Source organism: Blastococcus sp. SYSU D00868 (assembly GCF_054050575.1).
Genome location: NZ_JBJGZO010000034.1, coordinates 1 through 50,549 on the forward strand (window position 1 = coordinate 1; position 50,549 = coordinate 50,549).

Genomic DNA, 50,549 nt, shown 5'->3' on the forward strand with positions numbered 1-50,549 from the left:
CCCCGCCGGCCCCGGGGTGCACCACACCCCCCGGGCCCGTCGTCCTTGTCCCGCCCCCCCCGGCTGCTGGGCTGGGGGTGGGGGGCGCCCCCCCAACTCCCCCGCCGGACGACGACGTCTGGACCGTCCCCCTGACGTCTTCCCCTGGAGTCCCTCGTGCCCCGCGGCCTGCTCGCCCTCGCCGTCGGCGCCTTCGGCATCGGGACCACCGAGTTCGTGGTGATGGGCATGCTGCCCGAGATCGCCGACGGACTCGGCGTCTCGGTGTCGGCCGTCGGCCTGCTCATCTCCGCCTACGCCGTCGGCGTCGTCGTCGGCGCCCCGACGCTGACCGCGCTCGGCGTGCGCTTCGCGCCGCGGCAGACGCTGGTCGCCCTGATGGTGGTGTTCACCGTCGGCAACGCGCTGTCGGCGCTGGCGCCCAGCTACGAGCTGCTCGTGGTCGCCCGGGTGCTGACCGCGCTGGCGCACGGCTCGTTCTTCGGGGTCGGCGCGGTCGCCGCCCGCCGGCTGGTGCCGCCCGAGCGGGCCACCGAGGCCATCTCGCTGATGATGGTCGGCCTCACGCTGGCCAACGTGGCCGGCGTCCCGCTGGGGACCTGGGTCGCGCAGCAGGCCGGCTGGCGGGTCGTGCTGGGTGGCGTCGCCGCGCTCGGACTGCTGACCATCGCCGGCCTGCTGGCCTGGCTCCCCCGCGGCGCCGGCGAGCGCGGCGACCTGCGCGCCGAGCTCTCGGCGTTCCGGCGGCCGCGGGTCTGGCTGGTCCTCGGCCTGACCGTGGTCGGGTTCGCCGCGACCTTCGCCGTGTACAGCTACGTGAGCCCGATCCTCACCGACCTGGCCGGGCTGCCGGCCGGCTGGGTGACCCCGGCCCTGGCCGCCTTCGGGGTCGGGACGACGGCCGGCACGCTGCTGGGCGGCCGGTTCGGCGACCGGCTCGGCTTCCCCCTGGTCACCGGCGGCCTGGTCCTGCTGGCCGGCGTCCTGGTGCTGTTCGCCCTGGTCGGCCGCACCCCCGTCGGCGCCGTCGTCCTGCTGGTCGTCTTCGGCGCGGTCGCGTTCGCCATGGGACCGGTGGTGCTCAACGGGGTCATCGAGGCCGCCCGCGTCCGCGGCGGCAGCCTGGTCTCGGCGGCCAACCAGGCCGCGTTCAACGTGGCCAACGCGCTCGGCGCGGCGCTCGGCGCGCTCGTGATCTCCCTGGGCTGGGGCTACACGGCGCCGATGTGGCTGGGCGCCGGGCTGGCGCTGGCCGGCGCCGGGATCGCCGTCGTCGCCGGCCGGGTCGAGCGCCGGGAGTCCGCGCGGGTGGCCACCGACGTGCGGCTGTGGCGCGAGGCGCGGGCCGCCGCCGGAGAGCGCGCCGCCTGAGTCAGGGCGCGGGCTCGGCGTAGCGGGCGACGAGCAGGTCGACGCCGGCGTCCAGCGCGGCCCGGGTGGCGGCGGTGTCCCGGTCAACCAGCCAGCTCGTCGTCGCGCCGTCCACGAGCGCGACCAGCAGCCGGGCCGGCTCGTCGAGGGGCCCGCGCCACGCCGTCCCGGTCAGCGCGGTCGCGCGCTCCAGCAGGGTCGCCGCGGCCGCGGCGTAGGCGCGGTACTGCTCGCGGGCGACCGGCTGCAGCGCCGGGTCGCGCACGGCGTGCAGGGTCAGCTCGAGCATGAGCTGCTCGGCGCCCGGGTCCGCCTGCAGGTGGGCGAGGTACCCGGCGGCGGCCGCCCGCAGGCAGCCGGCCAGCCCGGCGGCCGGGTCCATGCCCGCGGTGGCGGCGGCCAGCTCGCGGCCCACGACCCGGCGGACCAGCTGGCCGAGGAGCTCGTCGCGGGAGGCGAAGGCGTAGTGGAAGCTCGCCAGCGACATGCCGGCCTCGGCGACGACGGCGCGGGTGGTGCCGGCGACGAGGCCGTCGCGGGCCATCACCCGCAGCGCCGCCCCGACCAGCGCCTCCCGCCGGTCGGCGACCGGCAGCCGCGGCACCTCAGGCCCGCCCGAGCACGCGGTCGAGGTGGGCGGTGGCCAGCACGCCCGCGGGGTCGAGCCGCTCGCGCAGGGCGGTGAACTCGCCGAACCGGGGGTAGCGCCCGGCCAGCGCCGCGGCGTCGAGGGAGTGCAGCTTGCCCCAGTGCGGCCGCCCGCCGACCGCACCGGCGATCGCCTCGAAGGCGTCGAAGTACTCCCCCGGCTCGCTGCGCGCCGGCACGTGGACGGCGACGTAGGCGGTGTCGCGGCCGAACGCCGTGGACAGCGGGACGTCGTCGGCCGCGGCCACCCGCACCTCGACCGGGAAGGGCACCCGCCAGTCGCTCGCGTCCACGGTGCGGCGCAGCTGGGCGAGCACCTCCGGGGCCGCCTCGCGCGGGACGGCGTACTCCATCTCCCGGAAGCGCACCCGGCGGCGGGAGACGAACACCCGGTGCGCGGCGTCGGTGTACGTGCGGGCGCCGAGCGCGCCGGCGGAGAACCGGGCGAGCGGACCGACCAGCGCGGGCACCCGGCGGCCGGCGGCGACCACGGCCGCGAGCCCCGCGTTGGCCAGCACCTCGTCGTCCCAGAACGCCCGCAGCCGGGGCAGCGGCGCCACGTCGGCCGGCGGCACGCGGGTGTTGCACTTGGTCAGGCAGCGGTCGGTGTGCGGGAACCAGTAGAACTCGACGTGGTCGGTGGAGCTCATGTAGGCGTCGAAGCGCTCGAGCAGGTCGGGCAGCCGGGCCGCGCCCTCCTCGGCGCGCAGCGCGAACGCCGGCACGGCCTGCAGGGTGACGGTGTCGAGCACGCCCAGCGCGCCGAGGGAGATCCGCGCCGCGGCGAACACCTCGGGGTGCTCCCCGGGCGAGCAGCGCAGCACCTCGCCGCCGGCGGTGACCAGCTGCAGCCCGCGAACCTGGGTGGCCAGGCCGCCGAACGCCGCGCCGGTGCCGTGGGTGCCGGTCGAGAGCGCCCCCGCGACGGTCTGCCGGTCGATGTCGCCGAGGTTGGTCAGCGCCCAGCCGCGGGCGGCCAGCCCGGCGTTGAGCCGGTGCAGCGGCATCCCGGCCTGGACGGTGACCAGGCCGGTCGGGTCGACGTCCAGCAGGGCCGCGTGCCGGTCCAGGGCGAGCCCGAGGTCGTCGGGGCGGCCGACGGCGGTGAAGGAGTGGCCGCTGCCCAGCGGGCGGACCCGCCGGCCGGCCGCCGCAGCGCCGGTGAGCGCCTCGACGATGCCCCCGGTGCCGGCCGGGTGCAGCACGGTCACGCCGTCCGCCCGCTGGTTGCCCGCCCAGTTGCGCCACGTGCCGGTCACGGCGGCAGCCTACTGGGACACTTGACCCAGTTCGGCGCGGCGCAGCATGCTGCGCGACCGTGGACCGCCCCGACAGCAGCGCCGACACCGCCCGGGCCCGGCTGGACGTGGCGACGGCCGACCTCGACCCGCCGCTGGCGGTGCTCGACCTCGACGCCCTGGACGCGAACGCCGCCGACCTCGAGCGCCGGGCCGCCGGGCGCCCCATCCGGGTGGCGAGCAAGTCGGTGCGCAGCCGCCCGGTGCTGCGGCGGGTCCTGGCGCGCCCGGGCTTCGCCGGCGTGCTGGCCTACTCCCTCGCCGAGGCGCTGTGGCTGGCCGGCGGCGAGGACCCGGTGTCGACCGACGTCGTCGTCGGCTACCCGACCGCCGACCGGGTGGCGCTGCGCCGGCTGACCGCCGACCCGACCCTGGCCGCCCGGGTGACGCTCATGGTCGACTCGCCCGACCACCTCGACCTCGTCGACGTCGTCGCGCCGCCCGGCGGCCGGCCCGAGGTGCGGGTCTGCCTCGACCTCGACGCGTCGCTGCGGGTGGCGGGCGGGCGCGTGCACGTCGGCGTCCGCCGCTCGCCGGTGCACACCCCCGGGGAGGCCGCGGCGCTGGCCCGGGCGGTGGCCGCCCGGCGCGGGTTCCGGCTGGTGGGGGTCATGTCCTACGAGGCCCAGGTGGCCGGGGTGCAGGACGCGCCCCCGGGCCGGCCGCTGCGGGGGCTCGCGGTCCGCGGGATGCAGGCGATGTCCGTCCGCGAGGTGGCCGGGCGCCGGGCCGCCGCCGTCGCCGCCGTCCGCGCCGTGGCCCCGCTGGAGTTCGTCAACGGCGGGGGCACCGGCAGCCTTGAGACGACGTCCGCCGACCCGTCGGTGACCGAGGTCGCCGCCGGGTCCGGGCTGTACTCCCCCACGCTCTTCGACGGCTACCGCGCCTTCCGCGGCCGCCCCGCCGCCCTGTTCGCGCTGCCGGTGACGCGCCGCCCGGCACCCGGGACGGTCACCGTCGCCGGCGGCGGGTGGATCGCCTCCGGCCCGGCGGGCGCCGACCGGCTGCCGGTCCCGGTCCACCCGGCCGGGCTGCGGACGGTCGGCACGGAGGGCGTCGGCGAGGTGCAGACGCCGCTGCGCGGGGCGGCGGCCGACGGTCTGGCGATCGGCGACCGGGTGTGGTTCCGGCACGCGAAGGCCGGCGAGCTCGCCGAGCACGTCGACGTCCTGCACACGCTCGCCGGCGACCGGCTGACCGGCGCGTTCGTCACGTACCGCGGCGAGGGCCGCGCGTTCGGGTGAGGCCGCCCCCGCGGCGGCTCGTGCCACGATGGGGGGCGTGACCCGCCCGACCCCGCAGCGCGACGCCATCCGGTTGCTGTTCGAGGGCCTCGACGGCTTCCACAGCGCGCAGGACGTCTACACCCGGCTGCGGTCCACCGGCGGCAAGGTCGGACTCTCCACGGTCTACCGCGCGGTGCAGTCGCTGGCCGACGACGGTGAGCTCGACTCGATCCGCACCGACAGCGGCGAGGCGCTGTACCGCCGGTGCAGCAGCCGGCACCACCACCACCTGGTGTGCCGCTCCTGCGGGCGCACCGTCGAGGTCGAGGGCCCGGCCGTCGAGCGCTGGGCCGACGAGGTGGCCGGCGAGCACGGGTTCGCCGACGTCAGCCACACCCTGGAGATCTTCGGCACCTGCGCCGACTGCCGCGCCGTCGCCAGCTGAGGTCGGGCCGCCCGCTCAGCCCTGCGCGGCGAGGGCGTCGGACAGGGCCCGCAGCTGGGCGAGCTGCCAGTCGACGAACGAGCCGTCGTCGTCGGGCACCGACTCGGTCACCTCGACGACCGGCACGCCGGCCTCCTCGGCGGCCGAGCGCAGCTGCTCGGGGACGCCGCCCTCGGTCTGGGTGTTGTAGACCAGGACGTCGACCTCGCCGGCCTCCAGCGCCGCCTGGAAGTCGGCCACGTCGCCCGGCGCCGGGTCGGTCTCGTTGCTCGCCGCCTCGCGGTACCCCTCGGGCGTGACGTCGGTCAGCCCGATCGCCTCCGCCATGTACGCGAAGACCGACTCCGTGGCCGCGTACGTGCGCCCGCCGGCGGCCGCGCGCAGGGACGCCACCTCGGCGAGGTAGGGCGCGAGCTCCTCCTCCCAGGCGGTCGCCCGGTCGGCGAGGTGGCCGGCCGCGTCGGGTGAGAGCTCGGCGAGCGCGTCGGTCACCGCGCCGGAGGCCTGCTGGACCGCGTCCGGGGAGTACCAGATGTGCGGGTCGACCCCGCCGTGGCCGTGCCCGTCCTCCTCCGCGTGCTCGTCCTCGCCCTCGCTGTGCTCCTCGGCGTCCTCGGCGGTCTCCACGCCCACCACCTCGGCGAGGTCGAGCACCACCGGCGCCGGGTCGATGGCGGCCGCGGCGTCGGCCGCCCAGTGGTCGTAGTCGGCGCCGTTGAGCACGACGAGGTCGGCGTCCTCGAAGGCCGCGATGTCCCCGGTCGAGGGCTCGAAGTCGTGCGGGTCGACGGCGGTCGAGCTGATGACCGTGGTCACCGCGGCGCAGTCGCCGCCGAGGGCCGCGACGACGTCCCCCCACTGACCGACCGACACGACGACGTCGACGACCTCGCCGGGGCAGGCGTCCGCGTCGCCCCCGCTGGTCGTGGGCCCGCCGCCGTCCCCGCCGCACGCGGCGAGGGCGAGGGCGGTGGCCCCGGCGAGGGCGAGGGCGGCGGGGCGGGTGCGGCGGCGCATGGCGGACTCCAGAGCGGGAATGGGAATGATTCTCAACCCCACTATGCCGGACCGCCCGCTGCCCGGCGCAGCCGGCCCGCTCGGCGCCTCAGCGGGTGCGGACCACCCGCGTCTCGTCGAACACCGGCTCGGCCGACTCGTAGACCCGCCCGTCGGCGCCGAAGACCAGGAAGCGGTCGAAGGAGCGGGCGAACCACCGGTCGTGGGTCACCGCCACGACCGTGCCGTCGAAGGCGGCCAGCGCCTCCTCCAGCGACTCGGCGGAGAGCACGTCGAGGTTGTCGGTCGGCTCGTCGAGCAGCAGCAGGGTGGCGCCGGAGAGCTCGAGCATGAGCACCTGGAACCGCGCCTGCTGTCCGCCCGACAGCGTGCGGAACAGCTGGTCGCCCTGGTCGGCCAGCCCGTACCGGCGCAGCGCGGCCATCGCCCGGCCGCGGTCGACGCCCGGCCGGCCGGGCTCGCCGTGCCAGAGCAGGTCCACCGGCGTGCGGTCCAGCCACTCGGGGTGGGCGTGGGTCTGCGCGAACAGCCCGGGGACGACGCGCGCGCCCAGCCGCCACGAGCCCGTGTGCGCGACCTCCTGCCCGGCCAGCAGCCGCAGGAAGTGCGACTTGCCGGCACCGTTGGCCCCCAGCACGCCGACCCGGTCGCCGTACCAGAGCTCCACGTCGAACGGCTGCATCAGGCCGGTGAGCTCGAGCTGGTCGGCCATGACCGCGCGGACGCCGGTCCGCCCGCCGCGCAGCCGCATCGCCACCCTCTGCTCCGGCGGGCGGTCCGGCGGCGGGCCGGCCGCCTCGAACTTGGCCAGCCGGGTCTGCGCCGCGGAGTACCGGCTGGCCATGTCCGGCGAGTTGGCCGCCTGCTGCTGCAGCGTGCGCACGAGGTCGATCAGCCGCTGGTGCTCCTCCTCCCACCGACGGCGCACCTCGGCCAGCCGCTCGTGCCGCGCCGTCCGCGCCTCGGGGTAGCTGGCGAAGCCGCCGCCGTGCACCCACGCCGTCCCGCCCTCGACGGTGACCACCCGGTCGGCCACCCGGGCCAGCAGCTCCCGGTCGTGGCTGACGAACAGCACGGTCTTGCGGGTCTCCAGCAGCCGCTCCTCCAGCCAGCGCTTGCCGGGGACGTCGAGGTAGTTGTCCGGCTCGTCGAGCAGCAGCACCTCGTCGGGCCCGCGCAGCAGCGCCTCGAGCGCCAGCCGCTTCTGCTCGCCGCCGCTGAGCGTGGACAGCTCCCGGTACTTGCACCGGTCGTAGGGGACGCCGAGCGCGGCGACGGTGACCGTGTCCCAGGTGACCTCGGCCTCGTAGCCGCCGGCGTCGCCCCAGGCGGCCAGCGCGTCGGCGTAGGCGAGCTGCGCCGGCTCGTCGTCGGTCTCCATGAGGGTGAGCTCGGCGGCCTCGAGCGCGTCCCAGGCGGCGCGGACGGCGGGCGGCGCGAGGTCGACGAGGAAGCGCTGCACCGTCGTGTCGTCGCGCACCGAGCCGATGAACTGGCGCATGACGCCGAGGCCGCCGGTGCGGGCCACGGCCCCGTCCTCGGGGATCAGGTCGCCGGCGACGATCCGCAGCAGCGTCGTCTTGCCCGCGCCGTTCTCCCCGACCAGCGCGGCGCGGGCGCCCTCGCCCACCCGGAACGACACGTCGTGCAGCAGCACCCGCCCGTCGGACAGGGTGTGCCGGATCCCGCTCACGTCGACGTAGCCCACCCGGACAGTCTCCGGCCCCGGACAACCGGGTTTCAGCCGGTCCGCAGCACCACCTTGCCGACGGCGCGGCGCTGCTCGAGGTCGGCGTGCGCCCGGGCCGCCTCGGCCAGCGGGTACTCCGTGACCAGCGGCCGCCAGGCGCCGGCGGCCACCCGCTCCAGGGCGCGGCGGGCGAGGCCGGGGACGCCGCCGGGCAGCGCGGCCATCCGCGGCCCGAGCGACCAGCCGGCGGTGATCCCGAGCCGGACGACGTCGCCGGTGTCGAACCGCGTCGGCGCTCCTGCCGAGTACCCGAACAGCACCAGCCGGCCGCCGGGGCGCAGCAGCTCGAGGGCACAGCGCCCCACCGCGCCGCCCACCCCGTCGTAGACCAGCGTCACCCCGCCGGTCTCCTGCCGGATCCGCGCGTCCCAGCCCGGCTCCCGGTAGTCGACGGCGAGGTGGGCGCCCAGCTCGGCCAGCCGGGCCACCTTCTCCGCACCGCCGGCCGCGGCGACGACGGTGGCCCCGGCCGCCCGGGCCGCCTGCACCAGCAGCCAGCCCATCCCGCCGGCCGCCGACGGCACGAGGACGACGTCGCCGGCGGACGGCGGCTCCAGCTCCAGCACGCCCAGCGCCGTGCGGCCGGTGCCGACCGCGGCGACCGCCTCGGCCGCGCCGACCCCGTCGGGGAGGGCGAACAGCTGCCCGTCGACGGCGGTGACCGCCTGCTCGGCGTAGCCGCCGGGGACCGGCCCGAGGTGGGCGACCACGCGGCGGCCGAGCCAGCCCGGGTCCACGCCGTCCCCCAGGTCGTCGACCACGCCGGCCACCTCGCGGCCGGGGACGGTGGGGAGCTCCGGCAGCGGCAGCGTCACCGGTCCCGGATCGCCGCGGCGCAGGGTCGTGTCCACCAGGTGGACGCCGGCCGCCTCCACCGCGATGCGGACCTGGCCGGGGCCGGGCGTCAGGTCGGGCAGCTCGTCGAGGACCAGGCGGTCGGGGCCGCCGAACTCGTGCAGTCGGATGGCTCGCATGCCCGTGAGGCAACCGCCTCACGTGCGCTCGAGGTCAAGCGCTCAGGTCGGTCGTCTGCAGCCGGGTGCGGGCGAGGCGCTCCACCAGCTCGGGCAGCGCGGTCGTGGGGACGCCGCTGAGGTCGCGGCGGCAGCTGCGGACGACGGTGCCGATCACCTGCGGGCGCAGTTGCGTGCGGAACTCCTCGGTCAGCCGGACGACCGCCTGGTCGATCGCTTCGTCGTCGGGGGTCCGCGCGAGGGCCTGGGTCAACACTGCTCCTTCGTGCCGGGCCGCCGGATCTGTGGTCCCCGTGATCCGGCGCGGCCATACGGTGCCTCGGCGGCACGTCGCGGACCAGGGACCAAGGGCCCGGCGGCGGCTCAGCCCGCGAAGTAGGCGTTCGATCCCCCGCGTGTCGCCGCCAGCGCGTCGCGGACCAGGGCCGCGAGCTCGTCGGCGTCCACCCGGTCCAGGGACGGGAAGCGGATGCAGCTCCTGCCGCAGGACACCCTCCCCAGCCGGGCGGCCCGGGCCTCGGCGATGTACTCCCCGTCGACGACGGCGCACACGTAGAGCGACAGGTGCCGCTTCTGCGCGGCGAGGGCGATCAGCGGCCAGGTGGTCGCCACCTTCGCCGACCGCGGCTTGTACGGCATGAGCCCGTAGCCGAGCACCCGGCCGCTGCCGGCGGGCACCAGCTGCCGATCGATGCCGGGGGCCGCCGCGGTGACCAGCGCGTCGACCCGGCGCAGCTCGGCCTCGCGGTCGCCCGCGGCGGCGAACCACTCCTCGATCTCGTCGGTCGGCATCGCGGCCTCCTCAGCCCAGCACGAGGGCCAGCGCCGTGAGCACCGCCGCGAGCAGCATCACCACCACGACGACGGCAGCGACGACCCTGCGGCGCCGCTCGGCGTCCCGGCCGCCCGCGCCCCCCATCCCCATCACGGTCGGCACGCTACTGCGGCGCACCGACGGTCAGGCCGGTCGGCGACCCGACAGCAGGGTGTCCAGGGCGGTGCCGGCCGGCGTCTCTCGGGTCACCTGGGCCAGCCGGTCGACGTCCAGGAGGGCCGCCACCGGGGCGAACCGGTCGACGCTGTGCAGGATCGCCGGCTCCTGCGGGCCGCCGACGCCGCGCTCGACGTTGTCGACGTCGTGGCCGAGCACGAGCAGCCGCCCGCCGGGGGCCAGCCAGCCGACCGCGCGCACCAGCAGGTCCTCCAGGTCCGGCGGCGGCAGGTGCAGGTAGGCGACGAGGACCAGGTCCACCGGCCCGCCGGGCCCCGGCCAGGCGAGGACGTCGGCGGTCACCCACTCGACCCGCTCGGCGCCGGGCCGCTCGCGGCCGCGGGCCAGGCCCGTGGCCGCGAAGTCGACGGCGGTCACCCGCCAGCCGCGGTCGGCCAGCCACAGCGCGTGCCGGCCCTCCCCCGCCGCGAGGTCCACCGCCGTCCCCGGGGGCTCGCCGGCCAGCAGCTCGGCCACCAGGGCGTTCGGCTCGCCGGACCACTGCTGGCGCTCGGCGTATCGGGCGTCCCAGGCGTGCGCGTCCACGCGCCGATCCTGGCAGGGGCGCTCCGCGGTGCGCGCCGTCGCCGCCGGCGGCATCGTGACGGGGGTGGCCGCCCCTCCGCCGACCGTCACGCTGGTCCCCTTCGAGCCGGAGCTGCTGCTCGCCGTCCTCCCCTGGTTCGACCACCCCGAGGTGCAACGCCGCCTCGGGGACCGCACCTGGCCGGAGCGCGAGCTCGCGCTGCGCCTGGGCACGCCCCCGTTCGCGGAGTTCCGCGGCCGCCGGGTGCTGCGCTCGCAGACGTTCGTGGCGCTGGACGGCGACGGGCGGCCGGTCGCCCAGGTCGGCGGGGACGTCTACGACCGCTGGACGACGTGGGACCCGGCCGCCGAGCGGGTCACCGGTACCGACCCGCGCCGCAGCATGGGCGCGGCCTACGTCGTCGACCCGGCGCGGTGGGGGCAGGGGTACGGCCGGGCCACCCTCGGCGCCCTGGTCGGCGCCCCCGAGACCGCCGACGTCGAGCTGTTCGTGCTCGGCATCGACCCCGACAACACCGCCAGCCTGCGGGCGGCAGCCGGCGCCGGGTTCACCCCGCTGACGACCGAGCCGGACGCCGAGGACATGGTCTACGTGCAGCTGGCCAGGTGTTCCGGAGCGTCGGAGCCTGCTGCCACGCTGCCGGCATGACGACGACGCCCCGGCCGGTCGAGCCGCGGGAGCTGGCCCTCCTCCGCCTGGTCGCCCAGCGGCTGGCCGGCCCGCCGGCCGCGGACGCCGCCGACGCCGTCCGCGGTCTGCTGTGCGCCCAGGGGCAGGACCTGCCGGGGGCGCTGACGTCGGTGGCGCTGCGGACCCGGGACCGCTCGCTCGCCGGGGTGCGGGCCGCGCTCGACGCCGGCGCGGTCGTGCGGTCGTGGCCGATGCGGAGCACCCTGCACCTGGTCCCGGCCGAGGAGCTGCACTGGCTGCTGGAGCTGTGCGGGCCGCGGGTGCTGGCCGGCGCGGCCAAGCGGCGGGCCACCCTGGGCATCACCGAGGCGGAGGTCGACCGGGCCCGCGAGCGGGCGGTGGCCGCCCTGTCGGGGGGCCGCCGGCTGGGCCGCGCCGCGCTGCTGGCGGCGATCGGCGAGGCCGTCGACGTGAGCGGGCAGCGCGGCTACCACCTGCTCTGGTACACCGCGCAGACCGGCACCACCTGCCTGGGCCCGATGGACGGCGGCGACCAGTGCTTCGTGCTGCTCGACGAGTGGGTGCCCGCGCCGCGCCGGCTGGCCGGGGAGGAGGCGCTGGCCGAGCTGGCCCGCCGCTACCTCACCGGCCACGGCCCGGCGACCGATGCCGACCTCGCCCGCTGGGCCGGGCTGACGCTGCGCGACGTGCGGGCGGGCATCGCCGCCGTCCGCGCCGAGCTGGCCGCGGTCGAGGTGGACGGGCGGGAGCTGCTGATGGCCCCCGACCTGCCCGACCGGCTGGCCGCCTGCCGCGCCGAGGTGGAGGACGCCGTGCTGCTGCTGCCCGGCTTCGACGAGTTCGTGCTCGGCTACGCCGACCGCACGTGCGCGGTGCCCGAGGAGTTCGCGCAGCGCATCGTGCCGGGCAACAACGGCATGTTCCGCTCGACGGTCGTGCACGGCGGCCGGGTGGTCGGCGTGTGGCGGTGGAAGGGCAGCGGCGCGCGGCGGGCGCCGGCCCCCGAGCCGTTCACCACCTTCCCGGAGCGGGTGGCCGAGGCGATCCCCGAGGTGGCGACCGCCCTCCCCTGACGTGCGGCCGGCCGCGTCCCCGGAGGAGGGTGGAGGCCATGGAGTACACGCGTCTGGGCGGCACGGGCCTCGAGGTCTCGCGGATCTGCCTGGGGATGATGAGCTTCGGCGACCCGCAGCGGGGCAACCACCCGTGGAGCCTGCCGGAGGAGGACAGCCGCCGGCTCATCGAGAAGGCGCTCGCCGCGGGGATCAACTTCCTCGACACCGCCAACGTCTACTCGGCCGGCTCCAGCGAGGAGATCACCGGCCGGGCGATCCGGGACCTCGCCGACCGCGAGGACGTCGTCCTCGCGACCAAGGTGCACGGCCGGATGCGCCCGGGTCCCAACGGCGCCGGGCTCTCCCGCAAGGCGATCCTGGCCGAGCTCGACGCCTCGCTGCGGCGGCTGGGCACCGACTACGTCGACCTGTACCAGATCCACCGCTGGGACCCGCGCACGCCGATCGAGGAGACGCTGGAGGCGCTGGACTCCGCCGTCCGCTCGGGCAAGGTGCGCTACCTGGGCGCCTCGTCGATGTGGGCGTGGCAGTTCAGCAAGGCGCTGTACACCGCCGGCGAGCACGGCTGGCACCGCTTCGTCTCCATGCAGGACCACTACAACCTGCTCAACCGCGAGGAGGAGCGGGAGATGCACCCGCTCTGCGCCGACCAGGGCATCGGGGTCATCCCGTGGAGCCCGCTGGCCCGGGGCCGGCTCACCCGCGACTGGGACGAGGCGACCGCGCGGTCGGAGACCGACGAGTTCGGCCGCCGGCTGTACGACGAGACCGCCGACCGCGCCGTCGTCGAGCGGGTCGCCGAGGTCGCGGCCGCCCGCGGCGTCCCCCGGGCGCAGGTGGCGCTGGCCTGGGTGCTGTCCAAGCCGGTGGTGACCGCCCCGATCGTCGGCGTCACGAAGGACGCCCACCTCGACGACGCGGTCGCCGCCGTCGACCTGGAGCTCACCGACGAGGAGGTCGCGCGGCTCGAGGAGCCCTACCGGCCGCACGAGGTGGTCGGCTTCTGAGCCGCCGGTCTCAGGCGGCGGGCACGGCGCGGGGCAGGTCCGTCACGCCGACGGCCGCGCAGGCGTCGGCCACGTCGTCCAGCCGGGCGGTGTAGTCGGCGTAGCGCAGGGCGTACTCCTGCGGCGACTCCGGCGCGAAGGTCAGCAGCGCGGCCGCGGGCAGCAGCCGGAAGACCAGCGAGTCGAGGGGCTCACCGAGGGCGAGGGCCTCCCGGGCGTCCAGCAGCGCGCGCACCTGGGCGGCGCGGACGGCGTCGTCGGCCGCCGGCGCGGTCGGGGTCAGCGCGGCGGCCACCGGCGTCAGCAGGCCGATCAGCGCGCGGCAGTCCGCCGGGTCGGCGGGGCCGGCGGTGTCCGCGGCGGCCGGCGGGCCGGCCTCGGCGGACGTCGGGGCCGGGTCGTCGAGCACGGCGTCGGCCACCACGTAGACGACCAGCCCGACGATCCCGAGCACCAGGGCGGCGATCCCCGCCACGACCGCCAGCTGTGCGCGCGGGCCCAGCACCTCAGCGGGAGAACAGCCGGGCGAAGAAGCCCTTCTTCGCCGGCTCCCAGCCGGCGGAGGCGAGCAGGTCGAACAGCGGCTGCTTGATCCGCGAGGTCTCGAACGAGTAGCTCCAGGTGGAGCCCTCCTCGCCGTGCGAGTTCGCGCGCAGCGCGATGCCCCCGCCCCACTGCTTGCCGACGCTCTTGCCCTTGAACAGGTCCTTCTGCCCGGAGAAGCCGATCGTCCCGTCCCGGCGCAGGCCGCCCTCGGTCTCGCTCTCGGCCTTGCGCTCGACGAAGTCGTAGGTGCCGGCCGCCTCGTCGAGGGTGACGGTGATCGCGTAGTCCTTGTCGATCGTCCCGCCGGACACGAGGTTGGTGTAGCTGACGTCGGCGATGTCCCAGGTGCCGGTCACCTGGTTGCCCTGGCAGGTGTAGCGGAACGGCTGGCCGGGCGGGTTGAGCTCGGCGGCGATGCGGGCGCAGGTCTCGGCGATGCTGGGCACGGGGAACACCTCGGGCGGTTCGGGGGCGGACGGCGCAGGAGTGTGACCGACGCCGTCCGCCCGCGCCAGGGACCGCCGCGCGGCGGGCCCGGCGAGCTCAGAGCCGACCGGCCAGCTCCTCCAGGTCGTCGAGCACGAGGCCGGCGCCCAGCGGGCCGAGGCCCAGGAACCAGCGGTCGTCGTCGACGGCGAACGCGTGCCCGTCCTGCACGGCCTGCAGCGACTGCCACAGCGGGCCGGCCACGACCTGCTCGGCCGCTCCGGCTCCGTCGTCGCCGTACCCGGACCAGAAGAGCAGGTCCCCGTCGGCCTGGCCGACCTGCTCGGGCCCGACGGCGACGAACGTCTCGTCGACCTGCTGCACCGCCGGACGGGCGAAGCCGACGTCGGCCAGCACCGTGCCGATGAACGAGCCCGTGCCGTAGAGCCGCACCGAGGTCGCGTCGATGAACCGCGCGACGCTCACCTCCGTCGCGGCCGGGTCGCCGAAGCCGGCGCCCACGTCGGCGGCGCGGGCCTCGTACTCCGCGAGCAGCGCCTCGGCCTGCTCGGTCCGGCCCAGCGCCTCGCCCGCCAGGAGCAGGTTCTCCTTCCAGGTCTCGCCGACGTGCTCGGCCATGACGGTCGGCGCGATCCCGCTCAGCTGGTCGTACAGCGCCTCGTGGCGGACGACGTTGGACAGGACGAGGTCCGGCTCCAGCGCCGCGATGGCCTCGAGGTCGGGCTCGGCGATGGTGCCGACGTCCCCGATGTCCGCCGGGTCGACCCCGGCGTCCTCGACGAACCCGGGCAGCTCCGCGCTGACGTCGGTCCGCACCGCGCCGACCGGGGTCAGGCCCAGCGCCAGGACGGCGTCCAGCTCGCCGGTGTCGAGGACCACCACCCGCTCGGGCGTCCCCTCGATCTCCGCCGTCCCCAGGGCGTGCTCGACCTGCCGGACGTCGGCCGCCGCCGCGCCCTCCTCGTCGGCCTCGGCGTCCCCGCCGCACCCGGCCAGCGCCAGCGTCGTCCCCAGCACCGCCCCGAGCACCCCGGCCCGGCGCCCCTGCCCTCGTCCCTGCACGTCGTCCTCCTCCCGGCGTCGCACCGTCGCGACACCGGGAGGCAACTTAGGGCAGCCTGCCCTCAGCTGATCATGCGGGGTTGGCCGGCTCCGCGCGCTCCACGACGAACACGGGGATGACCCGGTCGGTCTTCTCCTGGTACTCCGCATAGGGCGGGTAGGCGGCGACCGCCCGCTCCCACCACTGGGCCTTCTCCTCGCCGGTCACCTCGCGCGCGACGCCGTCCCACGGCTCCGGCCCGTCCTGCACCGTCACCTGGTCCGGGTGCGCGCGCACGTTGGCCACCCACGCCGGGTCCTCCGGCGCGCCGCCCTTGGAGCCGACCATCGCGTAGGCGCCCTCGTGCTCGACGCGCATCAGCGCCTGCTTGCGGACCTTCCCGCTCGTCGCCCCGCGCGTGCTGAAGATGCAGACCGGCAGGCCGGTGTCCAGCAGCGTGTCGGCCTCCCGGCCCCCGGTCGCCTCGTAGCGCTCGACCTGCTCGCGCACCCAGGCCTCGGGGCTCGGCTCGTACTCACCCTCCAACGGCATGCCCCGAACCTAGGCCGGTCAGCGGTCCCCGGCTCGGTGGGCGGGCCAGGCCGCGGTGTGGTCGATGGTGTGCGGCACGAAGAAGCTGAGGTTGTCGGTGACCAGGCCGTCGCTCTCCCGGATGCCCAGCCCGGCGGGCTCGCCGTCGACCACCCACGCGCCGAGCACGGGGTGGTGCGGCCCGTCCACGCCGGTGAAGTCGGGCAGCGGGGCGAACTCCTGGACGACGAAGCCCTCGGTGCCGTAGCGCCCCGGCATCTCGACGGCGACCTGCCCGTCGCGCACGATCGCGACGTTGGCCCCCTCCCGCCCCCACAGCGGCTTGCGCACGTAGGTCCGCCACGACGCGGGCATCTCGTCGGCGAAGTAGGCCGGCAGCAGCAACGGGGAGAGCGCGGGGTCGCTGCCGAACATCTGCCACAGCACCGGCAGCAGCGCCTTGGTGCTCCACAGCATCTTGTAGGCCGGCTCCACCCACGTGGTGCCGCCCGGTCGGGCGGCATCGGCGAGGACGGCCGGGCCGAACTCGTCCTCGATCAGCCACTCCCAGGGGTAGAGCTTGAAGACGACGTCGAGGTGGCGGCCCTGCTGGTCGTAGAACCGGCCGTCGCCGTCGTCGAGCACGATGTCCTCGACCACCAGCTCGACGGCCTCGTAGCCGGCCTGGACGACCGTGTCCATGAGGTAGGCGACGGTCATCCGGTCCTCGCCGGACCGCTCCTCGCTGGTCCAGGCCAGGTGCACCCGCGGCCGGAGGCCGGTGCGCCGCTCCCAGCGCAGCAGGTTGCGCTGCCAGGCGGCGACGAGCGTCTCGTGCAGGGCGTTCCACTGGTCGGCGCCCTGGCCGGTGAACAGGTGCCAGTTCCACTGGGTGACGGCGGACTCGACCAGGCCGGTGGGGGTGTCGGCGTTGAACTCGAGCAGCCGGGGCGGGCCGGTGCCGTCGTAGCGCAGGTCGAACCGGCCGTAGACGCTCGGCGGCTCGGCCTCCCACGTGCGGCGGATCTCCGGCCGGGCGATCGGCGGGATGCCCATCCGGTCGAACAGGTCCCGCTCGATCACGTGGTCGCCGGCGGCCTCGCACATCTGGAACAGCTGGGCCACCCAGCCCTCGAGGCGCTGGACCTCGGCCATCGTGAAGTCGTAGAACGGCCCCTCGCGCCAGTAGCTGCGCACCTCGCCGCCGGCCAGGTGGGTCCGGTTGTAGACCAGGCCCTGGGCCTCGATCTCGGCCTCCCAGCCGGGCCGGACGACGCCGCCCTCGATGCGCCTCAACTGCCCCCGCCGGTGCCCGCGCGCCCGCCGGTGCCCGACCCGATGCCCCCGCTCACCCGGGTGCCGCCGGTGACCTTCCCGCTCGCCGGGAGGCCGGCGTTGCGGCGGGCGGTGGCGTCCCGCGGGTCGATGCGGGTGCCGCCGCCGGGCAGCACGGTGCCGACGGGGAGGCCGCGGCCGAAGCCGCCGACGTAGAGGAAGAACAGCCCGCCGCCGGAGTAGCCGTCGTCGCAGAAGTCGTCGTCGACGATCTCGCCGTCCTCGTTCGTGCAGTAGGCGACCTGCTCGTCGTCGTCGTCGTCCACCCCGCAGGCGGAGAGGAACCCGGTCGCCGCGGTCGCCAGCACCGTCGTCGTCAGGGCGCTCTTGACGCGGTTGGAGACCGCCACGGAACCTCCAGGCTCGTCGGGACTGCCCCGACCCTAGAGGACGGTCCCCCGCCGTCCCGCCCCTCGCGCGCGGCCCCGGCGACCGGGCCGGGATACCGTCGCGCGGTGGCCGAGCCGACCGATGGGGCAGCAGCGGCAGCGGGGCGGATCGCCGCGGGGTACGCGACCACCGGTCCGGCCCTGGAACTGGGGGCGGTGGTGCTCGACGGCCGCCCGCACCCGGCCGCCCAGGTCCGCGTCCCGCTCGCCGTGCTCAACCGGCACGGGCTCATCGCGGGCGCGACCGGCACCGGCAAGACCAAGACGCTGCAGCTGATGGCCGAGCAGCTCTCGGCGGCCGGCGTCCCGGTGGTCGTGGCCGACCTCAAGGGCGACCTCGCCGGCCTGGCCCGGCCCGGGGCCGACGGCGACCGCGTCCGGGCGCGGGCCGCGGCGACCGGCGACCCCTGGACGCCGGCCGGCTGCCCCGTCGAGTACCTGGCCCTGGGCGGGCTGGGCACCGGCGTCCCGGTGCGCGCGACGGTCACCGACTTCGGCCCGGTCCTGCTGGCCAAGGTGCTCGACCTCAACGCCACCCAGGAGAGCTCGCTCGGGCTGGTCTTCCACCACGCCGACGCCGCCGGCCTCCCGCTGCTGGACCTGGCCGACCTGCGCGCCGTGCTCACCTGGCTGACCAGCAAGGCCGGCAAGGCCGACCTCGAGGGGCTGGGCGGACTGTCGAAGGCGACCGCCGGGGTCATCCTGCGAGAGCTGGTGGCGCTGGAGGACCTCGGCGGCGACGTCTTCTTCGGCGAGCCCGCGTTCGAGCCGGCCGACCTGCTCCGCGCCGCGCCCGACGGCCGCGGGGTGATCAGCGCGGTCGAGCTGCCCGCGATCCAGGACCGCCCGGCGCTGTTCTCCACCTTCCTCATGTGGCTGCTGGCCGAGCTGTTCGAGGAACTGCCCGAGGTCGGCGACCTCGACCAGCCGCGGCTGGTGTTCTTCCTCGACGAGGCACACCTGCTGTTCACCGGCGCGAGCAAGGCCTTCCTCGAGGCGGTCACCCAGACCGTGCGGCTGATCCGCTCCAAGGGCGTCGGCGTCTTCTTCGTGACGCAGAACCCCACCGACGTCCCGCGGGCGGTCCTCGCCCAGCTGGGCAACCGGGTGCAGCACGCGCTGCGCACGTTCACCCCGGAGGACGCCGACGCGCTGGCCGGGACGGTGCGGACGTTCCCGCGGAGCGAGGACTACGACATCGCGACCCTGCTGACCTCGCTCGGCACCGGCGAGGCCGCGGTCACCGTGCTCTCCGAGCGGGGCGCCCCCACCCCGGTGGCCTGGACCGTGCTGCGGGCGCCGCGGTCGCACATGGGCACCGTCGAGGCGGCCGAGCTCGCCGCCGCCGTGGCGGCCTCGCCGCTTCAGGCGCGGTACGGCACCGCAATCGACCGCGAGTCGGCCCGCGAGCTGCTGGCCGCCCGGCTCGCGCCGCCGCCCCCGCCTCCCCCGGCCCCGGCCCCGGAGCCGGTGCCGGTGCCGGTGCCGCCGCTGCCCAGCCCGTGGCCGGAGACGGAGCCGCCGCCGGAGCCGCCGCGCCGGCGGCGGGCGGACCGCGGCGAGGACCTGCTCACCGGCGCGCTGGGCTCGTTCGCCCGCTCGGTCGGGACGGCGCTCGGGCGGGAGATCACCCGCGGGTTGTTCGGCACCCGGCGGCGGCGCCGCCGCTGAGCTCCGGTCGTCGGCGGGCGGGCGCGGGCCAGCGGCGTTAACGTGCCGCTGCCGTCCCGCTTCCCCATCCGGAGGCCTCGATGACCGACAAGCAGCCCCCCGAGATCGCGCAGGTCGCGGCCGAGACCGGGGCGAAGAAGGTCCACCGGACATGGGACCGGGTGCTGGTCAGCGCCTTCCTCGCCGGCGCCTACATCGCCTTCGGCGCGATGGTGGCGATCACGGTCTCCTCCGGCCTGGACCCGGAGACCTGGGGGACGTTGCCCACGCTCTGGACGGGGGCGGCGTTCACCCTCGGCCTGGTGCTCGTCCTCATCGCCGGCTCGGACCTGGCGACGGGCAACATGATGCTGGTCCCGCTGGGTGCGATGCAGGGCCGGGTCACGGTGAACGACGTCGCGCGCAACCTCACCCTGGTGCTGCTGGGCAACCTGCTCGGCGCGCTCTTCGTCGCCTACTTCCTCGCGGTGTCCACCGGGGTCATCGGCGACGCGGACAGCTCGGGCGCCGCCGGGCTGACCTTCGACCGGCTGGCCCAGATCGCCGAGGGCAAGACCTCCGGCCACACCGCCTGGGAGATCTTCCTGCGCGGCGTGGGCTGCAACTGGCTGGTCTGCCTCGCCGTGTGGATGTCGCTGTCGGCCTCGACCATCCAGGGGAAGATCCTGGCGATCTTCTTCCCGATCATGGCGTTCGTCGCGATGGGCTTCGACCACGTCGTCGCCAACATGTTCTTCCTCCCGGCCGCGATCTTCGCCGGCGTCCCGGACGTCGGCTGGGGTGACGCCCTGCTCAACTGGCTGCTGGCGGGCGCCGGCAACCTGATCGGCGCGGTGGTCTTCGTGTCCACCTCCTACTGGTTCCTCTTCCTGCGGGACCGGCCGGCCGCCGCCCCGGCGCACGGCGGCGAGGCGGCCGAGCGCGCATGACCGCGGCCCGGCCGGGGCAGTGCCCGGGCCGGGCGGCACCGATCCGGGTGCCCGACGGCGAGAGGGCGGCGGGCGGATGAGGTACCGCGAGAGCGGGCGGCTGGACACCTCGGGCGTGCAGGACCGCCGCGGCATGGGCGGCGGGCGGGGCCTGGCGGTCGGCGGCGGCGGGCTGGGCCTGGTCGGCGTCCTCGTCCTGGTGCTGTTCCAGGTGCTCGGCGGCGGGGGCGGCGCCGGGGCCGGGGCGGCGCTGGGCCAGCTCGGCTCGCTCGGCGAGGGCCAGACCGCCGACAACCGGCAGCTGTCCGAGCAGTGCCAGACCGGCGCCGACGCCAACGAGTCGGTCGACTGCGCCGTCGTCGCCGACGTCGAGTCGATCCAGGACTACTGGTCCGGGGTGCTCGGCGACCGGTACGTGCCGACCGAGACGGTGTTCTTCTCCGGCTCGGTGCAGACCAGCTGCGGCGGGGCGACCAGCGGCTCCGGCCCGTTCTACTGCCCGGCCGACCAGCTCGTGTACATCGACCTGTCGTTCTTCGACCAGCTGCAGCAGCAGTTCGGCGCCGAGGGCGGCCTGTTCGTGAACGCCTACGTCATCGCGCACGAGTACGGCCACCACGTGCAGAACCTGCTGGGCACCAACCGGCAGGTCACCCCGGGCGAGACCGGCCCGGCGAGCGGCACCGTGCGGCTGGAGCTGCAGGCCGACTGCTACGCCGGAGCGTGGGCCAACCACGCCGAGACGGTCCCCGACGACTCCGGCGAGCCGCTCATCGCCGAGATCACCCAGGACGACATCGACCGCGCGCTGGACGCCGCGGGCCGGATCGGCGACGACTTCATCCAGCGGGAGCTCGGCGGCGGGACGGTCGACCAGGACGCCTTCACCCACGGGTCGTCGGAGCAGCGGCAGCGCTGGTTCACCACCGGCTACGAGACCGGCGACCCCGAGCAGTGCGACACCTTCGCAACCGACGACCTGGGCTGAGCGCCCGCCACCGCTCGCCCTCACCCGGCAGCGCTGCCCTCACCGCGCGGCGCGACGACAGCGCTGCCGGGTGACGGCCGGCCGTCCCCCGGGGGCCGCGCAGGAGGCCGCGCACGCGCACACGAGGATGACGGCGTGGCGGAGACCTTCACGACGGAGCACCTGACCCTCACGGACGACGGCCTGGGGTCCGGCGTCGCCGTCCTCACCATCGACCGGCCGGCCAAGCGCAACGCCCTCACCGCGGGCATGTGGCGCGACCTGCCGGCGGTGCTCGCCGGGCCCGCCGCCGACCCCGCCGTCCGGGTGCTGGTCGTGACCGGCGCCGGCAGCAGCTTCTGCGCCGGCGCCGACATCGCCGACCTGCTCGGCGGCCCGGACGAGCACGACCCGATGGCCGCGCTGCGCCGGGACAACCTGGCCGCGCAGGCCGCGCTGCGCGCGTTCCCCAAGCCGACCGTCGCGATGGTCCGCGGGCACTGCATCGGCGGCGGGGTGGAGCTCGCGACCTGCTGCGACCTGCGCTTCGCCGACGACACGGCGGTGTTCGGGGTGACCCCCGCCAAGGTGGGCATCGTCTACACGCCGGAGTCGACGAAGACGCTGCTGGACCTGGTCGGCCCCGGCCTGACCCGCTACCTGCTGTTCAGCGGCGAGCTGGTGGACGCGCCGGCCGCGTTGCGCGCCGGGCTGGTCGACCGGCTGCTGCCGCCCGGGGAGCTCGAGCCCGAGGTGCGCCGCTTCGCCGGCGTCCTGGCGGAGCGCTCGGCGCTCACCCAGCGGTCGACCAAGGAGGTCGTGTCCGCCCTGCTCGCCGGCGGGGACGGCCGGCCCGAGGCCGCCCGCTGGTACCGCGAGACCATCGCCGCCGGCGAGCTGGCCGAGGGCGTGGCGGCGTTCGGCGAGCGCCGCTCCCCCGCCTTCCCCTGGCGCGGCTGAGCCGGCTCAGGCCGACAGGCTCTGCTCCTCGGCCTCGACCGCGGCGTTCCACTCCGGCTTCTCCGCCTGCCAGCGGTCCTCGGTGCGGCCGATCCGCCAGTACCCCGACACCGACAGCTGCTCGCGCGGGACGGCGAGGGTGCCGCGCAGCCAGCGGCGGAGCTCGCGCACCGCGCCGGCCTCGCCGTGCACGAACGCCTGCACTGTGCCCTCGGGCAGCGGCGCGCTGAGCACGGCGGCGACCAGCGCGGTCCCGGGGGCGCCGGACCCGCGGTGCACCCAGGTGAGCTCCGCGCCCTCGGGCAGCGGCAACCGCTGCTCCTCGTCGGCGTCGGCCACCTCGACGAAGGCCAGCGCGCGGGCGCCGGCGGGCAGCCGCTCGAGCGAGGCCGCGATCGCCGGCAGCGTGGACTCGTCGCCGACCAGCAGGTGCCAGTCGACGTCGGCGCCGGGGGTGTAGGCCCCGCCCGGGCCGAAGAGGACCACCGCGTCGCCCGGCTGCGCCGACGACGCCCACGGCCCGGCCAGCCCCTCGTCGCCGTGCGTGACCACGTCGAGGGTCAGCTCGCCGGCCGCCTCGTCCCAGCGCCGGACGGTGTAGGTGCGGGTGCACGGCCAGAACTCCCGCGGCTGCTCGGCCTGGACCTCGTCCGGGTCGAACGGCGCCGCGTAGGGGGCGCCGCGCGGCGGGAGCACGAGCTTGACGTAGGAGTCGGTGTGCTCGGGCGCGAACCCGGCCAGGCCCTCACCGCCGAGCACCACCCGGACCAGGTGCGGCGTGACCCGCTCGGTGCGGGCCACGGTGGCCTGACGGGCGACGCGGCGACGGCGCGGGGTGGGGTCGGCCATGGAGAACTCCAGTCGGGGTAGGGAAGGCTCACCTTACTCCGCTTGCGGATCTTCCCCGTCCGCCTCGCTGTTTCGGGCGATCTTCGGCGGGTATCGGCAGACCCGCAGGCCGGTGGCCCCACTCAGACACGGTGGGCAGCCGGTCCGGCGCCCACCGCGGGGTCGCCGGACGGGCCGCCCACACCGCTCCGAGGCCGCGTCGACGCGGCCCGCTGGAGCCTGACTGCGGGTCCGCACGGACGCGGCCGGCCGCGTGCTCCGACCGAGGGTCGCCGTGCGGTCGAGCAGCGCAGATCCCCTGACCACCATCGCCGAGGAGGACCGATGACCCACTCCATCGACACCCCGTTCCCGCCGCCCCCGTCCCCGGGGACCGGCGCCACCAGCCCCACGGCCGGCGGCTCGCCGTCGACCACGGACGTCGCCAAGGACGAGGCGCGCAACGTCTCCCAGACCGCCGCGCAGAGCGCCGGCCAGGTCGCCTCGACCGCGGCCGACCAGGCCAAGGAGGTCGTGCAGGAGACCAAGGCGCAGGCCCAGGACGTCCTGGCCCAGGGCCGCGACCAGCTGCGGCAGCAGGTCGTCTCCCAGCAGCAGAAGGCCGGGCAGGGCCTGGCCGGCCTCGCCGACGCGCTGCGCGGGATGGCCGACGGCAACGCCCCCGCCCCCGGCCCGGCCGCCGACCTGGTGAAGCAGGGCGCGAGCAGCCTCCAGCAGTTCGCCGACGCCCTCCAGAACCGGGAGCCGGCCGACCTGCTCGACGAGGTCCGCCGCTTCGCCCGCCGCAAGCCCGGCACCTTCCTGCTCGGCGCGGCCCTCGCGGGCGTCGTCGCCGGCCGGCTGACCAGCGGCGTCAAGGCGGCGCACACCGACTCCGGGCCCAGCTCGTCGTCCGGGACCTACCGGACCCAGGCCAACTACGTCGACCCGGCCCCGGCCTACGGCTACGGCGAGACCGCCGGCGTCTACAGCGAGTCGACCACGGGCTACGGGACCTCCACCTACGGGACCGAGACCTACGGCACCACCACCGGTGCCCCGGTACCGCCGCCGCCGTACGGCACGGTCCCGCCGGCCGGCAGCGCCGTCCCGCCGACCACGCCCGCCGGCTGGGACGACCCGGCCCGTCGCCCGGGTGGGGTGGTCTGAGCGATGAGCACCCCCTACTCGGGCGCGACCCCGGTCGGCAACCCGCCCGGCTACGGCGCACCGCAGGCCAACTACGCGGTCGGCCCGGACCAGTACGGCGCGCACGCCGGCGCCCCGGTCTCCGGGAACATGGGGACGCCGACCACCCCGGAGGGCCGCCCCGACGTCGGTGGCACCTCCGTCGGTGAGCTGATGGGCGAGGTCGCCAAGGACCTCTCCACCCTCATGCGCCAGGAGCTCGAGCTGGCCAAGGTCGAGGTCAAGGCCGAGGCCACGAAGGCGGGCAAGGGCGCCGGGCTGATGGGCGCCGCCGGCTTCGCCGGCTACATGGTGCTGCTGTTCCTGTCCATCGCCCTGTGGTGGGCGCTCTACCACCTGGTCGGCCACAGCTGGTCGGCGCTGATCGTCGCCGTCCTCTGGGGCATCGTCGGCGCCGTCGCCTTCGCGATGGGCAAGAAGCAGCTCCAGCGGGTCAACCCCAAGCCCGAGCGCACCGTGGACACCCTCTCGCAGGTGCCCGGCGCCCTGAAGCCCAACTGACCAGCGGGCCCCGGCCCCCACACACCTGGAGAGACCAGAGATGACCACGAGCAACGACCCGGACGTCATCCGCCGGCAGATCGAGGAGACGCGGCGCGAGCTCAGCTACGACGTCGACGCCCTCAACGAGAAGGTCAACCCCGCACGGGTCATGGACCGGCGGGTCACCGCGGCCAAGGGCCGCCTCACCCGAGCCAAGGAGAAGGTGATGGGCAGCGCGCACGACACCACCTCGACGGCCCAGTACCACGCCCAGAACGCGATGGGCTCGGTGCAGGGTGCGGCGTCCAACGCCGCGGGCTCCGTGCAGGGCGCGGCGTCCAGCGCCGCGGAGTCCGTGCAGGGCGCCGCGCAGCAGGCGGCGCACGCCGTCCAGCAGGCCCCGGACACGATCGTCCGCCAGACCCAGGGCAACCCCCTGGCCGCCGGGCTGATCGCCTTCGGTGTCGGCTGGCTGGTCTCCAGCCTGCTGCCGGCCACGCAGAAGGAGCAGCAGCTGGCCCAGCAGGCCGAGTCCGCGCTGCGCGAGAACAAGGACGCGCTGCTGGCCCCGGCCAAGCAGGCCGCGCAGGAGATCGGCGAGGAGCTCAAGCCGGTCGCCCAGCACGCGGTCGAGGAGGTCAAGTCCACCGCGACCGACGCGGCGCAGACGGTCAAGCAGGAGGGCCAGTCGGCCGCTCAGGACGTGCAGGGCCAGGCCCAGCAGTCCAAGGAGACGGTGCAGAGCCAGGCCCGCAGCTAGCACCAGCCCGCACAGCGCGCCCCCGCCGGGACCTCCCGGCGGGGGCGCGCTGCTGTGCGGGGTCACCTGGTCGGGTGAGGACGGCGGCGGTGCGCTGCAGCCGCTCCCCCGGGACGCCGACGTCGACGGTGAGGACCACCGACCGACGGGAGCACCACCGTGGAGCAGCGCGCACCCCGCGTGCTCGTCGCCGACGACGAGGACGACATCCGCGGGCTGGTCCGCCTCGCCGTCCGGCGGGCCGGCTGCACCGTGGTCGCCGAGGTGGCCGACGGCGCCGCCGCCCTGGACGCCGCCCGCGCCCACGCGCCCGACCTGGCGGTGCTGGACGTCTCCATGCCCGGCGCGACCGGGCTCGAGGTGTGCACCGCCCTGCGCGCGGACGCCGCGACCGCCGGTGTGCGGGTGCTGCTGCTGTCGGCCGGCGCCTCCCCCGACGACGTCGCCCGCGGCCTGGCCGCCGGCGCCGACAGCTACGTGGCCAAGCCCTTCTCCGTGGCCGCCCTCGTCGCGCACGTGCGCGAGCTGACCGCGGGGGTGACCGCGTGACGGCGGTCGAGGAGACCCCGGTCGCGACCGACGAGGTCGCGCTCCTGCGGGCCGAGGTGGCCCGGCTGACCGGCGAGCGGGACGCCCTGCGGACGCGGATGCAGCACCGTGACGGCGAGCTGGAGGTGGCCACCCGCATGCTGGCCGCCCGCGCCCAGACGATGACCAGCGTGATCGACGCGGTCACCGAGCAGTCGATCATCGGCACCGACCTCGACGGCGTCGTCCGCGTGTGGAACCCCGGCGCCGAGAAGCTGCTCGGCCTGCCGCGCGCCGACGTCGTCCGCCGGCGCCGGATCACCGACTTCCACCTGCCCGAGGAGCTGGCCGAGGCCGGCGGCGGCCTCGCCGCGCTGGTCCGGGTGGCCGGGGCCGAGGGCCGCGACGTGCGGGACTGGACGTACGTGACGGCCGGCGGCGAGGAGCGGACCGTCTCGGTGGCGGTCACCCCGCGCAGCGACGACTCCGGCGAGCACGCCGGCTGGAACTTCGTGGGCACCGACATGACCGAGGTCCGGGCCGGCGAGCGGCTCAAGGACCAGTTCGTCAGCCTGATCAGCCACGAGCTGCGCACCCCGCTCAGCTCGATCCTCGGCTACCTGGAGCTGGTGCTGGAGGACCCGGACCAGCCGCTCACCGACGAGCAGCGCTCGTACCTGGGCACCGTCGAGCGCAACGCCCAGCGGCTGCTGCGGCTGGTCGGCGACCTGCTGTTCACCGCGCAGGTCGAGGCCGGGAAGTTCACGCTGCAGCCCGAGGACGTCGACCTGGCCGCGGTGCTGCGCGGTGCGGAGGAGACCGCCCGGGTGGCCGCGGCCGCCGGCGACGTGCGCCTCGTCCTCGACCTGCCCGACGGGGAGCTCGCCGTCCGCGGCGACGCCGTCCGGCTCGGGCAGGCCTGCGACAACCTCGTCTCCAACGCCGTGAAGTTCACCCCGGCCGGCGGCCGGGTCACGCTGGCCCTGCGCGCCGGCTGGCGGACGGCGGACGGCGCGTTCGGCGCCGAGGAGCGGCCGGGCTCGGCGCCCGTCGCCCGGATCTCGGTGACCGACACCGGCTACGGCATCCCCGCCGCCGAGCTCGACCAGCTGTTCACGAAGTTCTTCCGGGCGTCGACGGCCCGGCGCCACGCGGTCAAGGGCGTCGGCCTCGGCCTCTCCATCACGCGGGCGATCACCACCGCGCACGGCGGCACCCTCGACGTCGCGAGCACCGAGGGCGCCGGCACCACGTTCACCCTGACGCTCCCCCGCTGAGTCGGCCCCCTCGCAGGGACCCGCTGCGAGCCTGCGAGCGATGGGGGGCGAGGGGGTCCTCCATCTTGCGGAGGTCTTGAGGTACGCGGGCGGGTGCCCTGCGGTTGGCGGCCCAGAGTCGTTCCTGCCAGCCGGGACACCCCGCCCCGGCCCCACCCCGCAGGAGAACGACATGACCGCCACCCGCACCCGCAAGCCCGCCACCACCCGCAAGGTCCTCGGCTCGCTCGGCGTCCTGGGCGCCGCCGCCGCCGTCGCCGGCCTCGGCACCTTCGGCACCTTCACCGACTCCACCACGCCGATCTCCACGGAGGTCGCCTCGGGCACGGTGAACATCGACCTGGCCACCGCCGGGGCGGCCATCCCGGCCACCACCGCCGGCTTCCTGCCCGGCGACTCGATGACCCGCGCGGTCACCCTGACCAACAGCGGCACGTCCCCGCTGTCCTCGGTCACACTGGCCACCACGGCGACCGTCTCCAGCGTGCTGGACACCAACACCACCAACGGCCTGAAGCTGACCGTCAAGTCCTGCGACGTGCCGTGGACCCAGGGCGGGAGCGCCACCGCGCCCACCTACACCTGCGGCGGCACCGTCACCGACCTCGGCACCACCCCGGTCGTGTCCAACCGCACGCTCGCCGGCCTCAAGAGCCTCAACCCCGGCGGCACCGACCACCTCACCTTCTCCATCAGCCTGCCCGCCGGCGCGGACAACACGTTCCAGGACAAGTCCTCGACGCTCAGCCTCGTCTTCACCGGCACCCAGCGCGCCGCCGCCGCACGCTGAGCCCCGCACCCGCAGAGACCCGACGACATCAACGACGAGACCGCCGGAGACCTGTCATGACCGCCGTCCTCCCCACTCCACGGGCAGCGCAGGCGCCGCCCGCGGGCGGGCCGGTCCGCACCCCGGTCCGCTCGGCCGAGGCCCGCCGCCGGCGGCGCCCGGTCCGCGCGATCCTGCGCTTCACCGGGCGCTGGTCGCTGCGCATGCTGGTGTGCACCGCCGTCCTGGCCTTCCTGGGCCTGGCCGTCGGGCCGCACGTCCTGGACTACCGGACGATGACGATGCTGACGGGCAGCATGGCGCCGAGCATCGACCCCGGGGACGTCGTGGTCAGCACGCCGCTCGACGTCGACGACATCGAGCTCGGGATGGTGATCACGTACCACATCCCGGTCGACGACCACCGCGTCGTCACCCACCGCGTCATCGACGTCCAGCACACCGCCGACGGCACCGTCGCCGTCCGCACGCAGGGCGACGCCAACCAGGCGCCCGACCCCTGGACCGCCGTCCTCACCGGCGACACCGCCTATCAGGTGCAGGCCGTCGTCCCGGAGATCGGGCACGTCATCACCGCACTGCACAACTCCACGCTGAGCACCCTGTTCGTGCAGCTCGTGCCGGCCGCCCTGGGCGTGTGGATGCTGCTGGGCATCTGGCGGCCCACCCGCGGGGACGACGACGAGACCACCGTCCTCGAGGGGATCCGATGAGCACCGTCCGCCGGATGCCGGCCCGCGCCCTCGCCGTGCCGGGCCTGCTGCTGGCCCTGGTCGTCACCGGCAGCCTGCCGGCCTGGGCCGGCGCCGCCTCCGACCGGCCGGCCGACCGGTCGACCGTCTGCACGGTCGACGCGGCCGCCGCCGACGCCGCCGGGGGGCCCCGGTGCTGACCGCCCTGGTCGTCGCCGCCGACGCCGCCGGCCGCGCCGGCACCGTCGAGCTGCTGACCGCCGCCGGCTGGTCGGTGCGGGAGGCCGACGGGGTCCGCGAGGCCCTCGCCGCCGCCCGCGCCACCGACCCGGACCTCGTCGTGGCCGACCTCGACCTGCCCGGTGGCGACGGCCCGGCGCTGCTGCGCCGGCTGCGGCTCACCGGCTGCCGCGCCCACCTGGTGGGGATCACGCAGGACGTCACCGCCGAGGTGCGGGAGGCCGGGAGCGCCGCGGGGGCGCTCGCCGTCCTCCCCGCGTCGGTCGACGCCGGCGTGCTGCTGCGGTTCCTGCTGGACCGGCTGACCGACCCGGCGCCGGTGGACGACGTCCCGGCCGAGGACGCCGTCGACGCCGACCTCGCCGGCCGGCTACAGGAGCTCTACGACCGGGCGCTGCCCGAGCGGCTGTCGGCGATCGACGCCGGCGCCCGGGCCGGGGACGCGCCCGCGCTCGCCTCGGCGTCGACGACGCTGGCCGGCAGCAGCGCCCAGCTGGGCCACCCCGAGGTCGCCGAGCTGTGCCGCGCCATCGCGGCGGACGCCCGCCGCGGGGTCCTGGCGCACGAGCTGGTCGACCGGCTGCTGGACCTCGCGACCGGCTGAGGCCTCCGGGAGCTTCTGCGGGCGTTCCTCGTGGGTTGCCGGCGCTGTAGGACCGGCGACGCACGAGGAACACCCGCAACGTGCGCGGGTCCAGCCTTGCGCCGATCTTGCGGTTGGCGGGCGGGTGGCCTGCGGTTACGAGCCCAGAGTCGTTCCTGCCAGCCGGGACACCCGCCCCGGCCCCACCCCGCAGGAGAACGACATGACCGCCACCCGCACCCGCAAGGCGTCCACCGCCCGCAAGGTCCTGGGCTCGCTCGGCGTCCTGGGCGCCGCCGCCGCCGTCGCCGGCCTCGGCACCTTCGGCACGTTCACCGACTCGACGACGCCGATCTCCACGGGGGTCGCCTCCGGCACGGTGAACATCGACCTGACCAGCCCCGGTAACGCGATCGCGATCTCCGCGAGCAACCTCGTGCCCGGCGACTCGATGACCCGCCCGCTGACCCTGCGCAACATCGGCACGTCCGACCTGTCGACGGTCTCCCTGGCCGTCGCCGCGCCGACCAGCAGCATCCTCGACACGAACACCACGAACGGGCTGAAGCTGACGGTCGACGCCTGCACCGTCCCGTGGACGCAGGGCGGGTCGCCCTCCGCGCCGACCTACAGCTGCACCGGCGGCACCAGCCGGACCGTGCTCACCTCGCGGCCGGTCAAGGGCACCTTCGACCTGCCCGGCCTGGCGAGCCTCGCCGCCGGCGGCACCGACCACCTGACGGTCACGGTCAGCCTGCCCACCACGGCCGACAACGCCTTCCAGGGCAAGACCACGACGCTGAGCTTCGCGTTCACCGGCACCCAGCGCAACGCCACCGTCCGCTGACCCGCTGACCCCCTGACCCGCTGGAGATCCCGCCATGACCGCCGTGCTCCCCGCCCGCGCCCCCGAGACCACCGACGCGCCGTCCCCGGCCGCGCAGGCCCCCGTCGCCGCGGCCCCCGGCCTGCTCCGCGCCGCGCTCGGCTTCGCCGGCCGCTGGTCGCTGCGGGCCCTCGTCGCGACGGCCGTCGTCGCGCTGCTGGGCCTGGCGATCGGTCCGCACGTCTTCGGCTACCGCACGATGACGATGCTGACCGGGAGCATGGCGCCGGGGATCGAGCCGGGTGACGTCGTCGTCTCCACGCCCCTGGACGTGCAGGACGTCGAGGTCGGGATGGTCATCAGCTACCACATCCCGATCGACGACCACCGCGTCGTGACCCACCGCGTCATCGACGTGCAGCACACCGCCGACGGCCGGGTCGCCGTGCAGACCCAGGGCGACGCCAACGACGCGCCCGACCCCTGGACTGCGATCCTCACCGGCGACACCGCATACGAGATGCGTGCGGTCGTGCCCATGGTCGGCGACCTGATCGCCCAGCTTCGCGATCCGGTCGTCAACAAGGCCCTCGTCTACGGCGCGCCGGCGCTGCTCGCCGCGTGGATGCTGCTGGCGATCTGGCGCCCGGTCCGCGACGAGGACGAGGCCGAGGACGTGGACGTGGACGGGGACGTGGACGAGCTCGCGGACGACGAGCAGCCGGCCGACGAGGACGCTCGGGCCTGAGCCCGGATCTTGCGGATCCCTTGCGGGAGACGCGCGGAGATTGCGCGGTCGGCCCCCGAGAGTCGTAGCTGTCACCGGCGACCCCCGCCGCGACCACCCCCGTACCAGAGAGGAGATCGAGCCATGACCCGCACCCGCCGCTGCGTGCTCCTGCTCGTCCTCACCATCGCCGCCGTCCTCGCCGCCTCGCTCCCGGCCAACGCGCTGTACGCCGAGACCGCCACGAGCGCCGGCCGACCCTCCGTCAGCACGCTGACCGTCGCCGGCCCCGGCAACGTCCGCGTCGAGACCTCCTGCGTCACGACCACGACGGTCATCCGGCGCGTCTACGCATACGACGCCTGGGGCACGACGCGGTTGGTCGGCTACCAGGAGACGAGCAGCACGGCAGCCAGCAGCAGCAACGTCGAGAGCGACACCACCGTGCGCACCGAAGGCCCTCAGTTCAACCAGTACACGACGACCCAGACGATCAAGGACACGACCCTCTACGCGACGGCGCGGTGGAACAAGAGCAGCACCCCGGGCGTGACCGGCTACACCATGACCGCCTTCCTGAACAGCGGCATGGCGTTCCCGATCGGCACGGCGGCGGCCTCGGCGACCTCGTACACGGACAGCTACGACGCCGACGTCGTCGACCTCGGCGCCCGCCTGTCGATGGTGACGCTGACGAGCTACGGGTGGACGGCGCCCGGCGACATGAGCAACGTCGTCACCTGCGGCTGACACCCAGACGCACGAGGAGCCCGGACCTGACCAGGTCCGGGCCCCTCGTGCGTCGGGTGCGTCAGGCGACCAGGCGGTAGCCGACGCCCCGAACGGTCTTGATCTCCGGCGAGCTGAGCCCGGCCGCCTGCAGCTTGCGGCGTAGGTTGGACATGTGCGCCTCGACCAGCCGCACGCTGCCCTCCCAGTCGGTCTGCCACACCTCGCGCAGCAGGGTCTCGCGCTGCAGCACCCGGCCGGGCCGGGAGGCCAGGGCGGCGAGCAGGTCGAACTCCGTGCGGGTCAGGTCGACGACGGCGCCGTCGACGCGGACCTCGCGGCTGTCCTCGTCCACCTCGAGCTCGGCGAGCCGGCGGACGGTGTCCTCGACGGGAGCGGCGTTGACCGGCGCGGCCACGCGCGGCCGGCGCAGCATCACCTGGACGCGCGCGACCAGCTCGCGCGGGGAGAACGGCTTGGACATGTACCCGTCGGCGCCGACCGCGAGGCCGATCAGCAGATCGACCTCCTCGGCGCGCGCGGTGAGCATGAGGACGTAGCACTCGGACTCGGCGCGGATCTGCCGGCACACCTCGGTGCCGTCGGCGTCGGGCAGCCCCAGGTCGAGGACCACGACGTCGGGCGCTGACCGGCGGACCTCGGCGAGCGCCTCGGCGCCCGTGCCGACCGCGCGCACGTCCATGCCGGCGCGGGTGAGCACGGTGCAGACCAGTTCACGGATCTCGTCGGTGTCCTCGACGACCAGCACGGACTGCTCGGCCACGACCTGTTCCTCCCGTCCCGGTGGACGTCCGGCGGCGGCGCGGGATGCGTCACCTGACCGGGTGATCGGTCAGGCCGGGACCACGCTTGACCTGCCCGGAGCCGGCCCACCCCCTCCGGGTGAGCCGGGCGCCGCGCGCAACTCGACGGCGGCCGAGGGCATGGGCTCCGTCGCGCCGCGGTGGAGGGCGACGACGTCGAGACCGCGCGTCGCCGCGAGCGGACCGAGGGCGTCGGCGACCCGCCGTTCGTCTCCGGTCCGCATCACCGAGAACCCGACGACGACGCGCCCGGTGGCGCTGAGCCTCGCGACGACGGTGTCCCACTCGGGGGCCGGCGGGGTCCAGAACGCCCGCACGTCGAAGGACACCACCGCGTCGAACGACCGGTCCGCCAGATCGGCGGCGAGCAGCGGGGTGGCCTGCACCCGCACGCGCCCGGCTTCGACGGCCCGCCGGTTCCTGCGCACGGTCGCGGCGACCATCGTCGGGGACCGGTCCACGGCATCCACCGTGCAGCCGCGCGAGACCAGCAGGTCGACCAGTACCCCGTGGCCGCACCCCACCTCGAGCACCCGTTCGCCGGGCGTCGCCGCGACGACATCGGCCATCCAGGCCAGCCGGGCGGACGCCGCCGGGTGCGTCCGGTCTCGAGACGAGGGCACGTGCGCACCGTAGGACGGGTCACCCCCGGGAGCGGGAAAGGCCCTCCTCGACTCAAGGAAGCGGCCTTCCGCGTCGATCCCCTCTCTGCCCACGGATGGGCACCGCCGGGGCCGGAAGCCCCGCCCCAGCAGGAGGACCGCGATGATCGGTCTCACTTGTCGCTCCGGCGAGACGTGCCGGATCGACCCGACCCTCATCCAGCGGGTCGAGACGACGCCGGACACGGTCGTCTACCTGACCGACGGCACCCATGTCGTCGTGACGGAGACCGTCGAGCAGGTCGCGCTGCGCGTCCGGGAGGCCCGCGCCGGCGACATCGTGTCGTGCTACGAGCTCGACCGAGGACACACCGCTGACCCGCGGGCGATGCAGGACATGCTCTCGGAGATCGCGGAGAACCTCAGCTGCCCGGTGGCCGGCCGGCACTACTGAGCTGACCGCTCGGTTTGACACGTGACATCGCCCGGTGTCACATGGCTGCGTGGACGTGATCCCGGACGCCGTCCTGGCGACCGACGGGCTGAGTCTCATCGCGACGGCCGGCTTCTTCGTGCCCGCGGCGATCCTCGTGGCCGTCGTGGTGGGCGCGGTGGTGCGCGACCGTCGACTCACCGCGCGGGAGAACGCGCGCCTCGACGGCTCCCACGAACACATCGATCCCGACTGAGTCCGGTCGGGCTCACGACCGGTCGCGACTCTCCAAACCCTGCAGGTCCTCGGTGAGTGCCGCCTGCACCCGGGCGGCCATCTCGGTGCGGAAGCTCGCCAGCAGCGCCTGGGCAGCGGCCGGCTGCAGCCGGTCAACGAGCGCGCGCACCCGCTCCAGCTCCTCCCCCGACGGCTCCTCCCCCGGCGTCTGCACGAGGGAGCGCCAGCCGGTCTCGAGGAACATCGAGACGTAGACGTCGGCGATGGCCCGCACGTGTTCGACCACGCGGGTCTGCGCGGCGATGAGGGCGGCCGGCGGCACCCCCAGCTCGACGACCTGCAGGCCCGCGGTGAGCAGCGGCGGGTCGAGCACCCGCAGGCGCCCGTCGTCCAGCCGCTCCACCAGGCCGAGTCCGACCAGCTCGTCGACCAACCCGGAGTCCGCCGGGACCCCCGCACGGGCGGCCAACTCCTCGGCGGTGGTCTCCTCCGGCTCGGGCGGCAGCCACGGGGCGAGCAGCGCGCGGTGCAGCGCCAGGGTGGCCGAGCTGGCCGCCTCGGGAGCGTGCGCGAGGGTCCGCTCGATCATCGTCAGCGGGTAGCCCTCGGCCAGCATCTCGCGCACGAGCAGCAGCCGGGCCACGTGCTGGCGGCCGTAATAGCCGGTGCGCCCGACCAGCCGCGGCGGCGGCAGCAGCCCGCGGGCGGCGTACGCCCGGACGTTGCGCACCGTCATCCCGACGCGCGCGGCGAGTTCGTCGACCGTGAGCTCCCGGTCCACCTCGTCCTCGGGCACGCCCGGCGCACTGACGGACAGCTCCCCCACCTCCTCGCGTCGACTCCCACGGTAACGCCGCACTCCATGTATCACTTGCCGATGTCACATGGCGGGTGTTCCATACCAACGTGTCGACGACGACGTCTGCCGTTCTCGCCGCCGCCGAGACCCGCCCGGCCGGAGGTGCCGCCCTCGGGGAGGTCGCCCTCGCGACGGGCATCGGCGCGGTCCTCACCGTGGTGCTGCTCGGGCTGGTGTACCTGCACCGGAGTCGGCGGACGGCGCTGCTCACCCGCGCCGGCGACCGCCTCGGGCGGGCGACCGGCGTGCCGGGCTGGGTCGCGCTCCCCACGGTCCTGACGACGCTGTCCCTGCTGGTCGCGCTGCTCGGGATGCTCTGGGACATCTCGCTGCACATCGGCGTGGGCCGCGACGAGGGGCCGCTGGCCAACCCCGCGCACTACCTGATCCTCTTCGGCCTCTTCGGCGTCTTCGCCAGCGGCGTGCTGGCCTGCGCGATGCCGCTGCACGAGAGGCCCGGCCCGGCCGCCGTGCACTTCATCCGCGGCTGGGACGTGCCGATCGGCGGCATCCTCGTCGCCGCCGCCGGGTTCTACGCCCTCCTCGGCTTCCCCCTCGACGACGTCTGGCACCGGCTCTTCGGCCAGGACGTCACCCTCTGGGGCCCCACCCACCTGATGCTGATCACCGGCGCCGGCCTGTCGATCGTCGGGCTGCTGATCCTGGAGATGGAGGGCCACGGCGGCGCCTCGACCGACGACGGCGAGCGCAAGGTCGGCCGGATCGGCCGCTTCCTCCGGCAGGGGTCGGCGATGGGCGGCCTGCTGCTGGGGCTGTCGGTGTTCCAGGGCGAGTACGACTTCGACGTCCCGCAGTTCCGCCTGGTGCTCGAGCCGTTCATGATCGCCGGCGCCGCGGGGCTGGCGCTCGTGGCCGCCCGCCTCTGGATGGGCCGGGGCGGCGCGCTCATGGCGGCGGCGTTCTTCCTCGTCGTCCGCGGCCTCATCGCGCTCGTCGTCGGGCCCGGCTTCGGCGAGATCACCCCGACCTTCCCCCTCTACCTGGGCTCGGCCGTCGTCGTCGAACTCCTCGCGCTGGCCTGGCCGCTGGCCCGGCGTCCGCTGCTGTTCGGCGCCGTCGCCGGCGTGCTGGTGGGCACCGTCGGCACCGCCACGGAGTGGGGCTGGACGCACCTGGTGCAGACCCTCTCCTGGAACTCCGACGTCCTCGTCGAGGGCACGCTCATGGCCGTCGTGGCCGGGGTCGCCGGCGGGCTGCTCGGCGCGCTGCTGGCCCTGGGCCTGCGCCGCCGCCTGCCCCGCCCCGCGGTCGCCCGCACCGTGCTGCTGGCCTCGCTCGTCGCGCTGGCGGCCGGCGTCACCAACGGGCTCGTCGCCACCGTCCCGGACGACGTCGAGGCGACGTTCACCATCACCGACGTCACCGCCGACCCCCGCACCGCCGACATCGAGGTGCAGCTGGACCCGTCCGACGCGGTCGACGACCCCGCGTGGGTGCAGATCACCGGCTGGCAGGGCCAGGGCCTGGTCGTCGACGACCTGGAGCGGATCGGCCCCGGCCTCTACCGGACGACGGAGCCGATCCCGCTGCACGACGACTGGAAGACGCTGCTGCGGGTGCACGACGGCCGGGCGCTCTACGCGGTCCCGATCTACCTGCCCGAGGACCCGGCCATCCCCGCCGAGGCCGTCGAGGCCGAGGACGGCGTCACCCGCGCCGCGATCCCCGAGGTCGACGTCCTGCAGCGGGAGCTGAAGGAGTCCGGCGGCGGGCTGTGGACGCTGGCCAACCTCGTGGTGCTGGGGTGCACCCTCGCGCTCATCGCCGGCATCTCCTGGGGCGTGGGCCGCTACTCCCGTCGGGGCAGCGCCGGCGAGCGCCACCCCGACGCGCCGGTCGAGGGCCCGGTGCCCAGCGGAGCGGGCACCCGGTGAGCCGCCGCACGAGGCTCCCGGCCCTCGCCCTCGCCGGGCTGGTCCTCGCCGGCTGCGCCGGCACGAACCCCGGGGACGGCGGCTCGGCAGCCGCCCCGGCCCCCGCCGACAGCTCGGCCGCGGAGGACTCCGCCGCCGGGGAGTCGCCCGCTGCGACCGCCCCGGCCACGGCCGCCGGCCGGCAGCTGGCCGTCGAGGTCGCCGGCGGGGCGGTCAGCGGCGACACCGGCCGGGTGCCCGTCGACCTCGGCGAGCAGGTGACCCTGGCCGTGACCAGCGACGCCGCCGACGAGCTGCACCTGCACGGATACGACCTCACCGCCGAGCTGCAACCGGGCGCGCAGGCGGTGCTGACCTTCACCGCCGACATCTCCGGGGTGTTCGAGGTGGAGCTGCACGAGGCCGGGACGGTGCTGCTGAGCCTCCAGGTCGGCTGACCGGCCCCGTGGACGTCGTCGCCCACGGGGTCGGCTCGCGCACCGACCTGCCGCTTCCCCTCGGTCTGGCGCTCTACGGGGCCGGGGCGGCGATCCTGGTCAGCTTCGTCGTCCTGCTGCTGTTCTGGCGCACCCCGCGGCTGGGCGACGCGCGATCGGGCCGGCCGGCGCCGCGGTGGGTGCAGCGGGCCGCCGACTCCCCCGCCGTCCGGCGCGGCCTGCAGGCCGTCGCGCTGGCCGTCGCCGTGCTGGTGCTCGCCGCCGCGCTCGCCGGACCCGAGGAGACCTCGCGCAACCTCGCCCCGTGGGCCGTCTACGTGAGCTTCTGGGTCGGCCTGGTGCCGGCCAGCCTGCTGCTCGGGCCGGTGTGGCGGGTGCTCAACCCGCTGCGGCTGGTCTGCCGGCTGCTGCGGCCCCTGGTGGGGCCGCCGCGGGGGGCAGGCCGCCTGCCCGCGCTAGGCCTGTGGCCGGCCGCGGCCGCGCTGCTGGCGTTCGTCTGGCTGGAGCTGGTGCCCGCGGGGCGGTCGGACCCGGACGTCGTCGCCGCCTGGATCGTCGGCTACGCGGTCGTCCAGATGGCCGCGGCGCTGTGGTTCGGCGAGGAGTGGTTCGCCGCCGGCGACGGCTTCGAGGTGTACTCCACGCTGCTCGGCCGCCTGTCGGCGGTGGGCCGGCGGGACGACGGCCGGGTGGTGCTGCGGTCGCCGCTGACCAACGCCATGACGACGCCGGCGCTGCCCGGCCTCGCCGCGGTGGTGATGGTGCTGCTCGGCTCGACCGCGTTCGACGGGCTGACCCGGACGGTGTGGTGGCAGAGCGGGCCGGGTGCGGCGGACGACGCCCTCTCCGGGACCCTCGGCCTGGCCGCGATGGTCGCCCTCGTCGCGCTGCTGTACCTGGCCGGCACGCGGCTGTCCGGGCGGCTGAGCCGGCTGCCGCTGCGGCCGCAGCCCCGGCGCTTCGCCGCCACCGTGGTGCCCATCGCCCTCGGCTACACGGTGGCCCACTACTTCAGCCTGTTCGTCCTCGACGGGCAGACCACCTGGATCCTGGCCAGCAACCCGTTCGGGCTGGCCGGCGTCGACCTGTTCGGTACCTACGGCAACGTGGTCGACCTGCGGGCCGTCTCCGCCGACCTGATCGCCTACGTGCAGGTGGGCGCCGTGGTGACCGGCCACGTGCTCGGGGTGACGCTGGCGCACGAGCAGGCGCTGCGGCTCGCGCCGCGGGCGCCGGCGTCGGACCAGCTGCCGCTGGTCGTGGTCATGGTGCTGTTCACCGTCGGCGGGCTGGGCCTGCTGTTCGGGTTCTGAGCCGGCCGGGGCGCGCCCGGCCGGCTCAGGCCCGGCCTACTTGCGGGCGGCCTGCATCGCGGCCTGCTGCATCCGCTTCATCTGCTCCATGATCTCCGGGTGGTCCCCGTGCAGGGCCTTGGGCGTGGTGTCCACGTCGGTCGCCTGGGCGCGGAGCGCGCCGACCGTCGCCTGCTCCCGCGGCACGTGGGCGAAGGGGTCGAACCGGTAGAACGCGCAGGCGTTCTGCCAGGTGATCTTCTCGATCTCGTCGTCCGGCAGCCCGACCTCGTCCAGGGACTTCATCAGGATCTCCGGCGACTGCGGCCAGGTGGCGTCCGAGTGCGGGTAGTCGCACTCCCAGGCGATGTGGTCGATGCCGATGTGGTGGCGCATCTCCAGGCCGACGGTGTCCTCGATGAAGCAGGTGAGGACGCGCTCCCGGAACACCTGGCTGGGCAGCTTGTCGCCGAAGTCCTGGCCGGTCCACAGGTGGTGCTTCTGGTAGGTGACGTCGGCGCGCTCCAGCCAGTAGGGCACCCAGCCGATCCCGGCCTCGGCCAGCGCGAACCGCAGCGTCGGGAACTTGCGCAGGATCGGCGACCACAGCAGCTCGCTGGCGAAGATGCCGGTGGCGAAGGGCATCGTGTGGATCAGCACGTCGAACGGCGCGCGCGGCATGAAGTTCGGCTGGGCGCCGAAGTGGAACACCATTGCGGTGTCGCTGTCCTCGCACGCGCGGTAGGCCTCGTCCCACTCGTCGCCGTGGATGTCGGGCATCCCGCCGAACCGGTGCGGCTCGGGGTGGAACGACACGGCGTGGCAGCCCTTGTCCGCCACCCGGCGGATCTCCTCGGCCATGAACTCCGGCCCGACGGCGAAGCCGGAGAGCGCGAGCGGGATGAACCGGCCGGGGTGCGAGCCGCACCACTCGTCGATGTGCCAGTCGTTGTAGGCGCGCAGGATCGCGGCGGCGAACTCCTTGTCGCTGTTGGTGACGAAGAACTGGCCACCGAGGCCGGGCCAGGAGGAGAAGTTCAGGCTGGCGAGGATCCCGTTGGCGTTCATGTCCCGGACCCGCTCGTGCACGTCGTAGGCGCCGGGCCGGACCTCCTCGAAGGTGTCCGGGTCGCGCCCCCAGTCCTCCTTGGGCCGGCCGGCGACGGCGTTGAGGCCGAAGGTGCGGATCTCCTGCCCCTCGATCAGCCACGCGTCCGTGCCGTCGGGCCGGCGGATGACCCGCGGCGCCCGGTCCTTGAACCTCGCCGGCACGTGGTCGCGGATGTAGTCCGTCATGGACGGCGGCTCGACGATGTGGTCGTCGACGCTCACCAGGGTCAGGTCGTCGAGGCGCACGGCTGCTCTCCTGTTCGCGGACGCGGGGACATTCGCGCGGAGTGTGGCAGCCGTCACACCCGACCGACAACGGCTGCCCTCAGATGCCGGCGCCGAGCTCCCGCTCGAGGGCGCGGCGCCGGGTCAGGTCCGCGGCCCGCGCCCGGGCCAGGTCGAGGAGGTCCGCGGCCAGCCGGGCGGTCTCCTCCTCGGCCTCGGCGCGCAGCGCGGCCAGGTGGGCCTCGACCGCGTCGACCGCCGCCGCGGCCCACGTCCGGACGGTGCCGGCGTCGACGTCGGGGGCGAAGTTCTCCGGCAGCCGGAGCACCGGACCGTCGTCGCCCCAGCGGTCCCAGTCCCCCACCGGCGGATCGGCCCGCGGTGGCCGGGCGGGCCGGCTGGTGAAGAGGCGGCCGTCGCCGTCGAAGGGCACGCGGACGGTGACGGTCAGCCGGGCCGCCGTCCCGGTGGCGAACGTCGCCTCCGCCCGGCGCAGCCGGGGTACGTCCGGCGCGGTGGCGCGCAGCGCCTCGTCCACGCACCGCACCGGGTCGGCCAGCTCCCCGTCGAGGGTCCACTGCAGGACCTGCGCGGTCAGCGCGGTCCGCCGCCGGGAGGTGTCGTCGGCGAACCGCCCGACGGTGAACAGCTGCGGCATGCGGCCCATCCTGCTCCGCGCCGCCCCCGCGGCCGCTCGCGGAGCGCTACTCGCGGACGACCCAGACCTCGGCCGGCCCGTCGGGCGTCGACCGCGTCTGCACCGGCTCGAAGCGCTGGTAGACGCCGTACCACTGCGGCCCGTCGTAGACGAGGACCGACGACCGGAGCTCCTCGGCCGCCACCTCGTCCACCTGACCGTGGCGCGGCCCGCCCCAGTGGAAGACCAACGGCATGGGGACGACGGTAGTCCCCGCGTCCACCGCCTAGAACGAGGCGTCCCGCTCCGGGGCCAGCCGCTCCAGGGGCAGCTCCCGGGCGACGACCCGCCGGGCGATCTCGTCGAGGTCCACCCCCTCGGCGTAGGCGTGGCCGCGCAGGAGGGCCAGGGCGTCCTCGCTCTCGACGCCGAGGCCGGCGTTGACGAAGCCCATCGCCTGCCACACCACCGCGCGCCGGTCGACGGAGGGGGCCTCCACCCACGCCGGCGCGTCGCCGGCCTGCCGGGACAGCTCCGACTGGGCGCGGAGGGTGGCCGCGACCTCGTCGGCGACCACAAGCGCGTCCTGCAGGCCGAGGGTGGCGATGTCGCCGGGCGGGACGACGTACAGGTCCAGCGCGCCGATCCCGCTCAGCCCGTCCGCCAGCGGCAGCGAGATGGTGCCGCGGACCGGCGTGGCGGCGACGAGCAGGTCGTGGAAGGCCGGCCAGCGCGTCCCGATGGTGTCCTCGTCGGCGACGATCGCCCGCCCCTCCGCGTGCGCGGACAGGCACGGACCCTCCCCCGCCGTGAACTGCAGCCGCTCGACCTCGGCCGAGACCGGGTCGCTGGCCCCCAGGGGCAGCCGCCGGTCCTCGGCGAAGAAGAGGCTGATACCCGCGCCGTCGACCGGGAGCACCTTCGCCGCGGCCCGGGCCAGCCGGTCGGGCAGCAGCTCGGGGGCGGGCAGGTCGTCCGCCGAGAGGGCGAGGGCCGTGCGGAACTGCTCGACGAGGGTCACCGTGCTCCAGAGGGGCCGCGCTCTCGCGGGAGTCCACCGGGCTGGTCTCGCCCGCGCGTTCAACGATGCCCCGACGGCCGCGCCCCGGCCACCGGAGGCGACGCGGGGCGCCCTCCCGGCGGAGGACGCCTTGCGTCGATCGGCTGGCGCCGGGGGACCCGAGTGGGTCCGCCGCTCACACCGGCCCGCTCATCCCTGCTGACCCAGGTTGGTCACCAGGTTCACAGCCACGGCGATCACCACGGTGCCGAACAGGTAGGACAGCAGCGCGTGCCCGAGGGCGACCTTGCGGATCGACGTGTCCGTGAGCTGGGTGTCCGGCGCCGCGAAGCTCATCCCGACGGTGAACGCGAGGTAGGCGAAGTCGCTGTAGGCCGGCGGCTCCTGCTGGCCGAAGTCGATGCCGCCGTCGCCCCCCGCGTAGTACCGCCGGCCGTACTTGAGCGCGAAGACCGTGTTGACCAGCGCCCACGACAGGATCACCACGAGGACGCCGAGCACCACGGTGGCGACGCCGACGGCGTCCCCGGAGCTGGACCGGACGAGGGCCTCCGCCACGGCGGCGAGGCTGACCACCGCCGCACACAGCACGGCGGTGTCCGTGACGCGGGTCTGCCCCTCCTCCTCCGCCAGGGTCTTGGTGCCTCGAGCGTCGCGCGGCCAGCTGATCCGCCACACCCACGCCAGCAGGCCGCCGGCGGCGACCACCCAGCCGACCAGTACCGCGAGCTCGGGGACGCCGGCCAGCGTGCTGAGCGCCGCGGCGAGGAGGCCGCCCGCGAAGCAGACGAGCAAGCGGCGCCACGACAGGATCGTCGGGCGCCGGTCCGCCTGCACCGCCGTCCTGCCGGGGGCCACGGTCACCGGAGGCCCCCGCAGTGGACCGGCGGGGGCCCGGCGCCGGGCCACTGTGCGGCCCGGCGCCAGGACCTGGGGCGGTCCGCCCGGTGGCTCCTCAGCCACCCGGACGGAACACCGCACGGACGCACCCGTCCTCCTTCTCCTTGAACATCCGGTAGCCCTTCGGCCCGTCGTCGAGCGACATCACGTGCGTGGCGAGGTGCTCGGTCCGCACCTCGTCCCGGCTCATCAGGTCGAGGATCTCCGGGACGTAGCGGTGCCCGTGCTGCTGGGCGCCGCGCAGGGTCAGCGCCTTGTTCATCACCGCACCCATCGGGAACTTGTCCACCAGGCCGGCGAAGACGCCGAGCGCGAACACCGTCCCGCCCTTGCGGCAGGCGTAGATGGCCTCACGGAGGGCGGTCGGCCGGTCGGTCTGCAGCCGCATCTGCTGCTTGACCTGGTCGTAGAGGTACTGGGGGCCCGGGCTGTGGGCCTCCATGCCGACCGCCTCGATGCAGACGTCCGGCCCCCGGCCGCCGGTCATCTCCCGCAGTTCCGCGGGGACGTCGGCCTGCTCGTAGTCGAGGGTCTCCGCCCCGATGTGCGTGCGGACCTGCGCCAGCCGGTTGTCGAACCGGTCGATGACGACGACCCGCTCGGCGCCCATGAGCATCGCCTTGCGCGCGGCCATCTGCCCGACGCCGCCGGCACCCCACACCGCGACGACGTCACCGGCTCTCACCTCGGCCTGGTCCGCCCCGGTCCAGCCGGTGGGTGCGGCGTCGGAGGCGAACAGCGCCCGCTCGTCGGAGACGCCGTCGGGGATGGTGAACGCCCCGTTGTCGGCGTACGGCACCCGGATGTAGGGCGCGTGGCTGCCCGCCCAGCCGCCCATCGCGTGCGAGTACCCGAAACAGCCGCCGATGGACTGGCCCCACAGCGCCTCGGTGATCCCCGGGTTGGGGTTGCCGTTGTCGCACAGCGACCACAGCCCCTGCTCGCAGTACCAGCACTGCCCGCAGCCGATGAACGAGACCACCACCACGCGGTCACCCACCCGGTGCTTGGTCACCGCCGGACCCACCTCGGCGACCGTGCCCATGAACTCGTGCCCGAGCACGTCACCGGCGCGCATGGCCGGGATGTAGCCGCCGACCAGGTGCAGGTCCGAGCCGCAGGTCACCGACAGACCGACCTCGAGGATGATGTCGTGGTCGTTGAGGATCTTCGGCTCCGGGACGTCCTCCACCCCGATCTCGTTGACGCCCCGCCACGTGACCGCCTTCATCGCACACCGGCCTTGGGCGCCACCTTGGTCCACGCCTCCAGGAGCACACCGCCGGGGGTCGCCGTCCGCTTGCCGTGCGGCGCCGGGTCCACCGCCAGCACCTCGCCCACCTCGATGAGCTGCTTGGCGCGGCGCAGCGCCGACCGCAGGTCGGCCTGCGGGTCACTGCCCCCGAGCCGGCTCAGGACGCCCGACGAGGGTCGGTCGGGCAGCCGGGCCGCCAGCTCGGTCCCCTTGCCGCCGGCCGCCGGGCGGACCCGGACCTCGATCCGGTCGCCGTACTCGGCCAGCGGTGCGGGCAGCCGCGCGGGATCGATCTCGGTCGGCTCGCGGAACACCGTCACCGCGAGCCAGCCGGACACCGGCCCGCCGGCGCCGGCCGGCCGGGCGGCGGACGGGTCGATGGCCGACCGCACCTGGCGGACGACGGTCCCGCCGGCGCGGGCGGCGAAGGACGCCACGTTCCCCAGGGAGGAGGTCATGCCCGACCTCCCGCGGCGGCGGGCTGCGGTGCGCGGGCGAACTCCTGCACGATCCGCTCGCAGAAGGCCGGCAGGTCGTCGGGCGACCGGCTGGTGGTGATGTTGCCGTCGGTGACGACCTCCTCGTCGACCACCTCCGCGCCGGCGTTGCGCAGGTCCGTGCGGATGCTCGGGAACGACGTCAGCCGCCGTCCTCGCGCGACGCCGGCCTCGACGAAGTTCCACGGCCCGTGGCAGATGCTGGCGACCGGCTTGCCGGACTCGACGAAGTCCCGCACGAACTCGACCGCCGCGAGCTGCATGCGCAGCTGGTCAGGGTTCACCGTGCCGCCCGGCAACAGCAGCGCGTCGTACTCGTCCACCGACGCTGCGCCGACCAGCCGGTCGACTCCGAAGGTGCCGGCGTCCTCCAGGTCGTTGTTCCGTGCCTGGATCTCGCCGTCGTGGATCGACAGCACGTCGGTCCGCGCACCCGCGTCGTCCAGGGCCCGGCGGGGCTGCTCGAGCTCCACGCGCTCCACCCCGTCGGCCGCCAGGATGGCGACCCGCCGTCCGTTCAGCTCTCCGGCCACGTCAGCTCCCCGCCATCGCCGGGTGGAGCACGACCTTCGTCCAGCCGTCGTCCCGGTTGTCGAAGTGCTCGTAGGCCTCCGGCGCGCGGTCGAGGGGCAGCTCGTGGCTCACGATGAACGACGGCTCGGCCTTGCCCGCCGCGATGAGGTCGCGCAGCTGCCGGTTGTACTTCTTGACCGGCGCCTGGCCGCTGCCGATGTGCTGACCCTTGAACCAGAACATGCCGAAGTCGAAGGCGAGCTTGCCCTGCTTCGCCAGCTCGTCGCTGGCGCCGGGGTCCTGCGGCACGTAGACGCCGACGGTGCCGATCGTCCCGGTGAAGCGGACGGAGGCGACCAGCCGGTTCATCGTCAGGTTGGCCTGCTCCTGGCCGTCCGGCTCGTGCGCCTGGTAGCCGACGCACTCGCAGCCGTTGTCCGCGCCCAGCCCCATCGTCTCGTCGAGGACGGCCTGCACCGGGTCGACCTTCGAGTCGTCGATGGCGATCGCGCCGATCGACTCGGCCAGCTTGAGCCGGTCGGGGTGCCGGTCGACGACCATCACCTTGCCGGCCCCCCGGATGGTGGCCGAGAGGGCGGCCATCAGCCCGACCGGGCCGGCGCCGTAGATGACCGTCTGGTCGCCGGGCTTCACGCCGGCCATCTCGGTGGCGTGGTAGCCGGTCGGGAAGATGTCGGCGAGCATCACGTAGTCGGTCTGGCGCTGCTCAGCGTCCTCACCCAGCCGCAGGCAGTTGAAGTCACCCCAGGGAACGCGCAGCAGCTCCGCCTGGCCACCGGCCCAGGGGCCCATGTCGGCGAAGCCGTAGGCGGCGCCGGCCATCTTCGGCTCCGGCTGCGCGGTCAGGCAGTAGTTCGTGAGCTGCCGCTCGCAGTTCTTGCAGTGCCCGCAGGCGATGTTGAACGGCAGGACGACCCAGTCGCCGACCCGGACCTTGTCGACCCCGTCGCCGACCTCGACCACCTGGCCCAGGTTCTCGTGCCCGAACCAGCGGCCGGTCTCGAAGTCGGTCCGCCCCTCGTACATGTGCAGGTCCGAGCCGCAGATGTTCGCCGAGGTGATCCGCACCAGGACGTCGGTCGGCCGCTCGATCCGCGCGTCCGGTACGTCCTTGACACTGACCTGGCGGGGTCCGTCGTACACGACTGCCTTCACGCTGCCTCCTCGTTCCGGTGGTCCCCGCCCCGGCTGGAGTCGGGACCTCGATTGCACTCGGGGCAGGGCCGCGCCCGGTATCGGCAGACATGCCGATACGGCGGCTCGGCGTCCACCTGCGGGAACTCGGCCGCCGCGAGGAGGGCACGCCGGCACCGCCCGTCTCGTCGAGGGCGGACGGGGTCGGGCGTGCGCAGGGCCCAGACGCGCGGGGGTCAGGTGCGCGGGGGTCAGGTGCGCGGGGGTCAGGTGCGCGGCGCCAGCTCGTACACCGGTCCCAGATCGGTGCGGCTGGTGTCGGGGACCTCGTGCAGGATCTTCGGCTCGCTGTGCAGCAGGCGGTGGACGGCGGCCCGCGCCCGCTCGAGGTCCAGACCGGCGCCACGGGCGACGTCCTGCAGGTGCGGAGCGCCGGTGGGGTCCTCCGCCTCGGCCACGGCCCGGTACACCGCGGCGTCGTCGCCCGACAGGTCCTCGACTCGCATGGTGGTCCTCCCCGGGACGGCAGCTCGGCACCGCGGTCGGCGTCGTGGGAGGCCTACCCGGCTCGCGCACCGGTACCCGGACGGCGCGCGCACATCGGCAGGTCTGCCGATGTGTTCCCGCGGCGGCGTCCTCCAGGTGGGGAGCAGCGCCCGGCGCCCGACGCGTCCGGTCTCCGGCGAGGAGGAGGACCAGTGCAGTACGACGAGGTCGTCTCGTCCGTGCAGACCCGCAGCGGGCGCTCCCGCGACGAGACGGAGACGCTCGTCCACGCCACGTTGCGCGTGCTGGCCCAGCGGCTCACCGCCGGCGCCCGGCGGACCCAGCCCGTGCCTCCGGCTGGGTCCCGGGCAGAGCCGGTTGCGGGGGCCGTCGCCGCGCGCGGGCCGAGCGCCTGGTAGCGGTCGCGCACCCGGCGCGAGGCCCAGGGCGCCACGGCCGGTGGGATGCCTTCCGCGCACGAGGAGCCCTGGTGATCCCCCACGCTCCCCCGACGGGAGCTCCTACCGCCTGTCGACCCGACGACGGGGAGGATCGACCACGCGTTCCCGATGGGCTCCATCGGCGGAGGCGATGGACCGGGTCACCGGTCCGCTCCGCGGCCCCGGCCGCATCGCGCCCGTCGCGGCGCCCGACACCGCGTCGGACCGGTCGCCGCCGGCGACGTCGTCGTCGCCGTCACCACCTCCCCACCGCCGGTCCGGCGTTGCCCTCGAGGGCTGGGAGGACGGGCCCGCCGAGGTCACCGGATCGGTCGCTCTGCCGATGCCGGACGCCCGGACGGGGCCGCACCCTGGACCCACGACGCGGGTGGGTGCACGGCGCAGAGGCGACGGCGCACCGCCCCTCCCACACCGGTCGCACGAGCAGGAGGACCAGGTTCCGATGACCGTCGACCCGTCCGTGGAGGCGCCGGCCACCCCGGCGCATCGCTGCGCCGTCCTCGCCGAACTCGACCAGCTGCACGCGCGGGTCCGATCCGCGGAGGACAGGGCGGCCAACCTGGAGCCGGCGCTGACCACCAACCGGCGGATCGGCATCGCGATCGGCATCCTGATGTGCCAGCGCCAGCTCACGGCCGACCAGGCCTTCGCGTTGCTCGCGACGCACAGCCAGAAGAGCAACGTCAAGGTGCGGGAGTTGGCCGAGACGGTGATCTACACGGGGAGCCTGTGAGACGCGCACAGGGAGGTACGCCGTGATGACCAGGGGGGAACCGCAGCTCGAGGCGGTGTGGTCGGAGGTCGCGGGGGTCGCCGCGTCGTCCGCCACCGTGCAGGAACGGGCTGCCGAGCACCTGCAGCAGCTCGGGCGGATCCTGGCCTTCGACGCCGGTTGGCTCGCCGCCCGCGACCCCGAGCGGCAGACCCACGTACCGCTGGCCACCACCGGTCCGGCCGAGGCACTCGTCGACTACTTCTGCCGTCCGGAGGCCGACGAGGAGGTGGAGCTGCTCGGCCTGAACCGGCACCGTCCGCCGATGCTGGCCAGCGACATCCCGAGCCCGCTGTCCGAGGTCCGCGCATGGTCGGACCACCTGCTCCCGGCCGGCTTCCGCCAGGGTCTGGCCGCCGGGCTGTTCACGACGGACGGGCGGCACGTCGGCTTCCTCAGCCTGCTCTCCGCCGATCCGTCCCGGCCGCGCGAGGCCGACCGCCGGGTCGTCGCGGCCGTCACCACGGTGATCGCCGACGACCTGGACCGCACCCGGGACATCGCGGCGACCGCCCGGATCGTCGCGAAGGCCGGCGCCGGCGTCGTGCTCACCCGCGCAGGCGACGTCCTGCCGCTGCCGGGTCTGCCGGACGACCGCCTGCTGGCGCCGGGCTCACCGATCCTCGGGGTCGTCGCAGAGGAGTTGGCCGACAGCGGCGCGTACGTCTCGTTCCTCGCTCCCACGCCCGGTACCGGCGGAGACCAGCTGATCCGGGTGACCGCGCTCGACTTCGCCCAGCCGGACCTCGACCACCTCGCCGCCGCGGTGCTCCTCTGCCCACCGGGCGACCTGCGCGGCCTCACCCTCCTCGACCTCAGGGTCCTGGGCCTGCTGGTCGAGGGCGTCACCGACGTCCCCGCCCTGGCGCGGTCGCTCCACGTGGCCGCCGAGGCGGTGGCCGACTCCCTGGGACGCAGCCTGGTCGCCCTGCGGACCGGGGACCTCACGGCCGCCGCGGTGCGCGCCCTGCGCAACGGCCTGCGCCTCCCCCCGGGGGCGACGGGACCGGTCTGAGCCGATCCGGCGTGCAGCCGGGCTATCGGTCGTTCTGCCGATGGCGCTGCTCGGGTGCCCCGCGGTGTCATGCCTCGAGGACCTCCTCCCCCCGGGCGCGCCGCCTGATCCCCCAGTTCGTCGGCGTCCGGGAACCGGTCGCCGACGAGGGCCTGCCCAGCCGCCCGCACCCCGTGCAGCCGTCATCAGGACCAGACGAAGGGACAGCCGGACCGCCATGGAACTGACCTCGACCACGACCGTGACCAGGCCACCGGACGAGGTGTACGCCTTCTGGCGGCAGCTCGATCGGCTCCCGACCTTCATGGCCCACCTCGACGAGGTGCGCGCCACGGACGGCGGCCGCAGCCACTGGAGGGCCAGCGCGCCGTTCGGCCGGTCGGTCGAGTGGGACGCCGAGACGACCGAGGACGTCCCCGGGCAGCGCATCGCCTGGCGCTCCCTCGACGGCGCCGACGTCCCCAACTCCGGCCAGGTCCGCTTCGTGCCCGCACCCGGCGGGCGGGGCACCGAGGTGCACGTGGCCCTGAGCTACGAGCTGCCCGGTGGGGCGCTGGGCAAGGCGGCGGCGAAGTACTTCGGCGAGGAGCCCTCCCAGCAGCTCGACGACGACCTGCGGCGCTTCAAGCAGGTCATGGAGACCGGCGAGGTGATCCGCAGCGACGGCGCACCCCGGGGCAAGCAGGCCCGGGAGGAGTTCCCCCAGCACCCCGCCCGCCCGCTGACCGACGAGGAGCGCAAGGAGGCCCTGGCGTGAAGGCCAACTGCTGGATCAGCCCGAACACGGTCGAGGTCACCGACGTCCCGGACCCGTCCATCCTCAACAGCCGGGACGCGATCGTGAAGATCACCGCGACGGCGATCTGCGGCTCCGACCTGCACCTGCTCGACGGCTACGTGCCGACGATGCAGAAGGGCGACGTCATGGGCCACGAGTTCATGGGCGAGGTCGTCGAGGTCGGCCCCGGCGTCGACCGCGACAGGCTCCGCGTCGGCGACCGCGTCGTCGTCCCCTTCCCCATCGGCTGCGGCGCCTGCTCCGCCTGCCGGAACCAGCTGTGGTCCTGCTGCGAGAACACCAACCCCAACGCCGGCGTGGCCGAGAAGATGTTCGGCCACCCGGTCGCCGGCATCTACGGCTACTCCCACCTCACCGGCGGCTTCGCCGGCGGCCAGGCCGAGTACGCCCGCGTCGTGCTCGCCGACGTCAACCCGCTGAAGATCGAGTCCGACCTCACCGACGAGCAGGTGCTCTTCCTCTCCGACATCCTGCCCACCGGCTACATGGGCGCCGAGATGTGCGACATCTCCGACGGGGACGTCGTCGCCGTGTGGGGCGCCGGACCGGTCGGGCAGTTCGCCATGGACAGCGCGCGGGTGCTGGGCGCGGCGAAGGTGATCGCCATCGACGACGTCCCCTACCGGCTGGAGATGGCCGCCGCACAGGGCTACGAGACGATCGACTTCTCCGACACCGACGTCCGGTCGGCCCTGCTCGAGCTCACCGGCGGCCGCGGCCCGGACAAGTGCATCGACGCCGTCGGCATGGAGGCCACCCACGGCGCCGCCCACGTGGGCCTCTACGACCGGGCCAAGCAGGCCCTCCGGTCCGAGACCGACCGGCCGCACGCCCTGCGCCAGGCGATCACCTCCTGCCGCAGCGGGGGCATCGTCTCGGTCATCGGCGTCTACGGCGGGTTCGTCGACAAGTTCCCGGCCGGCTCCTGGATGAACCGCTCCCTGACCTTGAAGACCGGGCAGTGCCACGTCCAGCGGTACATGCGCCCCCTGCTCGAGCGCATCGAGCGCGGCGAGATCGACCCCACCCGGGTGATCACCCACCGCCTGCCGCTGGCCGAGGCGCCGCACGGCTACGACATCTTCAAGAACAAGCAGGACGGTTGCGAGAAGGTGGTCCTCAGGCCCTGACCGTGACCTGCCGCCCGCCGTCACCGGGCTCGGGGACCGGCTCGATGAGCGTCTGCGGGTCCCGGGAGGACTCGACCAGGAAGTCGACGAGCCTGCGGACGGCGGGGGTCGCCGGGGCCCGCCAGACCGCCTCCAGGTCCCACCGCAACACCGGATCGAGGGACCGGACCGTGACTCCGTCGCTCCCCAGGTGATCGACGAGCCCCAGGATGGTCAGCGCGATGCCGGTGCCGGCCCTGACCGCGCGCAGCACCGCCTCGGGCGCGTTCAGCAGGTCGGGTTCGACGACGACCTGGTCGTGCGCGGCGCCGGCGGGGAACACGTGGTCCACGGCGCGGTCCCAGGTCCCGGCGAACGGTTCCCGCGGGAACATGACCAGCACCTCGCCGGCCAGGGGGGGCCCCCGCCCGGGGGGCGCGCCCCCCCAACCCGGGCCCCCGGGGGGGGCCCCCCCCCGGCCCACCCCCCCCCCCCCCCCAACCCGCCGGGGTCGGTGGGGGTTGT

61 protein-coding genes are annotated in these 50,549 nt (G+C 75.2%); 31 read left to right on the forward strand and 30 right to left on the reverse strand.

Translation table 11 applies throughout. From position 1 onward, the window contains the following. Positions 1-156 precede the first annotated feature (156 nt). A complete protein-coding gene (locus ACI79F_RS20915) occupies positions 157-1,371 on the forward strand; it encodes an MFS transporter (protein WP_456544521.1) in 1,215 nt (404 codons plus the stop codon). A 1-nt stretch (position 1,372) separates the two neighbouring features. Here the strand turns inward: ACI79F_RS20915 and ACI79F_RS20920 are convergent, their stop codons facing one another. Both ACI79F_RS20920 and ACI79F_RS20925 read right to left on the reverse strand, forming a co-directional pair. After that, positions 1,373-1,975, reverse strand: coding sequence for a TetR/AcrR family transcriptional regulator (locus tag ACI79F_RS20920; RefSeq protein ID WP_456544520.1), 603 nt, complete (start codon positions 1,973-1,975; stop codon positions 1,373-1,375). A gap of 1 nt (position 1,976) precedes the next feature. Then, positions 1,977-3,278, reverse strand: coding sequence for a D-arabinono-1,4-lactone oxidase (locus tag ACI79F_RS20925; RefSeq protein ID WP_456544519.1), 1,302 nt, complete (start codon positions 3,276-3,278; stop codon positions 1,977-1,979). 59 nt (positions 3,279-3,337) lie between these two features. Between ACI79F_RS20925 and ACI79F_RS20930 the strand changes: the two genes are divergently transcribed. Together ACI79F_RS20930 and ACI79F_RS20935 are read left to right on the forward strand one after the other, a co-directional pair. Next, entirely contained in the window at positions 3,338-4,561 is a 1,224-nt protein-coding gene (locus ACI79F_RS20930) for an amino acid deaminase/aldolase (protein ID WP_456544518.1), read from the forward strand. A 37-nt stretch (positions 4,562-4,598) separates the two neighbouring features. After that, positions 4,599-4,988: a Fur family transcriptional regulator gene (locus ACI79F_RS20935; RefSeq protein WP_456544517.1), complete on the forward strand. Its 390-nt coding sequence runs from the start codon at positions 4,599-4,601 to the stop codon at positions 4,986-4,988. A 15-nt stretch (positions 4,989-5,003) separates the two neighbouring features. On the opposite strand, the gene ACI79F_RS20940 is transcribed toward ACI79F_RS20935, so the two are convergent. The 7 genes from ACI79F_RS20940 to ACI79F_RS20970 form a co-directional block, all read right to left on the reverse strand. After that, positions 5,004-6,005 (reverse strand): metal ABC transporter solute-binding protein, Zn/Mn family, encoded by a 1,002-nt coding sequence (locus ACI79F_RS20940; protein ID WP_456544516.1) that lies wholly within the window; start codon positions 6,003-6,005, stop codon positions 5,004-5,006. A gap of 88 nt (positions 6,006-6,093) precedes the next feature. Further along, entirely contained in the window at positions 6,094-7,713 is a 1,620-nt protein-coding gene (locus tag ACI79F_RS20945) for an ABC-F family ATP-binding cassette domain-containing protein (RefSeq protein WP_456544515.1), read from the reverse strand. A 32-nt stretch (positions 7,714-7,745) separates the two neighbouring features. Beyond that, positions 7,746-8,729 carry a zinc-binding dehydrogenase gene (locus ACI79F_RS20950; protein ID WP_456544514.1) on the reverse strand — a complete coding sequence of 328 codons (984 nt, stop codon included), beginning with the start codon at positions 8,727-8,729 and terminating at the stop codon, positions 7,746-7,748. Positions 8,730-8,763: 34 nt separating this feature from the next. Continuing rightward, positions 8,764-8,982, reverse strand: a complete 219-nt coding sequence (locus ACI79F_RS20955) for a three-helix bundle dimerization domain-containing protein (RefSeq protein ID WP_456544513.1) — start codon at positions 8,980-8,982, stop codon at positions 8,764-8,766. 110 nt (positions 8,983-9,092) lie between these two features. Then, positions 9,093-9,521, reverse strand: a complete 429-nt coding sequence (locus tag ACI79F_RS20960; RefSeq protein WP_456544512.1) for a DUF1801 domain-containing protein — start codon at positions 9,519-9,521, stop codon at positions 9,093-9,095. Positions 9,522-9,531: 10 nt separating this feature from the next. Next, positions 9,532-9,657 carry a hypothetical protein gene (locus ACI79F_RS20965; protein ID WP_456544511.1) on the reverse strand — a complete coding sequence of 42 codons (126 nt, stop codon included), beginning with the start codon at positions 9,655-9,657 and terminating at the stop codon, positions 9,532-9,534. Between the two features lie 30 nt (positions 9,658-9,687). Then, positions 9,688-10,266, reverse strand: coding sequence for a class I SAM-dependent methyltransferase (locus ACI79F_RS20970; RefSeq protein WP_456544510.1), 579 nt, complete (start codon positions 10,264-10,266; stop codon positions 9,688-9,690). A gap of 64 nt (positions 10,267-10,330) precedes the next feature. Between ACI79F_RS20970 and ACI79F_RS20975 the strand changes: the two genes are divergently transcribed. The 3 genes from ACI79F_RS20975 to ACI79F_RS20985 are packed head-to-tail and all read left to right on the forward strand — an operon-like array spanning position 10,331 to position 13,001. Continuing rightward, positions 10,331-10,915 (forward strand): GNAT family N-acetyltransferase, encoded by a 585-nt coding sequence (locus tag ACI79F_RS20975; protein ID WP_456544509.1) that lies wholly within the window; start codon positions 10,331-10,333, stop codon positions 10,913-10,915. After that, a complete protein-coding gene (locus ACI79F_RS20980) occupies positions 10,912-11,991 on the forward strand; it encodes a winged helix DNA-binding domain-containing protein (protein WP_456544508.1) in 1,080 nt (359 codons plus the stop codon). Before ACI79F_RS20975 ends, ACI79F_RS20980 begins: the two co-directional genes overlap by 4 nt. 38 nt (positions 11,992-12,029) lie before the next feature. After that, a complete protein-coding gene (locus tag ACI79F_RS20985; RefSeq protein ID WP_456544507.1) occupies positions 12,030-13,001 on the forward strand; it encodes an aldo/keto reductase in 972 nt (323 codons plus the stop codon). A gap of 10 nt (positions 13,002-13,011) precedes the next feature. Here ACI79F_RS20985 and ACI79F_RS20990 read toward each other — a convergent pair whose 3' ends face one another. From ACI79F_RS20990 to ACI79F_RS21015, 6 genes are all read right to left on the reverse strand, one after another. Beyond that, the gene (locus tag ACI79F_RS20990) at positions 13,012-13,476 is read right to left on the reverse strand and encodes a hypothetical protein (RefSeq protein WP_456544506.1); all 465 of its coding nucleotides are present in this window, start codon (positions 13,474-13,476) and stop codon (positions 13,012-13,014) included. Between the two features lie 31 nt (positions 13,477-13,507). Continuing rightward, positions 13,508-13,993, reverse strand: a complete 486-nt coding sequence (locus tag ACI79F_RS20995; protein WP_456544505.1) for a hypothetical protein — start codon at positions 13,991-13,993, stop codon at positions 13,508-13,510. Positions 13,994-14,090: 97 nt separating this feature from the next. After that, a complete protein-coding gene (locus tag ACI79F_RS21000) occupies positions 14,091-15,056 on the reverse strand; it encodes an ABC transporter substrate-binding protein (RefSeq protein ID WP_456544504.1) in 966 nt (321 codons plus the stop codon). Positions 15,057-15,126: 70 nt separating this feature from the next. Continuing rightward, on the reverse strand, positions 15,127-15,588 hold the full coding sequence (locus ACI79F_RS21005) for a nitroreductase family deazaflavin-dependent oxidoreductase (RefSeq protein WP_456544503.1): 462 nt from the start codon (positions 15,586-15,588) through the stop codon (positions 15,127-15,129). Positions 15,589-15,606: 18 nt separating this feature from the next. Next, positions 15,607-16,863: a glutathionylspermidine synthase family protein gene (locus ACI79F_RS21010; protein WP_456544502.1), complete on the reverse strand. Its 1,257-nt coding sequence runs from the start codon at positions 16,861-16,863 to the stop codon at positions 15,607-15,609. Beyond that, positions 16,860-17,252, reverse strand: a complete 393-nt coding sequence (locus ACI79F_RS21015; protein WP_456544501.1) for a hypothetical protein — start codon at positions 17,250-17,252, stop codon at positions 16,860-16,862. The genes ACI79F_RS21010 and ACI79F_RS21015 overlap by 4 nt, the downstream gene beginning before the upstream one ends. A 105-nt stretch (positions 17,253-17,357) precedes the next feature. On the opposite strand from ACI79F_RS21015, the gene ACI79F_RS21020 reads away from it, so the two are divergent. From ACI79F_RS21020 to ACI79F_RS21035, 4 genes are all read left to right on the forward strand, one after another. Beyond that, complete coding sequence (locus ACI79F_RS21020) at positions 17,358-18,962, forward strand: helicase HerA-like domain-containing protein (protein WP_456544500.1); 1,605 nt, start codon at positions 17,358-17,360, stop codon at positions 18,960-18,962. Between the two features lie 80 nt (positions 18,963-19,042). After that, positions 19,043-19,891 (forward strand): formate/nitrite transporter family protein, encoded by an 849-nt coding sequence (locus ACI79F_RS21025; protein ID WP_456544499.1) that lies wholly within the window; start codon positions 19,043-19,045, stop codon positions 19,889-19,891. Positions 19,892-19,967: 76 nt separating this feature from the next. Beyond that, positions 19,968-20,879 carry a KPN_02809 family neutral zinc metallopeptidase gene (ypfJ, locus tag ACI79F_RS21030; protein WP_456544498.1) on the forward strand — a complete coding sequence of 304 codons (912 nt, stop codon included), beginning with the start codon at positions 19,968-19,970 and terminating at the stop codon, positions 20,877-20,879. Between the two features lie 135 nt (positions 20,880-21,014). Beyond that, positions 21,015-21,818 (forward strand): enoyl-CoA hydratase/isomerase family protein, encoded by an 804-nt coding sequence (locus ACI79F_RS21035; RefSeq protein WP_456544497.1) that lies wholly within the window; start codon positions 21,015-21,017, stop codon positions 21,816-21,818. A gap of 6 nt (positions 21,819-21,824) precedes the next feature. Here the strand turns inward: ACI79F_RS21035 and ACI79F_RS21040 are convergent, their stop codons facing one another. After that, complete coding sequence (locus tag ACI79F_RS21040; RefSeq protein ID WP_456544496.1) at positions 21,825-22,667, reverse strand: siderophore-interacting protein; 843 nt, start codon at positions 22,665-22,667, stop codon at positions 21,825-21,827. A 324-nt stretch (positions 22,668-22,991) separates the two neighbouring features. On the opposite strand from ACI79F_RS21040, the gene ACI79F_RS21045 reads away from it, so the two are divergent. From ACI79F_RS21045 to ACI79F_RS21100, 12 genes are all read left to right on the forward strand, one after another. Beyond that, positions 22,992-23,816 (forward strand): hypothetical protein, encoded by an 825-nt coding sequence (locus tag ACI79F_RS21045; protein WP_456544495.1) that lies wholly within the window; start codon positions 22,992-22,994, stop codon positions 23,814-23,816. 3 nt (positions 23,817-23,819) lie between these two features. Next, the gene (locus ACI79F_RS21050) at positions 23,820-24,356 is read left to right on the forward strand and encodes a phage holin family protein (protein ID WP_456544494.1); all 537 of its coding nucleotides are present in this window, start codon (positions 23,820-23,822) and stop codon (positions 24,354-24,356) included. A gap of 40 nt (positions 24,357-24,396) precedes the next feature. Beyond that, on the forward strand, positions 24,397-25,098 hold the full coding sequence (locus ACI79F_RS21055) for a DUF3618 domain-containing protein (protein ID WP_456544493.1): 702 nt from the start codon (positions 24,397-24,399) through the stop codon (positions 25,096-25,098). Positions 25,099-25,257: 159 nt separating this feature from the next. Further along, complete coding sequence (locus ACI79F_RS21060; RefSeq protein WP_456544492.1) at positions 25,258-25,647, forward strand: response regulator transcription factor; 390 nt, start codon at positions 25,258-25,260, stop codon at positions 25,645-25,647. Next, on the forward strand, positions 25,644-26,903 hold the full coding sequence (locus tag ACI79F_RS21065) for a sensor histidine kinase (RefSeq protein WP_456544491.1): 1,260 nt from the start codon (positions 25,644-25,646) through the stop codon (positions 26,901-26,903). Before ACI79F_RS21060 ends, ACI79F_RS21065 begins: the two co-directional genes overlap by 4 nt. A 172-nt stretch (positions 26,904-27,075) precedes the next feature. Then, positions 27,076-27,693 carry a TasA family protein gene (locus tag ACI79F_RS21070; RefSeq protein ID WP_456544490.1) on the forward strand — a complete coding sequence of 206 codons (618 nt, stop codon included), beginning with the start codon at positions 27,076-27,078 and terminating at the stop codon, positions 27,691-27,693. Between the two features lie 56 nt (positions 27,694-27,749). Further along, positions 27,750-28,406, forward strand: a complete 657-nt coding sequence (locus tag ACI79F_RS21075; protein WP_456544489.1) for a signal peptidase I — start codon at positions 27,750-27,752, stop codon at positions 28,404-28,406. Further along, entirely contained in the window at positions 28,403-28,585 is a 183-nt protein-coding gene (locus ACI79F_RS21080) for a hypothetical protein (protein ID WP_456544488.1), read from the forward strand. The genes ACI79F_RS21075 and ACI79F_RS21080 overlap by 4 nt, the downstream gene beginning before the upstream one ends. Continuing rightward, positions 28,579-29,229: a response regulator gene (locus ACI79F_RS21085; RefSeq protein WP_456544487.1), complete on the forward strand. Its 651-nt coding sequence runs from the start codon at positions 28,579-28,581 to the stop codon at positions 29,227-29,229. Before ACI79F_RS21080 ends, ACI79F_RS21085 begins: the two co-directional genes overlap by 7 nt. Positions 29,230-29,431: 202 nt before the next feature. After that, positions 29,432-30,055 carry a TasA family protein gene (locus ACI79F_RS21090; RefSeq protein ID WP_456544486.1) on the forward strand — a complete coding sequence of 208 codons (624 nt, stop codon included), beginning with the start codon at positions 29,432-29,434 and terminating at the stop codon, positions 30,053-30,055. A gap of 34 nt (positions 30,056-30,089) precedes the next feature. Next, positions 30,090-30,782, forward strand: a complete 693-nt coding sequence (locus ACI79F_RS21095; protein ID WP_456544485.1) for a signal peptidase I — start codon at positions 30,090-30,092, stop codon at positions 30,780-30,782. 123 nt (positions 30,783-30,905) lie between these two features. Further along, a complete protein-coding gene (locus ACI79F_RS21100; protein WP_456544484.1) occupies positions 30,906-31,511 on the forward strand; it encodes a hypothetical protein in 606 nt (201 codons plus the stop codon). A 61-nt stretch (positions 31,512-31,572) separates the two neighbouring features. Here the strand turns inward: ACI79F_RS21100 and ACI79F_RS21105 are convergent, their stop codons facing one another. Both ACI79F_RS21105 and ACI79F_RS21110 read right to left on the reverse strand, forming a co-directional pair. Next, positions 31,573-32,274: a response regulator transcription factor gene (locus ACI79F_RS21105; protein ID WP_456544483.1), complete on the reverse strand. Its 702-nt coding sequence runs from the start codon at positions 32,272-32,274 to the stop codon at positions 31,573-31,575. A gap of 69 nt (positions 32,275-32,343) precedes the next feature. Continuing rightward, positions 32,344-32,937, reverse strand: coding sequence for an SAM-dependent methyltransferase (locus ACI79F_RS21110; protein WP_456578938.1), 594 nt, complete (start codon positions 32,935-32,937; stop codon positions 32,344-32,346). A gap of 142 nt (positions 32,938-33,079) precedes the next feature. Here ACI79F_RS21110 and ACI79F_RS21115 point away from each other — a divergent pair, with 142 nt between their 5' ends. Both ACI79F_RS21115 and ACI79F_RS21120 read left to right on the forward strand, forming a co-directional pair. After that, positions 33,080-33,370 (forward strand): flagellar FlbD family protein, encoded by a 291-nt coding sequence (locus ACI79F_RS21115; protein ID WP_456544481.1) that lies wholly within the window; start codon positions 33,080-33,082, stop codon positions 33,368-33,370. A 49-nt stretch (positions 33,371-33,419) separates the two neighbouring features. Further along, positions 33,420-33,605 carry a hypothetical protein gene (locus tag ACI79F_RS21120; protein ID WP_456544480.1) on the forward strand — a complete coding sequence of 62 codons (186 nt, stop codon included), beginning with the start codon at positions 33,420-33,422 and terminating at the stop codon, positions 33,603-33,605. Positions 33,606-33,617: 12 nt separating this feature from the next. On the opposite strand, the gene ACI79F_RS21125 is transcribed toward ACI79F_RS21120, so the two are convergent. Beyond that, a complete protein-coding gene (locus tag ACI79F_RS21125; RefSeq protein ID WP_456544479.1) occupies positions 33,618-34,412 on the reverse strand; it encodes a MerR family transcriptional regulator in 795 nt (264 codons plus the stop codon). An 80-nt stretch (positions 34,413-34,492) separates the two neighbouring features. Here ACI79F_RS21125 and ACI79F_RS21130 point away from each other — a divergent pair, with 80 nt between their 5' ends. Genes ACI79F_RS21130 through ACI79F_RS21140 form a run of 3 tightly spaced genes read left to right on the forward strand, consistent with a single transcriptional unit; the run spans position 34,493 to position 38,090 of the window. Further along, positions 34,493-36,340, forward strand: coding sequence for a hypothetical protein (locus ACI79F_RS21130; protein WP_456544478.1), 1,848 nt, complete (start codon positions 34,493-34,495; stop codon positions 36,338-36,340). Then, a complete protein-coding gene (locus ACI79F_RS21135; RefSeq protein ID WP_456544477.1) occupies positions 36,337-36,777 on the forward strand; it encodes a hypothetical protein in 441 nt (146 codons plus the stop codon). The genes ACI79F_RS21130 and ACI79F_RS21135 overlap by 4 nt, the downstream gene beginning before the upstream one ends. A gap of 8 nt (positions 36,778-36,785) precedes the next feature. Beyond that, a complete protein-coding gene (locus tag ACI79F_RS21140; RefSeq protein ID WP_456544476.1) occupies positions 36,786-38,090 on the forward strand; it encodes a hypothetical protein in 1,305 nt (434 codons plus the stop codon). A 36-nt stretch (positions 38,091-38,126) separates the two neighbouring features. On the opposite strand, the gene ACI79F_RS21145 is transcribed toward ACI79F_RS21140, so the two are convergent. From ACI79F_RS21145 to ACI79F_RS21190, 10 genes are all read right to left on the reverse strand, one after another. Continuing rightward, a complete protein-coding gene (locus ACI79F_RS21145) occupies positions 38,127-39,425 on the reverse strand; it encodes an amidohydrolase family protein (protein ID WP_456544475.1) in 1,299 nt (432 codons plus the stop codon). 79 nt (positions 39,426-39,504) lie between these two features. Continuing rightward, on the reverse strand, positions 39,505-40,062 hold the full coding sequence (locus ACI79F_RS21150) for a hypothetical protein (RefSeq protein WP_456544474.1): 558 nt from the start codon (positions 40,060-40,062) through the stop codon (positions 39,505-39,507). A gap of 46 nt (positions 40,063-40,108) precedes the next feature. After that, positions 40,109-40,297, reverse strand: coding sequence for a hypothetical protein (locus ACI79F_RS21155; protein WP_456544473.1), 189 nt, complete (start codon positions 40,295-40,297; stop codon positions 40,109-40,111). Between the two features lie 30 nt (positions 40,298-40,327). Further along, entirely contained in the window at positions 40,328-41,062 is a 735-nt protein-coding gene (locus ACI79F_RS21160; RefSeq protein ID WP_456544472.1) for an ANTAR domain-containing protein, read from the reverse strand. A gap of 189 nt (positions 41,063-41,251) precedes the next feature. Then, the gene (locus ACI79F_RS21165) at positions 41,252-41,926 is read right to left on the reverse strand and encodes a DUF1345 domain-containing protein (protein ID WP_456544471.1); all 675 of its coding nucleotides are present in this window, start codon (positions 41,924-41,926) and stop codon (positions 41,252-41,254) included. Between the two features lie 91 nt (positions 41,927-42,017). Further along, on the reverse strand, positions 42,018-43,193 hold the full coding sequence (locus tag ACI79F_RS21170) for a zinc-dependent alcohol dehydrogenase (protein ID WP_456544470.1): 1,176 nt from the start codon (positions 43,191-43,193) through the stop codon (positions 42,018-42,020). Beyond that, the gene (locus ACI79F_RS21175) at positions 43,190-43,675 is read right to left on the reverse strand and encodes a hypothetical protein (RefSeq protein ID WP_456544469.1); all 486 of its coding nucleotides are present in this window, start codon (positions 43,673-43,675) and stop codon (positions 43,190-43,192) included. The genes ACI79F_RS21170 and ACI79F_RS21175 overlap by 4 nt, the downstream gene beginning before the upstream one ends. Then, complete coding sequence (locus ACI79F_RS21180) at positions 43,672-44,247, reverse strand: type 1 glutamine amidotransferase domain-containing protein (RefSeq protein WP_456544468.1); 576 nt, start codon at positions 44,245-44,247, stop codon at positions 43,672-43,674. The genes ACI79F_RS21175 and ACI79F_RS21180 overlap by 4 nt, the downstream gene beginning before the upstream one ends. A 1-nt stretch (position 44,248) precedes the next feature. After that, positions 44,249-45,403, reverse strand: coding sequence for a glutathione-independent formaldehyde dehydrogenase (locus tag ACI79F_RS21185; RefSeq protein WP_456544467.1), 1,155 nt, complete (start codon positions 45,401-45,403; stop codon positions 44,249-44,251). Positions 45,404-45,648: 245 nt separating this feature from the next. Then, a complete protein-coding gene (locus ACI79F_RS21190) occupies positions 45,649-45,888 on the reverse strand; it encodes a hypothetical protein (protein WP_456544466.1) in 240 nt (79 codons plus the stop codon). 883 nt (positions 45,889-46,771) lie between these two features. On the opposite strand from ACI79F_RS21190, the gene ACI79F_RS21195 reads away from it, so the two are divergent. The 4 genes from ACI79F_RS21195 (at position 46,772) to ACI79F_RS21210 (ending at position 50,045) form a co-directional block, all read left to right on the forward strand. Then, positions 46,772-47,062, forward strand: a complete 291-nt coding sequence (locus ACI79F_RS21195; RefSeq protein ID WP_456544465.1) for an ANTAR domain-containing protein — start codon at positions 46,772-46,774, stop codon at positions 47,060-47,062. 25 nt (positions 47,063-47,087) lie between these two features. After that, positions 47,088-48,116 (forward strand): helix-turn-helix transcriptional regulator, encoded by a 1,029-nt coding sequence (locus ACI79F_RS21200; RefSeq protein WP_456544464.1) that lies wholly within the window; start codon positions 47,088-47,090, stop codon positions 48,114-48,116. A 217-nt stretch (positions 48,117-48,333) separates the two neighbouring features. Then, positions 48,334-48,873: an SRPBCC family protein gene (locus ACI79F_RS21205; protein ID WP_456578939.1), complete on the forward strand. Its 540-nt coding sequence runs from the start codon at positions 48,334-48,336 to the stop codon at positions 48,871-48,873. Beyond that, positions 48,870-50,045 carry a zinc-dependent alcohol dehydrogenase gene (locus tag ACI79F_RS21210; protein WP_456544462.1) on the forward strand — a complete coding sequence of 392 codons (1,176 nt, stop codon included), beginning with the start codon at positions 48,870-48,872 and terminating at the stop codon, positions 50,043-50,045. The genes ACI79F_RS21205 and ACI79F_RS21210 overlap by 4 nt, the downstream gene beginning before the upstream one ends. Here the strand turns inward: ACI79F_RS21210 and ACI79F_RS21215 are convergent. Continuing rightward, entirely contained in the window at positions 50,035-50,508 is a 474-nt protein-coding gene (locus ACI79F_RS21215) for a LysR substrate-binding domain-containing protein (protein ID WP_456578940.1), read from the reverse strand. The two genes, ACI79F_RS21210 and ACI79F_RS21215, sit on opposite strands and share 11 nt — an antisense overlap. Positions 50,509-50,549: the final 41 nt, after the last annotated feature.

Excerpts from the sequence above, each read along its gene's own strand:
- ACI79F_RS21075 (WP_456544489.1), top strand. The coding sequence starts at position 27,750 with ATGACCGCCGTCCTCCCCACTCCACGGGCAGCGCAGGCGCCGCCCGCG.
- ACI79F_RS20980 (WP_456544508.1), top strand. The coding sequence starts at position 10,912 with ATGACGACGACGCCCCGGCCGGTCGAGCCGCGGGAGCTGGCCCTCCTC.
- ACI79F_RS21190 (WP_456544466.1), bottom strand. The coding sequence starts at position 45,888 with ATGCGAGTCGAGGACCTGTCGGGCGACGACGCCGCGGTGTACCGGGCC.
- ACI79F_RS21005 (WP_456544503.1), bottom strand. The coding sequence starts at position 15,588 with ATGCCGTTGGAGGGTGAGTACGAGCCGAGCCCCGAGGCCTGGGTGCGC.
- ACI79F_RS21100 (WP_456544484.1), top strand. The coding sequence starts at position 30,906 with ATGACCCGCACCCGCCGCTGCGTGCTCCTGCTCGTCCTCACCATCGCC.
- ACI79F_RS20940 (WP_456544516.1), bottom strand. The coding sequence starts at position 6,005 with ATGCGCCGCCGCACCCGCCCCGCCGCCCTCGCCCTCGCCGGGGCCACC.
- ACI79F_RS21155 (WP_456544473.1), bottom strand. The coding sequence starts at position 40,297 with ATGCCGTTGGTCTTCCACTGGGGCGGGCCGCGCCACGGTCAGGTGGAC.
- ypfJ (WP_456544498.1), top strand. The coding sequence starts at position 19,968 with ATGAGGTACCGCGAGAGCGGGCGGCTGGACACCTCGGGCGTGCAGGAC.
- ACI79F_RS21040 (WP_456544496.1), bottom strand. The coding sequence starts at position 22,667 with ATGGCCGACCCCACCCCGCGCCGTCGCCGCGTCGCCCGTCAGGCCACC.
- ACI79F_RS21050 (WP_456544494.1), top strand. The coding sequence starts at position 23,820 with ATGAGCACCCCCTACTCGGGCGCGACCCCGGTCGGCAACCCGCCCGGC.
- ACI79F_RS21150 (WP_456544474.1), bottom strand. The coding sequence starts at position 40,062 with ATGCCGCAGCTGTTCACCGTCGGGCGGTTCGCCGACGACACCTCCCGG.
- ACI79F_RS21070 (WP_456544490.1), top strand. The coding sequence starts at position 27,076 with ATGACCGCCACCCGCACCCGCAAGCCCGCCACCACCCGCAAGGTCCTC.
- ACI79F_RS21045 (WP_456544495.1), top strand. The coding sequence starts at position 22,992 with ATGACCCACTCCATCGACACCCCGTTCCCGCCGCCCCCGTCCCCGGGG.
- ACI79F_RS21205 (WP_456578939.1), top strand. The coding sequence starts at position 48,334 with ATGGAACTGACCTCGACCACGACCGTGACCAGGCCACCGGACGAGGTG.
- ACI79F_RS20950 (WP_456544514.1), bottom strand. The coding sequence starts at position 8,729 with ATGCGAGCCATCCGACTGCACGAGTTCGGCGGCCCCGACCGCCTGGTC.
- ACI79F_RS21095 (WP_456544485.1), top strand. The coding sequence starts at position 30,090 with ATGACCGCCGTGCTCCCCGCCCGCGCCCCCGAGACCACCGACGCGCCG.
- ACI79F_RS21195 (WP_456544465.1), top strand. The coding sequence starts at position 46,772 with ATGACCGTCGACCCGTCCGTGGAGGCGCCGGCCACCCCGGCGCATCGC.
- ACI79F_RS20985 (WP_456544507.1), top strand. The coding sequence starts at position 12,030 with ATGGAGTACACGCGTCTGGGCGGCACGGGCCTCGAGGTCTCGCGGATC.
- ACI79F_RS21090 (WP_456544486.1), top strand. The coding sequence starts at position 29,432 with ATGACCGCCACCCGCACCCGCAAGGCGTCCACCGCCCGCAAGGTCCTG.
- ACI79F_RS21115 (WP_456544481.1), top strand. The coding sequence starts at position 33,080 with ATGATCGGTCTCACTTGTCGCTCCGGCGAGACGTGCCGGATCGACCCG.
- ACI79F_RS21175 (WP_456544469.1), bottom strand. The coding sequence starts at position 43,675 with ATGACCTCCTCCCTGGGGAACGTGGCGTCCTTCGCCGCCCGCGCCGGC.
- ACI79F_RS21025 (WP_456544499.1), top strand. The coding sequence starts at position 19,043 with ATGACCGACAAGCAGCCCCCCGAGATCGCGCAGGTCGCGGCCGAGACC.
- ACI79F_RS20960 (WP_456544512.1), bottom strand. The coding sequence starts at position 9,521 with ATGCCGACCGACGAGATCGAGGAGTGGTTCGCCGCCGCGGGCGACCGC.
- ACI79F_RS21080 (WP_456544488.1), top strand. The coding sequence starts at position 28,403 with ATGAGCACCGTCCGCCGGATGCCGGCCCGCGCCCTCGCCGTGCCGGGC.
- ACI79F_RS21200 (WP_456544464.1), top strand. The coding sequence starts at position 47,088 with ATGACCAGGGGGGAACCGCAGCTCGAGGCGGTGTGGTCGGAGGTCGCG.
- ACI79F_RS21170 (WP_456544470.1), bottom strand. The coding sequence starts at position 43,193 with ATGAAGGCGGTCACGTGGCGGGGCGTCAACGAGATCGGGGTGGAGGAC.
- ACI79F_RS21055 (WP_456544493.1), top strand. The coding sequence starts at position 24,397 with ATGACCACGAGCAACGACCCGGACGTCATCCGCCGGCAGATCGAGGAG.